Here is a 57671-nt window from a genome sequence, read left to right as displayed (position 1 = left end):
TTCATCACAAAGCAATACAACAGGTATTGAAAGCGCTTTAGTACCTATGGTTGTTGAGCAAACGCCTAAAGGCGAGCGTTCATATGATATATACTCAAGACTTTTAAAAGAGCGTGTAATCTTCCTTTGTGGTCAAGTTGAAGACCATATGGCTAACCTGATCATTGCACAATTATTGTTCTTAGAATCAGAAAGCCCAGATAAAGATATTTTTCTTTACATAAATTCACCAGGTGGCTCGGTAACTGCGGGTATGGCTATTTATGATACAATGAAATTTATCAAACCAAATATTAGTACGGTTTGTATTGGACAAGCAGCGAGCATGGGCGCCTTTTTATTGTCAGGCGGCGAAAAGGGCAAACGTTATTGTTTACCAAATGCGCGTGTAATGATCCATCAACCTTTAGGTGGTTTCCAAGGTCAAGCGTCTGACTTTGAAATTCATGCCAAAGAAATATTATATATAAAAGGTAAACTTAATAAGTTAATGGCTGATCATACTGGCCAAACTTTAGAAAAAGTTTCTCATGATACAGACCGAGATAACTTTTTAAGTGCAGAGGCAGCTGTTGAATATGGTTTAGTTGACTCCATATTAGAACAACGTAACGATAAATAGGATTTCGGTGTATACTTAATTGTATAGATTGAATAATAAATGGATTTATTTGGATTAAACGTTTAGAGGTAGGGCATGACCGATATTAAAAGTGGTAGCGATAATGGCAAGTTACTATACTGCTCATTTTGTGGCAAAAGCCAACATGAAGTACGTAAATTAATTGCTGGCCCTTCAGTATTTGTTTGTGATGAATGTGTTGAACTATGTAACGACATTATTCGCGAAGAAATATCTGAAATTTCGCCAAAAGAAAGTAAAGAAGCACTGCCTTCTCCAATTGAAATACGTGAAAGCTTAGACGAATACGTTATTGGTCAAGACCATGCGAAAAAAGTATTAGCAGTTGCTGTTTATAATCATTATAAGCGCTTAAGAAATGGCGACACTCATAACGGTGTTGAATTAGGTAAAAGTAATATTTTACTTATTGGGCCAACAGGTAGTGGTAAAACACTCTTAGCTCAAACCTTAGCACGCTTGTTAGATGTACCTTTTACAATGGCCGATGCAACCACATTAACTGAAGCAGGTTATGTTGGTGAAGATGTTGAAAACATCATTCAGAAGTTATTACAAAAATGTGATTACGATGTAGAAAAAGCACAACGCGGTATTGTTTACATTGATGAAATTGATAAAATTTCACGTAAGTCAGATAACCCATCTATTACTCGTGATGTATCAGGTGAAGGTGTTCAGCAAGCATTATTAAAGCTTATTGAAGGTACTGTTGCTTCGGTTCCTCCGCAAGGTGGTCGTAAGCATCCGCAACAAGAATTTTTACAAGTAGATACTTCTAAAATATTGTTTATTTGTGGTGGTGCTTTTGCTGGGTTAGATAAAGTTGTTGAGCAACGTAATCAAAAAGGCACTGGTATTGGCTTTGGCGCAGAAGTTCGTGGTAAAGATCAAGAGAAATCATTAACAGATAGCTTGGCTGAAGTAGAACCGCAAGATTTAGTTAAATACGGTTTAATTCCTGAGTTTATTGGGCGGTTACCTGTATTAGCTACTCTACGTGAGTTAGATGAAGACGCACTGATTCAAATTTTACAAGAACCAAAAAATGCATTAACTAAACAGTTCACTGCATTATTTGATATGGAAAAAGTTGAGTTAGAGTTTAGAGAAGATGCGCTGCATGCTATTGCCCGTAAAGCCATGGACCGAAAAACTGGTGCTCGTGGTTTACGTTCAATCGTGGAAGCTGTTTTACTTGATACCATGTACGAACTACCTTCGATGGAAGACGTTAGCAAGATTGTTGTTGATGAAAATACTATTAAAGGTGAAAGTAAACCGATTATTATTTACGATAGTAAACAGAATCAAAATCAAAAAGAAAAAGCTGCTAAGTAACTTGTCTTTTTAAGTAATATTTTAGTATTACGTTAATTAGCCTCAATTTAATAAATAACTCTAAACGTAATAATTTACGTTATAGTTATTTATTGGTTGAGGCTTTTTTGATCTAAAACTTTCAGTAATCTATAAAATTATTTTTATATCTTGTTGAAAGTTAACTGGATAGCCCCATATATATCCTATAGCATTATTTTTATAATAATTTAACCATTTCCAAAAAGAGTAGCCAATGAGTAAAGAATTATCAGGTGTCGTTGAGATCCCCGTTTTAGCCTTAAGAGATGTTGTTGTTTATCCTCAAATGGTTATTCCACTTTTCGTTGGGCGTGAAAAGTCTATACGATGTTTAGACTTAGCTATGGAGCAAGATAAACAGGTATTCCTCGTTGCCCAAAAAGATGCAGCAGTTGATGACCCAAAAGCCGATGATGTATATACAACAGGTACCGTAGCGACAATACTACAAATGTTAAAGTTACCAGACGGTACGGTAAAGGTACTTGTTGAAGGCTCGCAACGTGCGGTAATTAATAAATTCGTTGAGACAGAAGAATACTTTAGCGCTGAAATTGAATATGTAACGCCAAGCTCAGTATTAACCGATGATATTGAAGTATTAATACGTTCAGCTATTTCTCAATTTGAAGGTTATGTAAAGCTTAACAAGAAAATACCACCGGAAGTGCTTACTTCGGTATCCGGTATTGATGACGCTGAACAATTAGCTGACACTATGGCAGCACACATGCCATTAAAATTGGCTGATAAGCAAAAGGTATTAGAAATTATTGATGTGAATGTTCGTTTAGAGCATTTAATGGCATTAATGGAAGGCGAAATAGACTTACTACAAGTTGAAAAGAAAATTCGTACTCGTGTCAAAAAGCAAATGGAAAAAAGCCAACGTGATTATTATTTGAATGAGCAAATGAAAGCCATTCAAAAAGAGCTTAACGAAGGTGAAGAAACCCCAGATGAACTTGAGCTAATGGCTAAGCGTATTGAAGATGCGCAAATGCCTGCTGAAGCTAAGGATAAAACCTTAGCTGAGTTTCAAAAACTTAAAATGATGTCACCGATGTCGGCGGAAGCAACAGTAGTTCGCAGTTATATTGAGTGCATGATTAATGTGCCTTGGAAAAAACGTAGTAAATTGAAGCGCAATTTAGCCTTAGCGCAAGAAGTGCTTGATAAAGATCACTACGGTTTAGACAAAGTTAAAGAACGTATTTTAGAGTACTTGGCCGTGCAACAACGTGTCAGTCAATTAAAAGGACCTATTTTATGTTTAGTAGGGCCTCCTGGTGTCGGTAAAACCTCATTAGGTCAATCAATCGCTAAATCTACTGGTCGAAAATATGTTCGTATGGCTTTAGGCGGTGTGCGAGATGAAGCTGAAATTCGTGGTCATCGACGTACTTATATTGGTTCATTACCAGGCAAATTAATTCAAAAAATATCAAAGGTTGGTGTTAAAAATCCACTATTTTTATTAGATGAAATAGACAAAATGGCGTCTGACATGCGTGGTGATCCAGCTTCTGCATTATTGGAAGTACTTGACCCTGAACAAAATACTAGCTTTAACGATCATTATCTTGAAGTAGATTACGACTTGTCTGATGTTATGTTTGTTGCAACTTCAAACAGTATGGATATTCCAGGCCCATTATTAGACCGTATGGAAGTTATTCGTTTGTCTGGCTATACCGAAGATGAAAAACTTAATATTGCTAAGAGCCATTTACTTGATAAGCAAATAGAGCGTAATGGTTTAAAAGCCAAAGAAATTGAAATTGATGACAGTGCTATTGTAGGCATTATTCGTTATTACACACGTGAAGCAGGTGTGCGTGGCTTAGAGCGTGAAATATCAAAGTTATGTCGTAAAGCTGTTAAGTCTATTTTACTTGATAAAAACATCAAAAAAGTCACCATTAATCAAGCCAACCTAAATGAATTTTTAGGTGTGCAACGTTTCGATTATGGTAAAGCAGATGATGAAAACCGTGTCGGTTTAGTGACAGGTTTAGCTTGGACCCAAGTGGGCGGTGAGTTACTGACGATTGAAACGGCTTCTGTGCCAGGTAAAGGTAAGTTAACTTACACTGGCTCACTTGGTGATGTAATGAAAGAGTCAATTCAAGCGGCTATGACAGTAGTGCGTAGTCGAACTGAGAAGCTGCGTATTAACGATGACTTTTACGAGAAAAGAGATATTCATGTGCATGTGCCTGAAGGGGCAACACCAAAAGATGGTCCTAGTGCGGGTATTGGTATGTGTACTGCGCTGGTTTCAAGTTTAACGGGTAATCCGGTAAAAGCTGATGTTGCAATGACAGGTGAAATCACCTTGCGTGGTGAAGTACTTGCTATTGGTGGATTAAAGGAAAAATTACTAGCAGCTCATCGCGGCGGTATAAAAACAGTGATTATTCCACATGAAAATGAACGTGATTTACAGGACATACCTGAAAATGTTAAAGCTGAATTATCTATTCATCCAGTGAAATGGATAGAAGAAGTGCTAGACCTCGCGCTAGAGCATCCGGTAGAAGAATGGAAAATTGAGAAGTAAGTTGCTCAATCCTTGGCCTTTTTTGTCTCTTTATAGTAAAAAAGGCCAAAAAAACTAAAAAATTTGCAAAAAAATGAAATTATCGCTTTTCAAACGCTGAAACTATGGTAAGTTAACTACGCTTATATCGCTAGACCCCTTACTCACTATGTATATAGATAGAATATAGGTTCTAGAAAGCATAAGATATTTTCTAAACTCAACGCCTCAAGCAATTAAATATACAAATACATTTAATTGCATCAATAAAAAGGATGGCGCTGGATAAAAAACAATTTAAGGGGTATACACTGTGAATAAATCTCAACTAATAGAGAAAATTGCTGCTGGTGCAGACATTTCAAAAGCTGCTGCGGGTCGTGCGTTAGATTCATTTATTGGCGCAGTAACTGATGAATTAAAAGATGGCGAGCAAGTAGCTCTTGTTGGTTTTGGTACTTTCTCAGTACGTGACCGTGCTGCACGAACTGGTCGTAACCCACAAACGGGTGCAACTATTCAAATTGCTGCTGCTAAAATCCCATCGTTCAAAGCGGGTAAAGCATTAAAAGACGCATGTAACTAATAATCAATTTCGATTAAGTTATACCGCGTATTAAAAAAACCACCTTTTAGGTGGTTTTTTACTTTATAGCCTCTATATCCGTTCCCTGAATCATTTGTTTCAAAGACAGCGATTAGATTCCTGAACAGTATGGTAAATATATTGTATTTTGCTCATGTTGTGCTTCAAGCAAGGCTTATCATCTGCTAAAATCGCGAGCAACGTTAATTTAAGATACTTAAACCTAGAATGTTAGGTATAAAAAAAAGAGAAAGAAATGTTAGAAGAAATTCGTGAAAAATCTCAAGGGTTGACCGCCAAAATTATTCTTGGTTTGATTATCCTTACTTTTGCTGTAGCTGGTGTAGGAAGTTATAGTAATTCAGTTGATACTTCAGTTGCTGTTGTTAACGGTGAAGAAATTAGTCAGCAGGCTTTTGATACCGCTTTTCAGTCACAACGTAATCGTATGTCACAACAGTTTGGTGAAATGTTTGATACCTTATCAAACGATGCTAATTATATGGCAAACTTTCGCCAAGGTGTATTAGATAACTTGATTAATGAGAAGTTGATTGATCAAAATAGTAAAGACCTAGCCATTATCGTTTCAGATAATCGTTTAAAAGAAACAATTCGTGAAATGCCTGAATTTCAAGTTAATGGTGTTTTTGATAATGATCGTTACTTAGCTATCATAAATCAATCAGGTTTTTTCCAATCGTCTGATTTTCGTGATTACATTCGTGTAGAAATGACACGTCGTCAGTTAAGTCAAGCGTTGTTATCAAGTGAGTTTAACTTACCTTACCAAGAAAAATTACAGTTAGCTTTACAAAATCAAACACGTGATATTCGATATGCAACGATAGCTGCTGAACAATTTAAAGCAGGTATTGAGTTAACAGATGATGAAGTTAATAATTATTACTTAGCTAACCAATCACGCTTTGAAAACAAAGAACAAGTTAAAGTAGATTTTATTAGCTTAAATGTTGCCGATATTGCCAAAGACATCGTTATTAGCGATGCAGAAATTGCACAATATTATCAAGAAAATTTAGTTAGCTTTACTGAACCAGAGCAACGTCGTATCTCTCATATTCTTATTGAATTTAATGAAGATGATGCTGAGTCTGCTAAAGCGCAAGCACAAGACGTATTAACTCGTCTTGAGCAAGGTGAAGACTTTGCTACCTTAGCTAAAGAGCTATCAAGCGATACTTTCAGTGCTGAAAATGGCGGTGATTTAGAGTGGTTAGAGCCAGGCATCATGGAAGAAAGTTTTGATGATGCCGCATTAGCTTTAGTTAATGTTGGTGATACTAGTGGTTTAGTTGAAACCAGTTTTGGTTATCACGTATTAATGCTTACGGATTATAAAGAAAATGTAGTTAAATCATTAGCTGAAGTAGAAGATGAGTTACGTATCAAGCTAAGTCATGATGAAGCGCAGAACAAATTTTTTGCTTTACAACAAGAAATGGCTCGTTTGAGCTTTGAATTTCCTGATAGCCTAGAAGATGCTGCAGCAGAAGTTAATGTTGCTATACAAACCTCTCCTTGGATATTACGTGGTGGCAATGATGCGCCTTTTGATCAAGATAACGTGATAGAAGCTGCTTTTTCTGATTTGGTTTTACAAGAAAATATGAACTCTGATCTTATTGAAATAAGCGATGATTTAGTCATTGTACTTCGTCTTAATAAGTTTCAAGCTGCGAATGTTAAGCCGTTGTCAGAAGTTGAACCACAAATTAAAGAAATCTTAGTTGAACAAAAAGCTACTGAATTAGCTCAACAAACGGTTGATTTATTATTAGTTGAATTTAAAGCGGGCGCAGAGATTGCAGATCAATTAGCTGAGCTTAATGCTACTTTTGTGATTGAAGAGAACGTGGCGCGTTATAGCCCTGCACTCGACCAAAGTATTAGTCGTGCGGCTTTTGTGTTACCTCATCCAGTTGATGGCGTTATTTCCGCTTCAACTGTTGCATTGAGTAATGGTGATCTTGCCTTGATTGAAGTGACAGGCGTTGGTGTAAGCGAAGGGGCAGCAGCGCCTAATTTAGCACAGCAACAAACGTCTCAATTAGCTCAATCGGCTTATGAAAGTTTTGTTAACTCATTAATCGTTGATGCTAAAATTACTCGCAAAGCAATCGCTGAGCCAGTATCTGCTTATTAAACGATAAGTGCTATTACTATAGCTGGTATTACTTCTTTAGCAGGTTTTCTTTAGCCGGTATAAGTTATCTGCTATTAGTTAGCAGTAAAGTAAAATATAAGCGATAGTAGTTAAAGCTATCGTAGAATATGCATAAAAAGCCAATAAGTATTTATTTACTATTGGCTTTTTTTATAATTAAAATATCTGGTCCTGAAATGATTGACGTGTACAACAGTAGGATAAGCGTATGGGGTTATCTTTTCGCAGGTCTTAGCTGAAAGTTTTGACTCATCATTAACTTTTGAGTGACTTTGTGTTGTGGTTTACGCATCACGTCTATCGTTCTCCCCGACTCGACTACCGCGCCTTGAGATAGCACCATTACGTCATCACTAAAATGCCGAACAATACCTAAATTGTGTGAAATTAAAATGTAAGCCAAGCCCATTTGTTGTTGTAGGTCGAGAAGCAAGTTTATCATTTGCGAACGTAATGATGGATCTAACGCTGCTAAAGCTTCATCTAAGATGATAACTTGCGGTTGTAATATTATTGCTCGGGCTAGAGATATACGTTGTTTCTGGCCTCCTGAGAACATATGAGGGTAAAAGTTCATATGATCGCCAAGCAGGCCAACTTTATGTAATGTTGTTCTGATTAGTTGATAACGCTGTTTTTCGTCTAAATCTGTATTGAGTGTTAATGGCTCATCAAGTAACTCTTGAATGGTCAAACTCGGGTTTAAGGTTGTTCCTGAATCTTGAAAGATCATTCTAATTTGCTGGCATCTTTGCTTAAAACGTTGATTCTCTAAAGGTTGACCATTTAAAGATATAACCCCTGTACTGGGGATTTCAGCACCAACTAATATTTTAGCTAGAGTCGATTTACCTGAACCCGCCTCACCAACAATAGCTAACGTTTTTTTAGATTCTAAGCTAAAGGATATGGGTAATAAAGCATCAAAAGTGCGTTTATGATACCAGTAACCTTTGAGTTTGAACGACTTGGATATATCGCTAACATCTAATAAAACAGTCATCTTAACTCGCTCCATTACCAATTTTGTACTTCACTGATGTTTTTTTCTTTGGTTCTTTAATCAAAGGAAAATGACAACTGACTTTATGGCCGTGAAAATTACTCACCATAGGCACTTCTACACAGGTTTTTTGTGCTCGCGGACACCGTGGTCCTAACCTACAACCAATAGGTAAATGTTGTAAGATAGGAATACTGCCAGGCAATGTCATCAAGCGTGACTTAGTAGGCACTTGTAAATTTGCTTTGGTACTACTTCCTACTAAGGCTTGTGTATAAGGGTGCATTGGTTGATCAAATATTTGATCGGTACTGCCAGCCTCTACAAATTGCCCGCTATACATTACCGTAATATTATGGGTCCACTGGGTCAGATTCTCTAAATCATGACTAATTAATAATATCGACATGTTTTTAAACTGATTTAAATTGGCAAGTAGTCTAAAAATTTGAGCTTGGTTGGTACTTTCCATAGCAGCCGTTGGCTCATCGGCAATTAACAATATTGGCCTCCCAGCAAGGGCGATAGCGATCATTACCCGTTGGCACAGCGCTTCGGTTAATTGATGAGGGTAACTTTTCATACACTGGCTATGCTTTTGAATACCTACTTTGTGGAGTAATTTTATTACCGCTTCTTTACGTTGCTTTTTACGCTGCCAAAAATGACCTGTTAACTGAGTTTTATCAATTGCTTCACTTAATTGCTCGCCCACTAAAGTGGTTGGGTCTAAACAACTCATAGGCTCTTGAAATATCATCGCAATATCACGACAAAGTAATGCTTTTCGCTCTGCAATGCTCAAGCGTAGTAAATCGATACCGCGCCAGTGAAATCTATCAGCATGAACATGCCATTTAGGTTGCAGCACGCCCATTATTGCTTGAGCTAACAGTGACTTGCCTGAGCCTGATTCTCCTACTAAACCCCGTACTTCACCTTCTTTAATCGACAAACTTATTCTGTCTACCGCGAGAACACGGCCTGACGGGGTATCAAGTTCAATAGATAAATTTCTTATATCGAGTAAATTCATGGCGATTACTTACAAACTTTTTTATGAGAAATAACAATAGTTAAGCAATTATATGGACCATTACCACTCACTGTTGAACCTGAGATAATTGCTGCAAGTTTAATGATGAAAATTGAAATCATACTTAATTATCCTTACGCAGTTTAAGCGCATGACGTATACCTTCACCTACTAAGTTAGTGGCAACTACCGCAAACAATATTGCTAAACCTGGCAGGTAAACGGTCCAAGGGGCAATATAAAAACGCTCAAGACCATTGGCTAAAATAGAACCCCATTCAGGTAAGGGAATTTGTGCGCCAAGTCCTAAAAAACCCAAGGTTGCTATGTCTAATATGGCGGCAGATTGAGCCAGTGTTGCTTGACTCATCAAACGCTCAACAATATTAGGGAATACAGAGTAATACAATATACGAAAGTTATTTGCGCCATCTAATCGAGAGGCAAGTACGTAATCTTTTCTAAACTCTTCTTTTACCGCATAGCGAGTTATATGAATAAATTGAGGTATAAATACAATAGCAACCGCCCAAACTGTATTACTAATTCCTGGTCCTAAAATTGCGACTATAATAATGGCCAATAGTAATGACGGAATGGATAACACCACATCAAGACAGTGGTTTAAAAAGCTTGATTTAAAGCCAGTTGTTAACGCCGATATTGAGCCAATAACGACACCAATAACTAACGAAAAAACCACCACAATAAAACTTAAGCCAAAGGTGAGTGAGGTACCGTACATCAAGCGAGATAACATATCTCGGCCAAGATCATCAGTGCCTAATAAATAACTAACATTACCGTCTTCATGCCAAGCCGGCGGCACCAATATCATGTCCAAATTACCGTCTATTGGATTATAAGGAGCAATAATGGGAGCGAATATAGCTAATACAACTAAAAAAATAAAACAGCAAAAACCAACCATGGCAACTGGAGTTTTACGAAATATCCCCCACAACTGCATGAAGGGAGAGGGAAAAACCTCTTCAAGATATACTTTTTCACGAGCCATATTTATTTCCTCGCGCTAACGGATTAAGTCCAGCATAAATAAAATCAATTAAAATATGTATCATAAAGATAAAGCATGAAAGTACCAGCAAACCACTTTGAATAGCGGAGTAGTCTCGCTGATAAATGCTTTCTATTAACCAACGACCTATACCAGGCCAACTAAAAATAACTTCGGTCACCATAGCAATGGTCACTAAGTTAGCAAACTGCAAGCCTACATGACGTATTATTTGAATTAAGGCATTACGTATTGCATGGCGAAAAATTATTTGTCTAAAATTTAAACCCTTTGCTCGAGCAGCACGAATATAACTTGAGGCTAACACGTCAATCATCGATGCTCGTGATAAACGAATAAAAATAGTAGCCGGAGCTACAGCAATCACACAGGCAGGTAATATAATATGAGCACTTGCATCTCTAAATGCTTGCCATTTATAAGGACTGTCACTGAGTAAAATATCAATAAACTGGATACCTGTGACAAAGTCAATTTCAAATAATAAGCTGATTTGACCCGAAGACGGCAGCCAACCTAAACCAATGGAAAAAAAGAGAATAGCCAATAGGCCAAGCCAAAAAACAGGAATAGAATATCCGAGCATTGCGAGTGATAAAATTGCACTATCAGGCACTTTATTATGGTAAATAGCGGCGATAAAGCCTAACGGAATGCCAACAAGCATAGCAATGAGTAAAGCGACTAAACTTAATTCTATCGTTGCTGGCAGTAATTTTAGAATATCATTACTAATAGAGGATTGGTTAACGGCTGATAAACCAAAGTCACCGTTTAAAATGTGTGTTAAGTAAGCACCATATTGAATGACAATATTCTGATCCATTCGATAAGATTTATTTAATTCAGCTAATTCTGTTGCGCTTGCATTAATTTGCCCAGAGTGATTGATTACGGTATCACCAGGAAATAAAAAGCTTAAACTAAACGATAGTAGTGTTAAAGCAAACATCGTAAATATGAATAAACTTAGGCGACGTAAGGTAAAGGTCAGCATGTTAATTTTTTACCTTTTCAGTAATAATTTCATCATCAGTATAATCTTGCGGTAATAACGCCTCAATTTTTTGGGGTATTACTTGATTAATAATACTTTTTGCTGGTTTTTTTGATACTTGAGAAAAATTAATACCACCAAAATACTCAAGTATTTCACCTTCAACATGTATATCTCGTGCTTGAAAACGTTTTGAGTGAGCTATTGGCAGTAACGGAATTTGCTCATTAATGATCGCCATGGCTTTTGAATAATAATTTTTTCTTTCGCTTATGTTGTTTGTTTTTAAAGCTTGTTTTAGGAGTTGATCATATTCTTCATTACACCAAAAAGTATGGTTACTACCTTTATCAGTAGCAGAGCAGCTGAGCATAGGTGTAAAAAAGTTATCGGGATCAGGGTTGTCGGCTGTCCATCCTAATAAAAAGCTTTGATGCTCGCCTTGTGATAAGCGACGTAAAAATGCGGTCCACTCATAACTAATTATATTTACTTTTACGCCAATTTTCTTTAAGTCTGTCTGAATAAGTTTAGCCATAGTAACTGCATTAGGGTTGTATGCTCTTTGCAGTGGCATTGCCCATAAATCCATAGTAAAACCTTGAGGATAACCAGCAACAGTTAATAACTCTTTAGCGCGTTCAGGATCATAAGCTATTTCAGCAATACTACTATCATAAGCCCAAGAGTTTTCAGGAAGTATCGACTTAGCACGTTCTGCTTGATCTCGGTACACTGTTTCAATCAATGCTTGTTTATTAATAGCTAAACTCACAGCTTGGCGAACAAGTTTATTATCAAACGGTTTTCTTTTGGTATTAAAGCCAAAGTAGCCAACATTTAGAGAGGTAATTGATTCTAGTGTTAAATCTTTTCTGTCAGTTATTTTTTTGTGGGCAATAGGGTAGCTGCTCACATCACACTCTTTAGCTAAAAATTTTGTTAGACGGCTTGTTTTACTTGGGGAAATATCATAAACGAGTTGTTCTATCTTTGCTTTTTCTTGCCAGTAATCATCATGACGATAAAAACGAATAAATGAACCAACTCGGTAATCTTTAAGTTTAAAAGGACCTGTACCAATCGGTAATATATCCAAATCATGATTGCTATAATTAGCAGCAAGTTTACTGCCGTATTCTTCGGATAAAATAATTGCATAATCGGTGGCTAAATTAGCCAGAAAAGAGCTGTCACTTTGTTTTAAAATAAAGCGTACCGTAAAGTCATTTATTTTTTCGACCCTTTCAACTAGATCGTCAAATTTAATACTCTCAAAGAAAGGGTATTGCCCGCCAGAAACGTAATGAAAACTGTGTTGCTTATCCAAAATACGATTGAAGCTAAATAAAACATCATCAGCATTAAATAATCTGCTTGGGGTGAAATAGCTTGTTTGATGAAAACTAACATCTTGGCGAAGATAAAAAGTTATTTTTTTACCATCACCAGTTACATGCCACGACTTTGCTAGCGAAGGTGCTAAAGTATTGTTCTTTCCTTTATAAACAATAAGGCTGTTATAAAGTTGTTTAGAAGTGGCGTCAGTAGTTGTACCTGAAATACTCAGTTGAGGGTTAAACGTTTCTGGTGGCCCTTCCGAGCAATAGATAATACTACGCTCATTTAACGTTAACTTATCACCTTCATTACAACCCGTTAAAAGGGAAATAAAAGCAACTAGAGTGAGAGTAGGAAAATAATTAATGTTCATCGTTATTACTGCCATCAAGCAAGTTGTATTTTTTTAAGTAGCCTCTTAGTTGATGATAAGTTAATTCGAGCGCTTCTGCAGTCTTCTTTTGATTAAATTGACAATGAGATAGCGCTGATTGGATTAATTCAATCTCGTAATCTTGTGATAATGATTTTAATGACTGCGGAAATTTCAGGCTAATTACCTTGGAATTAATCGGTAATAAATCTTCTTCTACAGTTTTTGCTGTTGGTGTAGATTTATTAACTAGCTCTGTAGGGCTAGCAACCTGGTGAATAATATCCTTATTAACTGCTAGTGTGTTATTAGTTTTAACCGTTTGCTTAGGTCGAAATGGAGACTCAAAAGGGTCAATAATCAACTCATGCACAGGTAAATGTGGGTTGTTACATCGATATACGCTGCGTTCAACTACATTTTTTAATTCGCGAATATTTCCTGGCCAATGGTATTCCAATAAACTACGTTTAGCTTTTTCGGTGAAGCCACTAAATAATTCAAACTCTAATTCGCGTGCCATGTTAATAGCAAAATGTTCAGCGAGGATTAAAATATCATCTAAACGTTCTCTAAGTGGGGGGAGAGTTATTACATCAAATGCTAAGCGATCTAATAAATCGGCTCTAAATAATCCATTAGCAGCCAATGAAGGTAAGTCTTCATTTGTTGCCGCAACTAAACGTACATCAGTTTGTATTGTTTTTGAGCCGCCAACACGTTCAAACTCTCCGTATTCAACAACACGGAGTAATTTCTCTTGAATTAAGCCTGAAGTATTAGCTATTTCATCTAAAAAAAGCGTACCTTTATCTGCACGTTCAAAGCGACCTTCATGACGTTTACTTGCGCCTGTAAAAGCACCGCTGTCATAACCGAATAATTCTGTTTCAAGTAGGTTTTCATTTAATGCGGCACAATTTAACTTTACATAGTTTTGTTGCCAACGCTTAGATAAATAGTGCAGGCGAGCAGCTACTAACTCTTTACCGGTACCGCGCTCACCAATGATGAGGACAGGTTTACTTAATGTTGCAACTTGGGATATTTGCTCGAGAACTTCTAAAAAGCTATTTGATTGACCAAGCAGGTTATCTTGTTGGTTAAAACGTGACATAGTAAACTCTGAAGTTGGTTTTTTTCACTAACAAATAGTTTATTTCATTACTTGGATGGTTGAAAGGATTATTTAAATAATTAATAAAATCTTTTAAAACAATATCTTGTTGTAATTTTAAAAGTTGGCGCAATATATGAATAAATATAATTAAATATACCGTTAGTAGCAGTTATTTAAGCTGAGTATCAGCATAATTAACATCTACAGCATAACAATTTAGGACATTAACATGAGTATTTTCTCAAGATTCACCGACATAATTAACTCTAATATTAACAATTTATTAGACAAGGCTGAAGATCCCGCCAAAATGGTTCGCTTGATCATTCAAGAAATGGAAGATACTTTAGTTGAAGTGCGGACAAGTTCGGCTAAAACGTTAGCGGAAAAAAAAGATTTATCGCGCCAGGTGACTCGCTTTGAGCAAGATGCAGAACAATGGCAAGCAAAAGCAGAATTAGCGCTATCTAAAGATCGCGAAGATCTAGCGCGCGCAGCTTTAATGGAAAAGAAAAAAAGTAACGAACATGCGCAAAACCTTTTAAATGAATTAAGTATTACCGAAGAGCACTTAAGTAAATTACAAGACGAAATCACTCAGTTGCAAGATAAATTGACCGATGCTAAGGCACGTCAAAAAGCGATGATTATCAGAGAAAATTCTGCCTCTACTCGATTAAAGGTTAAAGAAAATATTCACAGTACACGAGTAAATGACGCTTTAAGTCGGTTTGATCATTACGAACGTAAAATTGATGATATAGAAGCCAAAGTAGAGGCTTATGATTTAGGTAGCAATTTAGGCAGTAAATCATTATCAGATGAAATAGCAGGGCTTGAGTCTGATGCTAAAGTTGATGATGAGTTAGCGCAACTCAAAGCTAAAATGAACAAATAATAACTAACCTATTCATACTCGATACGGATGATGTATATAACGCTAACAAAGGAGAAATATTGTGGAAGAGATAATTATTGCCCCGGTTATTATATTTTTGGTTGTTGTAGCCCCTATATGGTTGGTGCTGCACTACCGTAGTAAAAAGCAAGTAAACCAAGGGTTAAGCCAGGAAGAGTATATTCAATTATCTGAGTTATCAGAAGTTGCAGATTCAATGGCACAAAGAATTAAAACCCTTGAAGCTATTTTAGATGCAGAAACTCCAAGCTGGAGAAGTAAATAATGGGCCGGCAAACAAACCGCAGAAGAGGAGAGCTTTATCGTAATGCTGAGCAAGGAAAAATAGCTGGCGTTTGTGCAGGTATTGCTGATTATTTTGGCTGGGAAACATGGTTAGTACGTATTTTAGTAGTATCAGGGGTACTATTTGGTATGCCGTTTCTTATTTTTGGTTACTTAGCCGCTTGGTTTATTCTCGATAAAGCACCAGAGAAAACAGTAGCAAGTTATCAGCAGTCAGATAATAGCCAAACTACTAGTCAATATGCTAAAACAGATCAACGAGCACAAAATACTGATGATGTAAGTGATGAATCCATTAAAGTTAAAGCTCGCGTTTGGCAAGCGGGCGAGCCGGCTAAACAAGCACTGTATGATATTGGCCGTAAATTTGCTTCACTGGAAGTAAAAGTACAGGCAATGGAGCAATATGTTACGTCAAGTGAGTTTACTGTCGCGAGAGAAATCAATAAGTTGTAAGCTAGGGGAGATGTGTGGCTAAATTAAACGTAGAACATTTTACTTTAAGTCCCACAGTAATTTAGTAAAAGGTATAGCTAAATACCTTGAACTAAAATATAACTAAAGACATATAACCAATACCTTGCACGTAACCTATAGAAGTAAGCTATCGTAATGACAACAGAAAATAAATCTCTTAAAAAACGTGGTTTATCTAAACTAAAAGAAAAAGCGAATGAGTTACTCAATCGTACTATTGACCAACATGTTACTTTAGCGGTTACCGGTTTAAGTCGCAGTGGAAAAACCGCTTTTATCACCTCACTAGTCAACCAATTAATTAATGAAGGTAGTAACACTCAACTTAGTTTTTTTGATCCCGTTCATCAAGGGAATTTTATTGCCGCCAAACGTATTCCGCAAAAACATTTTCATGTCCCTCGTTTTGACTATGACTCAGCAATGTCGGCGTTAACTTCAGAGCCAGCTAGTTGGCCTAAACCTACCCACGGTATTAGTGAGTTACGATTAGCTATTCGCTATCAACCGAAAAAATCGATACTGAAATATGCAACCAGTATGACAACCTTAACTCTTGATATCACAGATTATCCTGGCGAATGGTTGCTTGATTTACCCATGTTAAAGCAAACATACCAAGAATGGTCAGAGCAAACTCATGAGTTAATGTTAAGTGAGCCAAGAGCATCGTTAAGCCACGATTTTTTAACTAAACTTAATGATATTGACCCATTTTCAAAGGCAAGCGAAGAGTTATTAGCTGAATTAGCACAAGAATATACCGCCTTATTACATACTTTTCGCCATGACTTAGGTTTATCAGTTATTCAACCTGGACGATTTATTTTACCTGGAGATTTAGCTGGCGCACCTATATTAGAGTTTTTTCCTTTTCCTGGGGTGGCTGGTTTAGATGGCAATGATTATCAAAATGCTCCTGATGATAGCTTTATCGGTATGTTACGTTCACGTTACCTTGAATACAAAGAGCAAGTAGTACGTAAGTTTTATCGAGATCACTTTCTACGTTTTGACCGACAAATAGTGTTGGCGGACTGCTTGAAACCATTAAACCAAGGTAAAGCAAGTTTTTCTGATTTAGAGTTAGCGATTTCGATGATTTTAGAAAGCTATAACTATGGTAAATCAGGTATATTGTCTCGCTTGTTTTCTCCTAAAATAGACAAATTGCTTTTTGCTGCAAGTAAAGCCGATCATGTAACTCCAGAGCAACATACACCTATGGTAGCTTTATTAAATCAATTAATTCATCAAAATAAACAACAATTAAATTACGATGCGGTAGAGGTAAAAACTTTAGCTATTGCTTCGGTTAAAGCGACAACGTCAGGTATAAGTAAGCATAATGGTAAAGAGGTACCTGTTCTTCAAGGGTTAACGCAAAATTCACCTGAAAATGATCAACAGAATATACCTAAAACAGTAAGCAAAGCCGATGGTCAAACTGATAAATTAGAGCAGGGTGATAAGCAAAACTCGACAAATGTTTTTGGGAGAAAAATAACTGTTTTTCCTGGAGCAGTCCCAAGCCAGCTACCAAGTGATTCATTTTGGCAAAATAACGGCTTTAATTTTATAGAGTTTTTGCCACTTCAAGGGCTTAATAAACACCATGGTTTACCTCATATTAGAATGGACCAAGTGTTACAATTTCTACTCGCAGATAAAATGATATGATTTATGAATGCTAAAATATTGAAACAAGAAAATAACGAGCAACACCTTCAGCAACAACAAGTACTTTTCGATGACGATGTCGTTGTTGATAGTGGCGGAAAAGCGAATACTCACTTTCAAGAGTATAGCGCTGAAGGTGGTTTTTCTGAGCAGTTTACCGCACAAGTTGTTTTTGATAACGATGACTACTCACCTCTCGCTTTTGATGAAAATGGTTTTGATCAAGCAGAGAAAAGAGAAAGAAGTGATGTTCAACTCAATCAGGATATAGCTGGAATAAAAGGAAAAAACAAAGCTTGGTTGTGGCGGATAATTACCTTGCTACTGCTAATCTTAGTTGCTATTGAAACCTATGAATTCTTTGTTGTTGGCTTCGTTGATTCGCCTATTATTACAAGTCTTTACGGTATTGTGCTAGGCTCGTTAGCTATTGTTGCAGGAAATAGTTTGTGGCGAGAATTCGTTGGATTGAAAGCGTTTAAGTCTCGTCAAAAAATGAAAATACAAGCGGCAGAGTTGTTAATAATTACTCAGGAAAATACTACTGCTAAGCAAGCCGAAACCTCTAATAAACGCGCGAAAGCATTTTGCGATAATATCAGCGAAAGCTTACCTTGCGATGTGGTTTTTGATTTAAGGGCCGATAATAGCGGCGAAAAACAACATTGGCACGACATATTAACTAATGAGCATAACTCAGCAGAATTAATGCACTTATATTCACGTGTTGTGTTGAGTAAAGTAGATGAGAAAGCTTTAAATGAAGTGGCAAAATTCTCTACTGAAGCCGTTGTATTAGTTGCACTTAGTCCTATAGCTATAATAGATATGCTTATAATGCTCACCCGTAATCTACGTATGATAAACAAAATTTCAGGACTGTATGGTTTGAAACTGGGTTATTGGAGTCGTATAAAACTAATAAAACAAGTCTTTGTTAATATGGCCTATGCTGGCGCGAGTGAATTAATTGCTGACTACGGTAGTGATATGTTAGGCGCTGAATTATTAGGAAAGTTATCGTCTCGTTTTGCTCAAGGGTTAGGGGCGGGAATGTTAACCGCTAGATTGGGCGCTAAAACTATGGAGTTGTGTCGTCCTATCCCTTTTGAAGAAAAGCCGAGATTGACTCAGGTGCGTAAAAAAATAGCTCAGCAAATTAAATCTCTGATAAATAGTCAAAAAAATTAAATCAACGTTGAAAAACTACTAGGGTGGCATAATGGTCAAAACATCAATCAGTGAAATAAGTTACCTTACTTCGACTCAACTGACTGAAGTGAGTTGTGTCGCCTGTACGATTAATTCAACAAAAATTGCTGCTCAAAAGGCTACTGAATTGCTGTTATTAATACCTAACTGGCAGTTACATAATAGAGATAATATTATGCTTCTTGAACGAGAATATACTTTTAAAAATTATAAGTTAGCATGGGATTTTGCCAATAAAATATCAGTTATGGCTGAAACTGAGGGGCATCACCCCGCTATTTTACTTGAATGGGGCAAAGTAACGGTAACCTGGTGGACGCACACCATTAACGGTTTACATCAAAATGACTTTATTTGTGCAGCAAAAACAGATGCATTATTTTCTAAGTAATGAATACCTTATGGGTATTTATTATTGTGATAATTAGTTTACAATAATCCAGTAATTTAATTGCTGATACACAATTCTTCAATTGTTGAGTCATCGCTTATTAGTTTATATTTGTGAAGACGATACTTAAAACTTTACTACTCAAAGTTATACTACTCAAAGTTATACTACTCAAAGTTATACTACTTAGAGTTTACGTTTAAGGTAACGAGTTAATAGATTAACACCCAATATTCGCTTTGCTAATTTAACTGGGCAGCAATTTAATCGTTAGTATTATTTAAAAAAGGCCCTTTAATGCGTTTGCAAATTACCTGTCATCAGCCAATTGTCGTAGCACAAAATATCCTAGGCCTCTCTTTAGGGCAGCAAATCAACATTACTTTCATCGAGTTTATTCAAGAAGATAAAATTGTTGTTACTGTTATTAGTGGAAAGGACATAGAACAAGCGCATGATGAAGATCATATAATCGCTACGTTAAAGCTGATTGATGATGTTTTAACGATTGAAAAACTGTCTGATTTATCAGATGAAACCAGAACAAGGCATAAAATTCAGCAACAAAATACTACTCCCTTCTCAGCTATTCAAGCTGACTCAAGTGAAATGCGAAAAGTTATTCGTGAAGCTAAGCGTATGTCATCACTTGACGCTTCAATCTTGATTATGGGCGAAACAGGCACAGGCAAAGAACTACTTGCTAGAGCATGTCACGCTGCAAGTGAGCGCTCGGATAATCCTTTTATGACATTGAGTTGTGCTGCATTGCCAGACGATGTAGCTGAATCTGAATTGTTTGGTGTGGGAGAAAAAGATCAAGCGGAGAGTAAACGCGGCATATTCGAATTAGCTGACGGTGGTACCGTTTTTCTCGATGAAATTGGCGAAATGTCAGCGAAGTTACAAAGTAAATTGTTACGAGTGATCCAATACGGTAGTTTTAGACGTGTAGATTCAGAGCAAGAAGTGAACGTTAATGTTCGTATTATTAGCTCAACCAATAAAGATTTAGTAAATTTAGTATCGATAGGGGAGTTTAGAGAAGACCTTTATTATCGATTGAACGTTTTTGGGCTTTCTATTCCTGCCCTTAGAGAGCGACAAGTTGATATTTTACCACTAACAGAATTATTCGTTGCTCAAGCAGCACAAAAAATTGGTCGTAACAACTTTAAAATCAGTGATGAATGTCGAGACTTCATTGAACACTACCCGTGGCCTGGAAATATTCGTCAACTAGAAAATGTAATAACAAGTACGGTTTCCCTACTTGAAGGCAATGTGATTGAGATAATGCATTTACCATTACCTTTATATTCGCGTGAGCATGGTTATTTAGAGCAAGATTTTGAAGGTACATTAGAAACTGCTCTGAAAAACTTCGAAGCCGATATATTACGTAAACTTTATCCCGCTTACCCAAGCAGCAGACAATTAGCGAAAAAATTGGGGTTGAGCCATACTGCGGTAGCAAATAAGCTCCGTGAATATGACATCAGTAAAAGCACAATTAAAAACTAACAAATCGTTATTGCTCTAGTTATTTAAGTATAAATAACACAAAGCTTAGTTAGTGCCACTTGCCCTTAGCAATAAAGGCTATGATTATTAGTAACCTAAGTAAGCTAACTAAGCCAAGTAACCTGAGTTCGAGATAAGCAAAGTGCTACAACAGCCTTTTCTAGCCTTGAAGGACAATAACTAAAACTATTGTCGATACGTGAATAGCAATAGTTGATATTGTTATACTTTACAATTTCATTATCCCGAGATCAGGTTAAGTCATTCATACTATTAATTTTAACGTATTTATATCAGATATTTGCGAGTCAAAAGCATTGCCTTTAATTCTTTTTATTACGCCCTACAAAACTGCAAACTTATTTCAACAAGTCTAAACAGTAAGTCTAATATGTTAGATTATGAATTTACTGAAATATCTACGCAGAATTAGGATAATAATCACACATAAATAAGCATTAAAATACGCATAATTAGCTTTTAAATTTTGTCGAAATAAGCTAGTTTTAAGTAGTAACTAACTTATCAGTAAAAAAATCGAATTGATGGTTGCACTTCAAGTTTAAATACATTGCAATAGTCATTTCACAGTAAGCATTTAATAATTTATTTCGGATATATATGGATAACTCAAAACCGACACCAGAAGTAGAACAAGGCTCAAATGAGAAAAATTCAGGGCCACTGGTTATTTTAATTGTCACTGTTCTTGTAGTCATTGTAGCCATATGGCAGTTTTCAGTAAGCGATATGGATAACGAAGAGCAAACAAATGAAGCTGAGGTAGTCACTCAGGCGCCAGTTATATTGCTTGATGAACCTGATGTTACGGTAGATATGCCTTCAGACGTTGTAATCGACGAGGTTGATATTATTGTTCCAGAGACTGTTACCACTGAGAAAGTTGAAATAATACTACCCAAAATTAATGAAAGTGATCTTTGGGTAAAGGCTAAACTACCCGACTTAACATGGCGCAATGAGTTACTCTCATTAATTGTAACTGAAGATATTATTCGTCGTTTTGTTGTGTTTACGGATAATTTTTCTCAAGGGTTAGTCGCTTACGATCACAGTTTATTTGTTCAACCCAGTGAAAATTTTTCAGTTGATGAAAAATCTAGCAGTGTAGATGGTAAGAATAACGTTTGGCAATGGGATAGTAAAACAAGTAAGCGCTTTGATCTTTATGTCGATCTTCTACGCTCAGTTGACAGCACTACATTAGTAAAAATGTATATGGATGTTAAACCATTAGTTGATGAAGCGTATAAAGAGCTAGGTTATGAAGATGACTTTACTTATACATTACAAGATGCCATAACACGCGTACTTGATATGGAGTTACCACAGTCAGATATGAAAATAACCCGAAGCAGCGTTATGTATAAATACCAAGACCCTCAATTAGAAAGTTTAGCTGATAGCGATAAACTTTTACTACGCATTGGTAAAGAAAACTTATTGATTATTAAATCAGTTTTATTAGAAATTAATGAAAAACTAGCTAAACGCGTGACGAAAACAAATTAGTAGCGGCTAAACTTAATTAATAAGTTCAAAAAATCAACAAGTAAATGTGTTTTGGCAAGTTGTGCTTGCATCTATTGTTGTCATTAGCGATAATTCGCGCGCTTTAAAGATATAAGTACTTTTTTAAAGCCTCTATGGTGACCCTTTCGGTCCCCTCGCAATGATACTCTGTGAACTCGGCCAGGTCCGGAAGGAAGCAACCGCAGCAGACGACTCATGTGCCGAGGTGTGGCTGGTTGGGTCGCCACCCAATTTTTAGTATCTCAATAAGCACTTATTTCTATATTATTTAGCTAGAGCTTACATTGAGTGTCTAGCAAGTTTAGATCACATTTAATTTTTTTGTGATATCTCTTATACAACGCATTCTTATCTATAAAATTACTTACCTATAAAGTCTGATATATAATATTTTAAAATCATACGTCTATGATACCTATTACCAATTCGAGTTGATTATATTTTTCAATCACTGCTTAACGGTTGTTTGAAAATATATGGAAAATAATATGGGTAACAGCATATTGATCGTATAGAAATTGAAGTGCTAATTATCAAAAAGTAATGAATTAATAGCGAGCTGTCGTTATTTTAGCTGTAAATGTGATCTTGAGTCTTTAACTGCAGTAAATAATAAAGGTATACTGCTTAATGTTAATAATAATAATAATAATAATAAATTTAAAATAATATCTAAAGTAAATCACCTGAAGTAAATTGAACATATGACCAACAAGATGTTTTTCCCTAAAACTGACGACGCAGCATTAGAGCTTGCAACCCCGGAGATGTTAGATAATAACGACTCTATTTTTAAGCGCAGTTTATTATTACGTATCATGGCTATTGCTGGATCGCTCACTGCGGTATTTGCATTGTTAAATGTTTTTGGCTTGCATGATATGGGCACGGCCCAGCGAGATTTTAATTTTTTCTTTTCTGTTTCCAACTTTATACTCTTTATCATATTACAAAAAAGAGTGGTTAGTTTTGTAACTGCTTGTAGTCTTTTTTTACCCCTTTGTTATGTTGGCTGTATCGCCGCTATCATTAATGTTCCCGAAGATGCATTTCGAGCTATATGGTTTTTCCTAACTATTTTTTATGCTTATATGCTAAGTGGTGTTTTAGCCGGTTATACTTTAACAATAAGTGCAATTATTGGCTTAGGTATGATTCAAGCTTTTGTTGAGGAAACTTATAGTGAATTAAGCTTTGTCAGTGTAGTTATCGCCCTCATTTTTTTCTCATTAAGTTTATCTGCTTTTGCTAAACAAATGGAAAAGCACAGAAAGCAATTACGTAAACAAAGTAGAGAGTTACATTATTTAGCTAATAAAGACCCTTTAACTGATGTACTGAATTCGAAAAATCATTACATACTTGGTAAGGCGTTGTTAGAAGAAGCTAAAAATAATCAGCAGGAACTATCAATGCTTTGTGTGTACATTGATAATCTAAGTAGTATTTATCAAAAGCATGGCTCGTTAATCGAAGAACCGTTACTGTTACATGTAGAAAAACTAATGAATGCACAATTGTATAACAAAGGGGATATAGCAAAGGTTAGTCAGCAAGAGTTTTGTATTTTATTGCCTGAATATGACATGTTAAGTGCAAAGTCTTTGGCACAAAATATTAGCGACTCTGTGCAGCAACATTTATTTTCAACAGGGAAAACTAAAATACCATTAACTTTAAGTATTGGCATTTCTACTTTATTAGAAAATGATAATGAAATTCGCTCTATTCAAGTAAGAGCTGACAGAGCATTGAATAAAGCTAAAGCGCTTGGTGGTAATAAGGTGTTTTGTTTAACATAATATCTGTTTGATGATGCATCTTTTGAAAGTTAGTAGATGCATCTAATACGGTTAAGTAGAATTATAAGCTAAAGCTATATACTTAACTTGTTTACGTTTACAGCAAGTATTATGATTTATTCAGTTGATTAATATTCATAAACTCTATCGCTTTAGTTATCGCTTTTTTAACTCTGTTTTCCATATCGAAACGCTCGGAAGGGGGGAGATAAAATGCCATATCAACTTCGTGTCGTATGTAACGAGTAGGTAACTGATTTAAAACGACACAGACTAAGTCAGCAATGTAATCTGCATCATATTTCTCGTCAAATTTTGCTTCCTCAAAGTGCTGCATAACTAGTTTTTCATAATAGTTGTGAATGTCATCTGAAATTTTCATAAAGCCTCGTTAAAATAATTATCATCACGGTACACTTATCAAGAGTAACCTGAGTTAGTTAAAAATGCGAATATATAAGGTGATGATTTGTACCAACTCCATTTAATATATGAACATTTATACTGGTTAAAATATCTAACTAGCTCGTTATTTATTTAATAATTATAACAAGTAGTTATAAAAATAAACGGCTTGCATTTGGCCATTTATCTAGGTGCAAGATAAATTATCTACTTAAATAGTACTGGTATTAATTGTCATCTTAGGTTGTTTTTTTCCGCAAGTTCGATATTTCGTTCGATAACCGATATTGCTTTACGGCAACGGCCAAGACGCTGATGTAAAGCGAGCACCTCTTGCGATAACTGTTCGTTATTGCCGGGTTTTGTTCTCATACGTTGCTGTTCACGCTCTGCGACCATATCCATCAATCTTCTTTCAAATTCGTGATGTTCGCTTAATTGTTGATAAAGTTGATGACTTGATAGTAAGACTGATTTTGTCAAATTGTTATATTGATCATTTTGTTTTACTTGTGTTGCTTGATTAGTCTTTTGTCTGACTTTTTTTCTTGCGTCGAAACTTACTTGGGCAGCTTGATGCATAGGTTTGTTAGCTTGGATGGCATTCATTAACCCTGATATTTGTTGTTCAATTTTACCTAAGGACGATTTAGCAAATTCAGTTCTATTAATATTGTCAGCACTGACACTATATAAGCGAGAAAACTCATTTAATTTATTTTTAACTTCTTCAACATAGTGAGATATTTTATCGCTTTGTGTGGTAAATAAGTGCTCAGAAAATAGATTGTTGTTTTCAATCAATCGATGAGATTTTTGTTTGCTATTGTTCAGATCGGTTTCTTTCGCTTGATCAAGTATATGATCAAGCAAGGCTGATAAGCGACCAATAGCTACTTCATGTTGAGGATTGCGCATAGAGGAGCGATAATTCTAGTGATTTTGATAGATAATTATAACGTAATTAGGAGTAAAGAAATATCAGTAGTAAACAAAATTAATACTGCCATACTGATTCAGGTCTGAGTAAATTTTTGTAGAAATAGAGCAATTATATTTTGTTATGCTTTTGTAAGTATTTTAAGGTTGTATTGATTATGCTCTGGGGGGAGTATCTCCGTAATTTTCGTACTGTTATATTATGAGATAGTTAATTAACTAGTTAATTTCGAAGTATTAACGTTAAGGTTTTTTAAATTAAAGTGAGGTAAATACTGTAAGTAATTGCCAAATTAGCTTAAATAAATAATCTGAGTTCGGGATAATGAAGGTGAGTAGGGTAATAATATCAATTACTTAGGGTTTTATCTCTACAATAGTTTTAATTATTCGTAGTACAAGGCAGAAAAGTGAAGCCAATAACTTGTTTTGGGAGCCTTCATAACGAAGTAATATGGGTAATTAAGGTTGTTGTAGCATTTTCTTATCCTGAACTCAGGTTAAATAGCGTGATAATATTTGTAAAAGCCTTTAAGTAAGTATAACGATTGTTGACGGTTTGTGTCTTTCCCGTTTACTATCTTTATAATGAGGGCTTTATGACTCAATAACATACGGAAATATAATTAACTAAACATGGAAATATATTTAACCAGATAAAATATCTTGGCTCTTAAAAACAAACAATTACCCATCACTTTGGTGAACTAGGGAGTATAAATGTATAACAGTAGTAAAGTAGCTAAAGCGATCCGTATCGCTATGTTGTTTGGCGCTAGCGCGGCCTCTGTAATTTCAACCTCATCTTTTGCAGTAGATGAAGGTATAGAAGAAGTAGAAAAAATTCAAGTAACTGGATCGCGTATTACCCGTACAGATCTCGAAGCAGCAAGCCCTATTACTGTTTACTCTTCAGCTGATATTCTCGCTTCAGGTGCCACTTCGTTAGATACTTTTATTAAACAAATTCCAGCAATGAATGGTGCACAGTTAGGTTCTAATGTTAATAATGCTAGTGCTGGTTTAGCAACCGTTTCGCTTCGTGGCTTAGGGGCTGGTCGCACATTAGTACTTATTAATGGTCGTCGCTTTAACTCCGGAGATTTAAACTCAATTCCTACAAGTTTTATTGATCGTATCGAAGTAGTACGAGATGGTGCTTCAACTATTTATGGCTCGGATGCCATTGCCGGCGTTATTAACTTTATTACTAAAAACGATTTTGAAGGCTTAGATATTACCGGTCAGTACGATGTTACTGGAGACGGTGATGGTAATATAAAGAAATTCTCTGTTGTAACAGGTACTTCAAATGCTAAAGGCAATGTGGTGTTTTCAATTGATTACACTGATCGTGAAGCAATAACTCAAGCGGATAGAGATTTCTCAGTATGCCCTTTGTGGGATGATGGCGTGGGCTCAACAACTTATTGTGGGGGGTCAGGTCATTCGGCTTACGGCCTTGTGAATTTACCACTTGGCACACCAATTAATGGTGAAATAGTAGGTGATAAACGACCTGATGATTCTACCGTTGGTTCAAGCTATGTAACGCTAGATGGCAAAGGCGTTTCGTATAATACTGCAGATTATGGTTATAACTATGCCTCAACAAGCTACTTAGTTACACCGGTTAAAATTTTCTCTGTAAATGCAGCGTCTAATTATCAAGTATCTAATTCAATAGCATTATTTGCCGAAGCTGGTTTTTCAAATCGTCAATCAAGTCAACAAATGGCTCCCGCAGCAACTTTTTGGAGTGCACCTGTTCCAGCTGCACACCCTGATAATATTTACGGTGTTGATGTTTCTGTTAACCGCCGTATCACTGAAGGTGGTGGGCGTTCTTTTGAGCAAGACACCAATGATTACCGTGTAGTAACAGGCTTGCAAGGCGAGTTTGACAATGATTGGGGCTGGGATATTTCTTATAATTATTCTCGCTTTATTGATGCACGTATTAACAAAGGTGAGTTAAATCGCCCAAATACGGAAACTTTATTAAGCCCAGAGTTATGTGATGCTGATGAAGAGTGCCCTGGTTTATGGAACCCATTTGCTAAAGATACAATGACGGATGAGCAGAATACATTTGCGACAGTTACCTTTTCACCTGTTCGTAAAGGTACAACAACACAATTTCTAGCCAACTTAACAGGGGATTTTGGTGACATTGAATTACCAGGTGGCGCTATCCTGTGGGCTGCAGGTTATGAACGTCGAACTGAATATTATTTAAACGAACCTGATGGTGCAGAAGCATTAGGCCAAGTATATGGCCAAAGTGGGCAAAGAACGGAAGGCGGATACAGCGTTGATGAAATATATGCTGAGTTTATATTACCGTTATTTTCTGGTTTAGCTTTTGCTGAACGTCTAACTGTTACAGCAGCAGTAAGAGCATCTGATTATAGTAACCAAGAAGATACCACAACAAATACAAAGTTCGGTCTTGAATGGGAACCCGTTGATGGACTATTAGCAAGAGCAACATTCGCAGAAGGCTTAAGAGCACCAAGTGTAACTGAGCTATATGCACCAGAGGAGCAATCGGCAATTGCTTATACCGACCCGTGTTGGGAATATGGTAAAAGCGATAATGAAATACTAAAAGCTAATTGTACCGCTGATGGTCTACCAAGCGATTTTGATTCAGACTCTCAATCGAATGCTATTATTGGTGGTAACTCCGCGCTAACTCCTGAGGAATCAGAAAGTATCACTGTTGGATTAGTTTATTCTGGTATAGAAAACTTTAATATGGCATTCGATTATTTTGATATTAAAATAGAACAGGGTATCGGCACCGCTGGTGTTAATAATGTTGCAAGTCAATGCTATAACAGCGTAGATTTTTCAAATCCGTTATGTGAGTTGTTTAAAGGTACTGATTATGGACCATTAGATACCCCGCCTCATCATACATCACCACGTCGTAATGTACTTGGTGTGCTTTCAGGTATTTTAGTTAGTGATGCGAACTTATCTACTTTTGAAACATCAGGTATTGATTTTGACTTTCTTTATAATATCGACTTTGCTAACGGTAGTTTTACCACTTCATTAAATGGGACTTATGTTATCTCGTATAATTATATGATTACTGAAGGTAGTGAAACTATTGAAGCAGCAGGTATGGTTGCAGCAGATCAGTGGGAAGGTAGTCCAGCTGTTTTTGCTAAATGGAGAACAAATTTAGGTTTTAGTTTTGCCACAGAGAGTTATGCTACTAATGTGACTTTCCGCTATCAATCTAGCGGTGATGACATTAACGCAAACGAAACAACATTAGATTCAGTAGCAGACTCTGTTGTTTATACAGATATTCAAGGTACTTATTATATTAATGATACTTATAATGTATCTGTAGGGGCACGTAACTTGTTTGATGTTAAACCTCCTTATTTATCAAATTATGATGATGCAAATACCATTAATTATTCTTATGATTTAGCAGGACAATATTTGTATGTAAATGCAACGGCAAGATTTTAACTGCTAATTTTAAACATTAATTAATAAACTGCTGTGTTAAACAAAAAGCCTACTTTATAGTAGGTTTTTTTATAGCATAATCGAAAAATAACGTGTCGGTTTATTTAGCAATTAGAGCAAATAAAGTTGACTTAGTACGAAGATGTTAGTAAAACATCACTAGGCAAAATTTTTGTCCCTTAAGTCGTGGGTTTTACTTAATGAAATATTAACTAAGACATTAACCAAAACTTAAGAAATTTCGCTAATTATGAAGATATTTTATATTAATATATTACATTTATTCTCGCTTTAATTATAAATTGGCGAAAATATCGCTAGTAATAGGTTGATAAAAACACAAAAGACAGTCTTTTTAAGTCTCACCTTGACAGCGCAGCCGTCATTTGGGACTATTGATAGGTTGTATTCATAAAAAGTTATATTAAAAAGACAGACTTTTATATTTGAGGTAAGCAACGGATTATCAAAATTTTTTGTAATTCGAGTTATCAAAATTAAAATAGCAATGGTTGGGAACTATGTCCAAAGTAAGTAAGAAAAGCCTCATCGCTACAGCGATGGTTGGCGCACTAGCGCTAGTAGGTAGCAATATAGCTGCTGCTGATGCATTAACAGACCTTCAAAATGCTGAAGCACAAATCTTCAAGCAAGCCGCAAAGTCACAAGCTAAAGTCAATAGCATTTACGAACAAACGCAAGATCTTATTGCGGAATATCGTAATACTGTAGATGAAGGCGAAGTTTTACGCGGTTATAATGACCATGTTCAACGCATGGTGAATGATCAAGTAGCAAACATCGCATCTTTGCAAAAACAAATCGACGGTGTTGATAAAGTTAAGCAAGGTGTTGTACCACTTATGTACGACATGATTGCATCACTCGAAGAGTTCATTAGCTTAGATGTTCCAATGAACCTTGAACGACGTTTAGAGCGTGTTGCAAACCTTCATGCAGTAATGGATGACTCAAATGTTACTACATCTGAGCAATTCCGTTTAGTACTTGAAGCGTATGAAATAGAAGCTGGTTACGGTACTATTTTTGATGCATATCAAGGCGAAATTGATCTTGGTGGTCGTACATTAACTGCTGATTTCGTTCATATGGGGCGTGTTGCTTTTGTTGCTCAATCACTTGATGCTAAGCATTCGTGGTTATGGAACAATGAAACACGTTTATGGGAAGAATTAGGTGATGATTACCTAAAACCTGTTACAGATGCTATTCGTATGGCACGTAAACAACTTCCAATGAACTTAACTAAATTACCAGTATTTGCAGCAGGAGCAAAATAATGAAAAAAGTTATTAATTTTGTATTGCTAGCAGCAACTATGTCAGCTGGTTTTGTAGCATCAACACAAGCGAATCAGTTAGACGATTTATTGAAAAAAGTTAAAGCAGATCGTGTATCAGAAGCTACTATTGATAAAAAACGTGAAGCTGAGTTTTTATCTGCTAAAGCAGATAAAGCCGCTTTATTAGCGAAAGCTAAAAAAGAATTAGCAGACCAAAACGCTCGTAACGATCGTTTAACTAGCGAATACGCAGCTAATGAAATTAAATTAGCACAAAAAGAACTTGAACTAGACAATGCTACCGGTACTTTAGGTGAAATGTTTGGTGTTTCACGTGCAGCAGCAGCTGATGCTTTTGGTCAAATCAGTACCTCAATTGTAAGTGCTGAATTCCCAGGTCGTGGCGAAGCGTTAAACCGCATAGCTAACGCAAAAGAAATCCCAGCTATTTCTGACCTTGAAGAATTATGGTTTGCTTTACAAACTGAAATGACTGAATCTGGTAAAGTTTCAAAGTTCAGTGTTGACGTAACTAACTTAGATGGTACTAAAACTACTGAAACGATTACTCGTATAGGTACATTTAACTTAGTGTCAGAGAACGGTTACTTAACTTACAACGATGAAGTTGGTCAAGTTCAACCGTTACCTAAGCAACCTGCAGGTTTCATTACTGAAACTGCTAGTGACTTCTTCGAAACTACTGGTGGTTACACTGGTGTTTACCTTGACCCTTCACGTGGTGGTATCTTATCTTTAGAAACACGCAAGAAGACTGTTGAAGAATTCTTCCATGAAGGTAAAGAAGTTGGTTATGCAATCACAGTATTATTAGTACTTGGTTTGTTAATCGCTCTTGAACGTTTAATTGTTTTAGGTGGCATGAGCTCTAAAATTAAAGCACAAGAGAAAAACCTTGATAAGCCAAATGAAAACAACCCTCTAGGTCGTTTACTTAAAGTTTTCTATGATAATCAATCAGCCGATGCTGAAACATTAGAATTGAAATTAGATGAAGCTATCCTTCGTGAAACACCTCAAGTTGACCGTGGTGTAGGCTTAATCAAAATGTTTGCTGCTATAGCTCCTCTAATGGGTCTATTAGGTACCGTTATCGGTATGATCATGACTTTCCAAACTATTACATTGTTTGGTACGGGTGACCCGAAAATCATGGCTGGTAACATCTCACTTGCACTTGTAACAACTGCTTTAGGTTTGATTTGTGCGTTACCACTTATCTTAGTTCACTCTATTGTGGCTGGTAAGAGTAAGTCGGTATTACAAAAATTAGATGAGCAAAGCGCTGGTTTAATTGCTGCTATCGCAGAGAAGGGGTCTAAATAATGTTATTCCTGATAGAGCTTTGGGAATCTGTCAGGGGTTTTGTTGCGACAGGTGGTAACGTACTTTACGTTGTTGCCTTCGCACTCTTATTAATGTGGATATTAATGGTAGAACGCTTTTTGTTCTTATCAAAAGTGTACCCAGCTTTGAGAGACGATATCGTTTCTCGTTGGGATGCACGACAAGATACAACATCTTGGTATGCACATAGAATTAGAGAGACTTGGATCTCCGAAGCAGACGAGTTACTTGAAAAGCGCATGATAACCATTAGAACATTAGTGGCAATGTGTCCTCTTATCGGCTTACTGGGAACAGTAACAGGTATGATAGGCGTATTTGAAGTTATGGCTCAACAAGGTACTAGTAATCCGCGTTTAATGGCCGCTGGTATATCGCAAGCAACAATCCCGACTATGGCGGGTATGGTAGCTGCATTATCAGGTGTGTTTTTTAGCACAAGATTAGACGCTAAAGTTAAACTAGCAAAGGCTAAACTGGTTGACAGTTTGCCTCATCACTAGAGAGATATTTTCATGGCACGTAAACGTATTCGTGAATCCGAAGAAGCAGTAATTGATATGACACCGATGCTTGATATCGTATTTATCATGCTGATCTTCTTCATCGTAACCACTTCATTTGTAAAAGAAGCTGGTATTGAAGTAAATAAACCTAAAGCGGCTAACCAATCAACGCAAAAAAATGCCAATATCTTTGTTGCAATTAAAGATAATGGTGAGATTTGGTTAGACAAAGGTCGAGTAGACATTGAGCGTGTTGGTGCAAGGATTGAAAAATTACTTGCCGAACAGCCTACCGATGTTGTAATTATTCAAGCTGACAAAGATGCCAAACATGGTGTCGTTGTAAAAGTAATGGATGCAATTAAAGAGGCTGGTATAGACCGAATTTCTATCGCGGCTGCGAAGGGGTAATATATGGTTCGCTTTTTAGTATCAATACTACTAGGCGTTGTAGTTACCTTCGGCTTATTTGTTTTTATGGCTTTCCTTGTTTCTAGCGGTGATAGAAACAAAGAAGAGCAGCAAGAAAATATTATAGTAGAAGTAAATACTACGCCGCCTAAGTCTGCAACAGAACAGCGTCGACGTGTACCGCCGCCGCCACCGCCGCCGCCAAAAGCGCCGCCAAAGCAGTCTACACCAGAGCCTGAAACCAATAATAATACTAGTGGTTTAAGCTTTAACATGCCAGGTGTGCAAATGGCTGGTGCGTCTACTGGTTTATCTGCTCCTGGAGCTGGTATAGGTAGAGATGGTGATGCAACACCAATTGTACGGATTGAGCCTAAGTATCCTATGGATGCTGCTCGAGATGGTAGAGAGGGGTATGTTGTATTATCTTTCTCTATCAATGAAATTGGTGGTGTTGAAGATGTAGAGGTTATTGAAGCTGAGCCTAAGCGTATTTTTGATAAAGAAGCAAGACGCGCTCTTAGGAAGTGGAAATACAAACCGAAAGTTGAAGAAGGTAAAGCCCTTCGTCAAACAGGCTTAACCGTTCGACTTGACTTCAAAATGGGAGGTTAATAGTTATGTTTAATAAATTAGTATTTAAAAACTTACCGTTTAAAAAATTATCAACTTCTCTTGTTGTTGTTGCTTCGTTACTTGTTGCACAAGCGCCTTTTGCTGATTATGCAAATGCTGCCGAACAAGCTCAGAAAGAGAAACGAAAATCATACCTTCCTAGTCCTAGCACAGGTAAACAAGTTCAAGAAGCTTTTGAACTTTACAGTGCGGACGATATTGATGGTGCTTTAGTCGTATTACTTGATATCGATGCAGATAAAGAATATGACAAAGCTTATGTTTCTCGTTTTATCGCGGTAATGTATGCAACTAAAGGTGATAATGATCAGAAAACGATTAAATACCTAAAAGAAGCAATTGAACCTGATATTCTTAATGAATCAGATCATAGCGAGTCTTTAAAGTTATTGGGTGATATGCAAATGCAAACCAAAGACTATAAAGGAGCGTTAAAAACTTATTACGCGTGGATGGATTTCTCGGGTAAAGAGGATGGTCAAACTTATATCAAAATAGCTAACGCGTATTACTCGCTTGGTGAATTAGATAAAGTTATTGCTCCTGCTGATAAAGCAATTGCAGCCTTTGGTGATAAGCAAAATCAAAACCCTTATATATTGAAAGTACAGTCATATTATGAACGTAAGCAATATAAAGAAACTATTGGGGTTTTAGAGACTGTTATTCAGCTTTTCCCAGAAAGTAAGCAGTGGTGGACTCAACTACCAATGTTCTACTTATTGGTTGAAGACTATAATAAAGCAACTGAAACTCTTGATTTAGCTTACAAGCTTGGTTATTTGGATAAAGAAAGTCAAATAACTACTTTAGCAAGTTTATACTCTCAATCTGATGCTCCTTTTATGGCTGCTAAATTGTTAGAAAAGTATATTGCTTCTGGTTTAGTTAAACGTGATGATAAAAACATTTCATCTTTAGCTAATGCTTGGCACTCTGCGCAAAATATCGATAAAGCAGCGGGTTATTATGGTGAATTAGCCAAAATGACTAATGATCCTGCAACTTATCGTAAGCAAGGCATGTTGTTAAAACAAGATGAGCAATTTACTAAAGCTATTACGGCTTTAAATAAAGCGCTTGAACTTGGTGCTCCTGATGTAGGCCAAATTCAAATGAGTATTGCAGAATCGTACTTTTATCTTGAAGATTATAAGCAAGCTTATGCTGCGATTCAAAAAGCAGTTAAAGACCCTAAAGCACGTAAATATGCGGAAGGTTGGAAACGCTTTATTGTTGATACAGCAAGAAGAAAGAATGTTACTATTTAGTTAACTTTTTAACTAAAGCCTAAAAAACCAGCTTAATAGCTGGTTTTTTTATTATATAAATAAAGTTGATGAAATTTATTTATATAATAAAAGGTCTAAGTTAATAGTTATACCATTTGAAGTAGATTGATTTATTATTTCAATTGGTATAATCGAAGCAGCAACGATTAAAGTCAAAGCGGTTGCGAATTTAATCTAGCAAGTGTAAGTAACCTGAGTTTGAGATAAGACAAATGCTACAACAGCTTAATTATCCGTATTACAACGTTATGAAAGCTCTCAATGACTCGTTATTGGCTTCGCTTCCCCACCTTGTACTACGAATTATTTAAACTATTGTAGAGTAAATATTTTAAGTGATTGATATTATTGTTCTACTCACTTTTATTACCCCTAACTCAGGTTAAGTAAAATTTTATGCAATCTGGTATTACATTATAAATAACAAAATAAACGCCATTACAAATAACAGAAAAGGATAACATAATGAATATAATCAAAAAATCAACAATCACAGCCGTTATGGCGGTATCTTTCTTCACCCTATTGATGAGTGCTACGGTAAATGCTGAATCCAATCCTTTTGAATCTCAACATATATCGACAATAGTAACAGATAATGATGGCACTAAATGTGGTGAGGGAAAGTGTGGAGAAGGTAAAATGACTTCAACCACAGGAAGCGATTCAAAATGTGGTGAAGGTAAATGCGGTGAAGGTAAAATGAAAGCCGCACCAAGCACAAAATGTGGTGAAGGTAAGTGCGGCGAAGGTAAAATGAAAGCTGCATCAAGCACAAAATGTGGCGAGGGTAAATGCGGTGAAAGTAAAAGCAAGTCTAAAAAATGCGGTGAATAGTTGACCTTTCTAAAGGAAATCACCCAGCGGACTTTTGTCCGCTTTTTTTTCAGGACGAAACATATTTAATAATGATTTCAAAAATAAATTAATTATCGATCCTATAAAGCAAGAGTTACGTGATATACAACACGATATGTTATCAAATGGGGAGAATGTGCTGTACGTTAAAAAATTATTTACCTTCTTCAACATTGCGCGGCGTATCTAGCTAGTTAATAAACTTTATAGTATGAACGAAAGTCTTATTATATCTATTTGGCGAGAACGTACACTTCCTCGGCAAGTTAACCTTAGCCTATCATTTTGCCAGAAATAAAAATTTCCTACCTTAAGTGAGTGGCACTACTCCAAGGATGTTAGTTCCTTTTAACCATGCTTACTGAGCACAACAGCACTATAAACTTCTCAGAATTGCTATAAGCTAATGCTCTTAAGGTGTATAATGGCTCCTTATACCTTTGTATTGGATATTTTTGTGAATAATAATGATGTTTTGCGCCGCTTGCGTTATACCTTTAATTTTAATGATAAACAAATGGTTGCTATCTTTGCATCTGCGGGTGAAAACGTCAGCCGGGAGCAAATTAGCCAATGGTTAAAAAAAGATGATGATAGTGATTTTGTTGCATTATTTGATAGCAATTTAGCCGTATTTTTAAATGGATTTATTAATGAAAAACGTGGTAAAAAACCAGGTCCTCAACCAAGTCCTGAAAAGCGTTTATCTAATAATATTATTTTAACTAAGCTTAAAATAGCGCTAAATTTACAGTCTGAACAAATTATTGAATTATTAAAAACGGTTAATTTCAATCTTGGTAAAGCAGAGCTTAGCGCTTTTTCTCGCAAGATTGATCACAAACATTATCGTGAATGTAAAGATCAAGTGTTGCGTAACTTATTACAAGCAATTGATAAAACTTATCATGTAGAAAGAACAAGTAAAATAGTAAAGCCTACTGTAAATACGCAAAAATCACCTTCTAGTTCATCAAAAACTAATAACAACACTAAGCCATACACCAAGAAAAAAATAGATAAACCAACGCCTACATCTCCTTGGGTTGAGGGAGCAAGACCTAATGCTAGCAGCATTTATATAAATCCAAATAAGAAAGATGAACCTAAACGCCAGCGACTTAAGTTAACTAAATAGCTAAAAGCATAAAGGTAACCTTATTATCAAATCGAGCCAAAACTATTGCTCCTATTAGTGTGGGCTGTTTTACCAAATTAAGCCTATATACTGCTACTGAATTAAGGTAGAATTGCGGCAAAATTAGCAGTAGGTAATATAAAATATATGGATATATTAGTAGTAGATGATAAAAAGTCAGTACAAAGCATGCTATCAGAATTGCTTTGCGCTGAAGGGCATAGTGTAGAAACGGCAAATAATGGACTAGATGGCTTAGGGAAAGCACAAAAAGGTAATCATGAACTGTTTGTTATTGACCATTTAATGCCATTAATGAATGGTATTCAGTTAATAAAGAATTTTAAAAAAAATCCTGATCTTGCTGATAAAAAAGTTATTTTTATTACCACCCAAGGAAGTAAGTCTTTAAAAAGCCTTCCCGAATACTCACTTTTTGATAAAGTAATTGAAAAACCTTTTGATAAACAAAAATTTCTTAGTGTGTTATCTGAACTAACAGAAACTGCCTTTGAGTGTGAATCGATACAACTTAATGCATAATATCTATTGAGGCGGCTTTTACCCCTATAAAAGTAACCTCAATTGCTTTATGATTTATACATCTATTTATCACTTTTATAGAAAACTATTAAAGTTTTCTTTTTCCTCTCATGAATCAAATACAACAACAGCAACTAATTGATGCAATACACACCATTCCTGATTACCCTGTTAAAGGTATAATGTTTCGTGATGTCACGAGTCTTTTAGAAAACCCCCAAGCTTTCGCGTTAACCATCGAATTACTCGTTCAAGCCTATAAAGATAAAGGTTTCACTAAAGTGGTTGGAACCGAAGCTCGAGGTTTCTTATTTGGCGCTCCTTTAGCTTTAGCTCTTAATATTGGTTTTATTCCTGTTAGAAAACCAGGAAAACTTCCTAGAGATACCCATTCTCAGGCTTATACTCTTGAATACGGGGAAGATATATTAGAAATACATCAAGATGCTTTAACTGAAAATGATAAAGTTTTAATTATTGATGATTTATTAGCTACCGGCGGTACGATAGAAGCGACAACTAAATTGATCCGACGTTTAGGGGCAGAAGTTAGTGATGCCGGCTTTGTTATTTCCTTACCTGATCTTGGTGGCGAGAAACGTTTAACTGCATTAAATATAACACCTTATTCTTTGATTCAATATCAAGGTGAATAGTTTACTTAAGCATCGAAAAAGAAATTTACTATGAGCTATCAAGTTTTAGCAAGAAAGTGGCGCCCTAAAAATTTTCAACAATTGATGGGGCAAGAGCATGTTGTCAGTGTATTGGTTAATGCTTTGTCGCAAAAACGTTTACATCATGCGTATCTTTTTACAGGTACTCGTGGTGTTGGTAAAACCACTATTGCCCGAATTTTTGCTAAAAGTCTTAACTGTGAAACAGGTATTACTGAAAAACCTTGTGGGGTATGCGCTGCGTGTGTGGATATTGATCAAGGTCGCTTTGTTGACCTATTAGAAATTGATGCGGCATCTAAAACTAAAGTTGATGATACCCGTGAGATCCTTGACAACGTTCAGTATGCACCAAGCAGAGGGCGCTTTAAAGTATATCTAATCGATGAAGTGCACATGTTATCGCGTCATAGTTTTAACGCACTGCTTAAAACGCTGGAAGAGCCTCCTGAGCATGTAAAGTTTATTTTAGCGACTACCGATCCGCAAAAGCTACCAATAACGGTTTTATCCCGTTGCTTGCAGTTTCACTTAAAAGCATTAACGGTAAAGCAAATAGAAGATAAACTGGCAGAAATATTATCGCAAGAAAAAGTAAATCATGAACAGGGCTGCTTAACTTTATTAGCTAAAGCTGCACGCGGCAGTATGCGAGATTCATTAAGTTTAACTGATCAAGCAATTGCTCAAGGCCAAGGTAATATTAGTTTAGCTAATATTCAACAAATGCTTGGCGGCATTGATCAAAACTGGGTTTACCAGCTTGTTATTGCCTTACTAAAACAAGATAGTCAGTCTTTAATGTCGTTATCGCAAGAAATGGCTTCCTATGCACCAAGTTATAACCGTTTATTTGCCGAACTCATTCAGTTATTTCATCAAATAGCTTTAATGCAAATTGTTGAACAGCCTTTTGATTTACCTGACGACTTATTGGTTTTATTAAAGAAATTTAGTCAGGCTATGTCGGCTGAAGATGTACAACTTTACTATCAAATAGCCTTAAATGGTCGAAAAGACTTGCCTTATGCATCAGATGAGCAAGCAGCATTCGATATGACCTTATTACGATTATTTGCCTTTAAACCTATGCAAAAATCACATTTACCCAAAATAAGTGACGTTACACATAGCAAGTTAAATAAAGAAGAGTTTACTGATATTAGTTTTAATAAAGCTACCCCTACTACTTCGGTTAGCAAAGAGCCTTTACAAACTAAGTTAGATGATGATAACAATGACAATACTGTAGAGCAAGCTAACATAACCGAAAACACCGCTATAGTATCGGAAGAAGCTTTGACGCGCGAACAATCGAGAACTGTTGACGCACCTACTGTTGAAGTTATTAACAATGAAGATGTTATAAAAGATAATAGTCATTATGCAGATAATGACTATCCGTATAATGCTTATGAAGAAAGTAGCTATGCCGGAAGTAGCACTGAAGATTCTCGTGATCATAGTGAGTTAACTGCTCAAATGTTTGGCGTTGAACAACAAACGGCGGCACTTATTGATAATGGGAGTGAATTGCCCGAGCACATAGCAAGATCACAATTTTCATCTGTACAAAAAACTCAAACGCATAACAGTAGTGAAAATACAAAACAAGACTCTTATGAGCGTAATAACTCAACTTTAACTTCCTCTGAGCAGGTAAAAACAGACAGTATTGATAGCCCAGTAAGTTCGATTTTAGCAACGCGTAATATGCTGCGCAGTCGCAAGAAAGCAATGGAAAATCAGACAAAAAAGTCTAATGACGCAACTATGCGTCAGCCAAACAGCAAAATTAATAGTAATGTAGCTACACTTGAATCAACAATCGATGCTCATACGGCACCTAATGCACCTGTAATTAATGCACCTGTAGTTATAGTGCCTGAGCCAGAAATACCGTTTCATCAAGACAATATTGATCCAACGATCGTAACTAAAGCCAATCAAGTTGATAAGTGGGCGCATATGATTGATTCAATGCAACTTACTGCGCGTGTTAGACAATTAGCTATTCACGCAACAATCAGTGAAGACTCAACCGACGATAACTTAATCTTACAATTAGATCAGGCAACAAGACATTTAAATACCGAGTTTGCTCAAGAGCAGCTACAAACTTATATTTGTGAATTTTTAGCTCGACAAGTAACTGTTACCCTTAATGTTGTGGAAGAAACGGTAGCTGATCCTTATCAAATTCAAGTTCAGATTAACGATAAACGATTAGAGTACGCTAAAACAGTAATTAAAGAAGATAGCGTGGTGATTGCTTTACAAAATACTTTTCAAGCGACATTAGATGAAGAGAGTATTTCAGCACGATAATTTAAAGTGAATCTAAAGTAGGTGTATTCATAGTCTTTTAGTGTAAAAACTATTGTGTTTTAGGTAAAGTAACCCCATTAATAAATAAACTAGTTAACAGTATAAAATTGGAGAATATAATGATGAAAGGCGGAATGGGCAACTTGATGAAGCAAGCCCAACAAATGCAAGCCAAAATGGCAAAAGCACAAGAAGAATTAGCACAAATGGAAGTTGTTGGTGAAGCTGGTGCCGGTATGGTCAAAGTTACTATGACAGGTAGTCATAGTGTTCGTCGTGTTGAGCTTGATGAAAGCTTAATGGATGATGATAAAGATATGATTGAAGATTTACTTGCCGCAGCGGTAAATGACGCTGTACGTCGCGTTGAAGAACAAAACAAAGATAAAATGGGCGCGCTAACCGGTGGTATGCAATTACCGCCGGGTATGAAAATGCCGTTTTAGGCTTAAAACTCAATAAAATGGCACCTAGTAAGGTGCCATTTTTGTTTTGGCTATTGCGAGTCGATTACAGTATAAGTCATTAGTGCTTCAGTTAGCGTTACTCCAATTCTAATGTTTATTTTAAATATCGATTGGTTAACTCTTTTATATCTTAGGCAATCACTTTAACTAAAATTGTTAATGAATTGTACCTATAGCTAGTTTGCCATCAGTACATTTGTTAATATGTGTAATAATAAGTTAGTACCAATTCTATTAGCTTTATGAAGTTTATGAGTCTATTTTACACAGAGCATAAATTTACATGGAGTGGTGTAACTACTACAGTGTCTTATGCCCACTTGTTATTTTAGTGTACAGAAGCCTATTTATGGATCAAATCAAGGTTAATCTCATTATGCATACTATCAAGTTTTCAGCTCTTACTGCGGCTATTTTATTAAGTTCAGCATCGTTTGCTGCGACTCAACTAGCACCTGACGAATTAGGTTACAGCCAACGTGGCCTTTCTGTACATGGCAACCCAGCTGCTGCTGCGGCCACAGCTAAAATTAACGGCGTTAATACCTCTAAAGGCGGAATGGTATCAATATCTGGCGGTATTGAATATGGTAACTTAGACGATTTATTTGATGTGATTGATAATATTTCCAGAGAGATAGTTGCGCCGATTAACGGTGAAAGTTCGCCGAGCGAAAGCCAGTCAAGTATCGATATTGCAAAAATTATTGATGAAAATCCTGAGGCGGATAGTGCTTTAAAAGCTTTAGTACCGGAGGTGTTGGTAGTCGGTGGTTTATTAGCGGTTATTGCTGAACAAGGCTATGGCACCGCGCATATTGGATTAGACATACCATTTGTTATTAGTGATGACATTTATGGTGGTAGCCTGATGTTTAAAATTCAAACATTAGGTAGTTCGAAAGCGGTAGGTATTACAGAAGGCCTTAATTTTGATGAAGCACAAGCTAAAGCAGCATTAGAGAATATTTTAGCGATAGACCATAACACCCCATCTACTGAATTTGATTTAAGTGCGGGGGTTAAAGTTCAGTATGATCAAAATATTGATGATTTAAGCCTGAGATTAGAAAATGAAAGTTTACTATTAGTGAAAGCCGCTGATATTTTTAAAATGAGTGTAGGCTATAGCCGTAGCGTTTATAGTTCTGATTCTGGTAATCTATTTTTGGGTGTTGAACCTACTTTTTATCGTGTTGGCCTAACGAATATTAATGTTAGTTTAGGTGATTTAACAGACTCTCAAGTTCTGTTTGATAATATCAGAGATACTGACTTTAAATATCAAAATGCATTTGATGCTGATATTGGTCTAATTTGGTCGGCAAATCATTATGAATTAGGGGCGAGTATTAAGAACCTAATAGAAATGGATTTTGATTACCCTAATACAGACTTTAGTCAATTTAGCTCAGAAGAAGTAAAAGATAAATTAATACAAGAAACCACTTATGTTATAGAGCGACAAGGTAAAGTTGAAGGGGCAATATTTACTTTAGATAGACGTTGGAGTTTAAATATGGCTATCGAGTTAAATGCCGTTTCTGATCCTATGCAAAATGAATATCAATGGGCGAGTGTTAATGTTGGTTACGCTTCTGATTCTTGGTGGCTACCAGGTGCTCGATTAGGATATCGCCAAAATTTAGCTGGTACAGAATTAGGTTACTTAAGTGCAGGTATTACTTTTGCGAAATATATAAACCTTGGTGTTTCGAGTACATTAGATACGGTAAATATTGATGGTGTTAACGTTATGCGTGGCTTAACGGCTAATTTAGGTTTACAGTTTGAATATTAAATTCACTTAAATATAAGTGTTATAAAGAATAAAAAATTGCATTAAAAAGCTCAATGAAATATTGAGCTTTTTTGTTTGTAATACATGTACTAGTCAACAACTTAAAGATTAAACTATCTGGTTGATGAATGCTGCAGCACCAAGCAAACCCGGTTGGCTTTCAGTAATAATATACGTTGGTGTTTGCTCATTTAAATGAGTCATACGACCTTTCGCTTCAAATCGCTCTCTAAAGCCACTCTCTTGTACGTACTCAACAAATCTTGGCACTATGCCTCCTGCGATATATACGCCGCCAGTTGAGCCTGTAGTTAAGGCTAAATTACCAGCAAAGCTGCCAAGTACTTTACAAAACTGTGCCAAGGCTTGGTTACATATATCGCAACTATTATTTAAAGCATTTGTACTGATATCTTTAGCGGTTAGCTTAACTGATTGTGGTTCTGAAACTTGCACATTATTAATAATTAATAATGCTTGATATATTTGCTCAATACCATAGCCAGAAAGAAGCTGTTCGTATGAAATACGTTTTTTTATTTTTTTTAACTGTTCGAATATTAGTACATCAAGGTCATCTACAGGGGCAAAATCGATATGACCACCTTCGCCACCTAAACAATGCCATTGGTCATTAATATTTACTAAGTTAGCAACACCTAAACCTGTTCCTGGGCCGCAAACAGCTATAGGGTTATTTTTTATTGATTCACCTTCGCCAATTTTTACTTTTTGATCATCACGTAATGATGGAATTGCCATAGCAATAGCAGTGTAATCATTTATCAAGGTTAAGCTGTTTAAGTTAAGCTCGGCTTTAAGTTGCTTTTGTGAAAACTTCCAAGGCAAGTTAGTCATAGCAATAGCATCGGTATCTACTGGACAAGCAATGGCTAAACATGCATTTATAGATGATGTTAACAATTCTTTTTCAGTTAGATATTGACGAATAACATCACTTAACTGTGGGAATAACTTACATTGATATGTTTGAATACCGCTTAGGTTATTATCTTTATCGGTAATTGCTAAACGGATATTTGTACCACCAATATCTGCAACTAAATTAACTACTTGGCTATGTTGTGAATTAATCATTCTAGGTCTTTTCTCTCATCAAAATATAGGCGTTAAACTATACTAGCACTTTATTAAACAGCACTAATAACAGAATCTCGGGTTATAAGTGTTGGTTCAAAAGAGTGAGTAATATTGATATTCTTTTGTTTATAAGTGTTTTTTAATACTAATTTGGCTGCCATATGGCCCATTAAATTCACCGGGTTATCTATGGTGGTAAGTTTGGGGTAGGTGTGCTGTGAAAAAATGATATTATCAAAACCAATTATTGATAGTTCATCAGGCAACGAAAACCCTTGCTCACGCGCATAAGTTATTGCCCCTGATGCCATTTCATCATTAGCGCAAATTAAGGCAGTAAAGGGTTTATTGCTATTAATAAAATGCTCTAAACCATCGCAACCACCTGTTTCTTTAAAATCACCTTCAAAATAAAGTGTATCACTAAAGGGGATGTTATATTCCGTCAATGCTCTTTTATGACCAGCTAAACGACACTTAGCATCAGATTTGAATTGTGGACCTGCAATATATGCAATAGCCGAGTGGCCTTGCTCTATAATTGACTTAGTGGCTAAATATCCACCTAATTCATTATTTAGGCTGATGCAGTTTTCACTAATTGCTGCAACGTAACGACTCATGAGATAAACAGGGGTATTGCCTTTACATAATTCAATAAGGTATTCATCATTAACAGCTTCAACATGTAAAATAATGGCATCACAGTTTCTACTAATTAGAAATTCAATACCGTCCTTTTCTCTTTCTTCTTCACTATGACCTGTGGTAATGATTACGTGTTTACCTGACAATCTTAATTCAGACTCTATGCCGGCCATCATTTGACCAAAGAAGGGGCCGTGTAATTCAGAAACCAATATACCGACACTATTAGTTCGGTTAGAAGCAAGCGATTGAGCAATAGAGTTAGGGCGATAATCTAATTCAGCCATGGCGTCAGTAACTTTCTGGCGTGTTTTATCGCTAACGCGTGAGTTATTATTGATCACTCGTGAAACCGTTGCTAACGAGACACCAGCAAGTGTTGAAACTTCGTATATTGTCGCCATTTTATTCCTAAGTTACGCAATCTAATTGTTTGTAATTGTTAATACTATAAATATTGACGGCGAATTTTAGCATAGTTGCGTAAGAGTTAACCAGTTTTTAACTCGGTTTGAATATCAACAACTTTTTGCTCTGTTAAGGTGTAATTTCTCATCACCCAAGCTACAGCAATAGAGCCTAATGCTGGGAAAAGGGTGAACGATAAAAGTAAGCCATGTTTAGTCGCTTCGGTTTGTTCTATATCGGCTTGGTAACCGTAAAAAGTTAATAACCAACCAGCGAGTGCTCCGCCAATAGCAACGCCCATTTTGATAAAAAATATGACGCCCGAATAAACTAAGCCAGTTACTCTAATTCCCGTTTTTTTATGTCCATAATCAATAGTATCGGCCATTTTTGCCCAAAGTAATGGTGAAGCCATATCGAGGAAGAACTTCCATGCAATAAAAGCGATAAAGGCAACAACAATCTGATCAGAAGCAATAAAAAAACTTAACAGGCATATAGCCGCAGATATACTTTGTAGCGCAATATAGGCTTTAATTTTACAAACGCGTTTAGCAAGTGGTTGTGCTACAGCGCAACCAAGCATGCTGGCAATAACACCGAGTGTTAAAAATGAAGTAATTAAATCCTCTCGTCCAAGAAAATACTTAACATAATAAACAGCCAGAGTTAGGCGTAATACTTGTCCGGTAAGTAAATAAAATGCAGCGATACACAGGATACGCCATTGATCATTTTTCCAAAGTGACATTAGGTTTACTTTCATCGAAGCATCTTGATCTTCAGGTGGTGCTACGCGCTCTTTGGTTCCTAAGAAACATAATAAAAATAACACAACACCTAAGCTGCTCATTGCTACCATGGTTAATTGATAGCCCTTTGCACTATCTCCTTGCCCAAACCATTCAACCATTGGCATGGTCGCAGCAGCCACAATCACTCCACCTAACATACCAAAAACAAAACGGTAAGATTGTACAGTAACGCGCTCTTTTGCATCAGCGGTTATTACTCCACCTAAGCCACAGTAAGGAATATTAATGGCTGTGTAGGCAATCATTAATAAAGTATAAGTAACAAAAGCATAGATGACTTTATTATCACCTGACAAATCAGGTGTAGTGAAAGCTAATATACTAATTAAGGCAAATGGCAGCGCTAACCAAAGTAGGTAAGGGCGAAATTGCCCCCATTTAGTTCGTGTTTTGTCAGCTAAATTCCCCATAATAGGATCAGTAATCGCATCGATTACACGTACAAATAAAAACATTGTTCCTACTACTGCTGGCGATAAACCAACCACGTCTGTATAAAACAATAACAAAAACATCATCACTGTTTGAAATATAATATTACTGGCGGTATCGCCTAAGCCATAGGCTATTTTTTCTCTTACGCTAATCATGAACTCTCAATTCTCAATATTAAAATTTTTATTAAACCTGATACTTTTTAAATAAATTACTTATTAAATTTATTATTTACTAAAACTACTGATGGCTTAGCATTAAGCCATCAGAGATTTAAGTTATTACAGTACTATATTTTATAGGACTAATTCTGGAGGTTAGGTTGTTGGTGCTATCATTCTACGTTCTATTAATTCATCGCCAATTTGTTGATTATCTTTACTGGTTAATGGGTAAAAAATCATCAGTGCAGCACCTGCAAAAGCAAAAGCTGCAGGTATCCAACTCATTAGTAATTGCATGCCGGGTAGAGAGGCTTCAATGGTAGATTTATCCATACCATCGTAGCCGTAACCAGCGAGTACAACGAGTACTAATGCGCCAGCAAAACCACCGCCTGTTTTTTGTACAAAGGTTCCTGCAGAATAAATTAGCCCTGTTGCACGTCGTCCATTTTTCCATTCAGAATAATCGGCTGAATCACCTAACATAGTAAAGTATAAGGTTGGCATTATGGCAGCAAAAAACTCAGCGCTACCACCAAGCACAAAAATAGCGGTCAGGTTACCTTGCGGTACCCAATAAAAAGCGCCAGTGAGAATGCCACTGATAATAAGAGAAACAATAAATAATTTACGTTTACCAAGTTTTTTTGCTAAATAGCTTGTTGATAGCGCACCTAAAATAGATGCTAGTAATAATACAACAAAGTATTTTCCTGCTAAAACTTCGCTACCTACGTGGTACTTAAAATAGTAAGCGATAGTGCCGTATTTTATGCCATTAAATAGCATGGTTATAAAGCCCATACCAAGTAATATCAACCAAGGCTTGTTGGTTAATAAATCAACCATGTCTCTTTTAGTTCCGCCTAAATCTTCAGGTGTAGTATTAATTAATTTTTTAATAACTAGCCACATTGAGCCCATGACGATAACAAAAAAAGCACCACTATAGATATCGCGGTAATAGAAGAATAATGTCATTGCCAATAACGGTAAGATGATAAAGGGTAGGTTTTTACTTAAATCAATTAACTCAGATTTTAGGTTGGTTGACTCATCAATGGTTGGCGTTACACGCTCTTTAGTGGTGGCAAACGTTGTTACCATTAATACAATTAAAAGAACGGCAAAAAGGTACATGGTATATTGATAACCCATGGCGTCATTACCGTCGCCAAAGTAGGCAACTAAATCAGGTAAAAACCCCATAACGAGCAAGCCACCAGCAAAAGCTCCGGCAAAGCGGAAGCCAGATAAACTAGTACGCTCGGTATCACTTGGTGTCATAACGCCCATTAAAGCAGAATAAGGCACATTATTTACCGTGTAGGCAAGCGTTAAGCCGATGTAAGTTATATAGGCGTAAACAAGTTTTGCGGTATAACTTAAATCAGGTGTGGTAAAACTTAATACCATGAATAAGGCTAAAAATGGAGTTGACCATAATATCCACGGACGAAACTTACCCCAACGAGTATTTGTTCTGTCGGCAATCATGCCCATAATAATGTCAGTTACACCATCAGACAAACGTACCACTAAAAACAGCATAGCGGCGGCGGCGGCAGTTAAGCCAAAGGTGTCAGTATAGAATACGGCTAAGTAAGCTAAAGCACCACGCCAAACTAAATTGGCAGCGGCGTCGCCCATGGCGTAACCTATTTTTTCATGAAAGGGGAGTTTAGTCATCAGATTGCCTTATAGTTATTATTATTTCTGTTCATGCTTGAGAGCATGATTTTTTTGTAATAGCCTTGTTGTTTTAACTTTATTATCTTTGTTTTATAACTTTAGCTTATTGGCTTTAATGTATAGCTTTAATGTATAGCTTTAATATATTGATTTATATGTTTTTGTGATATTTAACTGTACTTAATATCTATGATTTAAAGCTGTACGGAAAGAGGTAACTAACGCTATCTCTTTCATTAAACAGACTTTCTATCTGTTTTTAATTAATTCTTTATACGCTAAACCACTAGCTTTAATGGTTCTCTCTTGCGTAACGTAGTCAACATAAACAATGCCGAAGCGTTTTAAGTAGCCTTCAGCCCATTCAAAGTTATCCATTAAACTCCAAGCAAAGTAACCATCAACATTTACACCTTGCTCAATGGCATTATGTACTGCATTTAAATGATCATGATAATAATCAATTCTGTTTTGATCGTTTACCACGCCATTAACAATGGTGTCTGCCATTGCCGCGCCATTTTCTGTTATATATACCGGCGGAAGTTTGTACTTTTTATTAAGCGATACTAATAACTCGGTAAACGCTTTAGGGTAAATCTCCCAGCCAATATCGGTAAGTGGCTCAGGGGGATCAATTTGGAAAAAATGCTCTTTTACATCAGCACGGTAAATTGCTCGGGTATAAAAGTTAACCCCTAAAAAGTCCAACGGATGGCTAATTATTTCCATATCGCCTGGCTGAATTTCTGGGTGATTCTGCACAGGTAATTGTGACATTATTGCTGGATATTCAGCGTCAAATAATGGCTTAATATACCACTGGTTAAAGTAATCATCAGCAAATGCAGTAGCATTAATATCCGCTTCTGAATTGGACTCAGGGTAGCAAGGGGTAAAGTTAAGAACTATACCATTTAATGAATTAGGACTGTTTTTAGTTAATACTGCCATCGCTAGACCATGTGCTAGTAACAAGTGGTGTGCCGCTTTTTTGCCGAACTCTTTACCAACAATACCTGGCGCATGAACGCCAACCTCATAGCCTAAAAAGGCACTACAAAAGGGTTCATTTAAAGTAGCGTAAGAATAAACACGATTGCCAAAGGCTTTTGAAATTAAATCAGCGTAATCTCTAAATTTATAAGCCGTTTCTCGATTTAACCAACCGCCTTTGTCTTCTAAATGTTGTGGTAAATCCCAATGGTATAGTGTCACGTAGGCTTTAATGTTTTTATCAGCTAACGCATCTAAAATACCTACATAGTAAGCCACACCTTCAGGGTTTAGCTCACCTGATTCAGTTATTACACGTGGCCATGAAATAGATAATCGATAGGCATCAACTTCTAATGAATCAATTAACTCAATATCTTGCTGCCATAAGTTAAAATGATTACAAGCAGTTTCGCCATTTGAACCATCAGCAACCTTATCTGGTGTATCGCAAAATGTATCCCAAATACACGGAAGTCTTGAGTCTTTGCCACCTTCAATTTGAAAAGAAGCGGTTGCTACGCCATAAACAAAATCATTTGAAAGCATTTTGGAGTTCGCGGGTAAAGTAATTTTTGTGTTCATTAACGGTATACCTATTTTAAGCCGATTTAGTTTGGCAATTATCTAAGTGTAATTTTAAGTGCGGCCTTACAAAAATAGTAAAAAGTACTCAGTTGTACTTTACATCCTCAATGTAAGCGCTTACATTTAAGGTTAGTGGTTTATAAGACTTAGGTCAACCACTTTATGATATTTCAAATAAATCAATGTAAGTTACTGAATAAAAACTACTTGGTTTCATTGGAATCTATTCAAACAATAATAAGTTAAGCGATAATTAATCAAACACTTAACAAAATAAATCTTGAAGAGGTAGTTATGTCAATGCATTCAAACTTAGGCGCAGTAAACCCGGTAGGGAGTGCGTCGCAAAACAACAATTATACTTTTGCACTCACATCATTAACCTCACTATTTTTTATGTGGGGGTTTATTACTTGTTTAAATGATATTTTAATTCCGCATTTAAAAGGTATTTTTGATTTATCTTATAGTCAGGCTATGCTGGTACAATTTTGCTTTTTTGGGGCTTACTTTCTTGTTTCATTACCTGCTGGCGTAATTGTTAAAAAATTAGGATACCAAAAAGGCATAGTGCTTGGTTTAGTCATTGCTGCGGTAGGCTGTTTATGTTTTTATCCTGCGGCTTCTATGCATAGTTATCCTGTGTTTTTGATGGCGTTATTTATTCTGGCTAGTGGTATTACTTTATTACAAGTATCTGCTAATCCTTATGTGAGTATGCTAGGTGATGCTAAAACAGCGTCATCTCGATTAACTATGACCCAAGGTTTTAATGCGTTGGGTACAACCGTAGCGCCATTTTTTGGTGCTTTTTTGATTTTAAATCAAGCAGCAGACGCCTTAACACCACATACAACTGCAGAGTCAGTACAAATGCCGTATGTTTTTTTAGCAGCCTTATTGTTAGCGCTTGCGGCAATTTTTGCTTGGTTAAAATTACCTAATTTAGAATCGGTAGGAGAAGTAGAGCAAAAAGATTTACAGGGCGAAGACGGTAGTGCATGGCATTACCGTCACTTAGTGCTTGGCGCTGTTGGCATATTTGTTTATGTAGGAGCTGAAGTTGCCATCGGTAGTTTTTTGGTTAGTTTTTTAGCTGAGCCTAGCATTGCAGGGTTAGAAGAATCAGATGCTGCAAAGTATATTGCTTATTATTGGGGCGGCGCTATGGTAGGCCGATTTATTGGTGCGGCTGTAATGCAAAAAGTAGCAGCTGGAAAAGCTTTGTTTTTCAATGCTAATGCTGCAGTAATTCTCATCATCATTGCTGTTTTGTCATCAGGTACACTTGCGATGGTTTCAATTTTACTTGTTGGCCTATGTAATTCTATTATGTTTCCAACAATTTTTAGTTTAGCTATTCAAGGCTTAGGTAAACACACTAGTCAAGGCTCTGGTATTTTATGCTTAGCTATTGTTGGTGGTGCAATTATTCCGCTTGTTCAAGGTGTTTTAGCCGATAGTATAGGCGTGCAACCCGCATTTTTATTACCAATATTATGTTATTTGTTTATTGCTTATTACGGCGTATCAGGCAGTAAAGTCAAAGCTTTAGTTAGTTAGTTAGAGCTGTAGTTAGGGTTTTAGTTACGTTCCTGCTAAAAATCTAGCACTTAGTGCGCATTTGAAATTAAGTCTACTTATTCAGCTTAGCAACTTACTTATCAGTATTAAAAAATGGTAATACTTATGTTAAAAAGCAACGGGTTAAATATGAAATTATTCATCACAAAACAATTAAAACATAATCACGGTAAATTTAAACCAACACTACTTTGCTTGGTTTTAGCTTCATTACTGATTAGTTGTACCGATAACAAACAGTCTGACTCGGCAGTACTAATCAATTCGAGCGTTAATTCGAGCGATGTTACTCCCCAAACAGAGGATGCATTAACGTCAACCAATATTGATATTTGGCCTGAGCTTAATGCAGATGTTAAAACCGAGACTGTTATTGAAAATAAAATAGCAGCGCTTTTAGCTACCATGACACTGGAACAAAAAGTCGCACAAATGATCCAGCCAGAAATACGTGATATTACGGTTGAAGATATGCGTAAATATGGTTTTGGATCATACTTAAATGGCGGTGGAAGTTTTCCTAATGCTAACAAGCATGCAACGCCAAATGATTGGGTTCAGTTAGCCGAGGACATGTATCAAGCATCAATTGATGACTCGTTAGATGGCAATAGTATTCCCACTATGTGGGGCACAGATGCTGTTCACGGCCATAATAATGTTATTGGCGCAACACTGTTTCCACATAATATTGGCTTAGGTTCTGCCAGTAACCCGGAGTTAATTGAAAAAATTGCCGCGATCACTGCAACTGAGGTAATGGTAACGGGTATCGATTGGGTTTTTGCGCCAACTGTTGCAGTTGTCCGTGATGATCGTTGGGGTAGGGCTTATGAAGGTTACTCAGAAGATCCTGAAATAGTGAGAGAATATTCTGCTGCTATTGTCAAAGGTTTGCAGGGGGCTGCAGATAAAGACTTTCTTGGCGACGAGAGAGTGATAAGCACTGTAAAACACTTTATTGGTGATGGCGGTACTCAAGGAGGTGACGATCAGGGCAATAATACAACATCAGAGCAAGAGTTATTTGATATTCATGCTCAAGGTTATGTTGGTGGATTAACTGCGGGTGCACAGTCGGTTATGGCTTCCTTTAACAGTTGGCATGGCAACAAAATTCATGGCTATAAATATTTATTAACGGATGTTTTAAAAGACAAAATGGGCTTTGATGGTTTTGTGGTAGGTGACTGGAATGGTCACGGACAAATTAAAGGCTGTTCAAATGAAAGTTGTCCGCAAGCAATAAATGCTGGTTTAGATATTTTCATGGTGCCGACAGATGCTTGGAAGCCATTATATGAAAATACGATTGCACAAGTTAAAAGTGGCGAGATTCCATTAGCACGAATTGATGATGCGGTGAGCAGAATCTTACGCGTTAAATTTAGAGCGGGCCTTTTTGAGAAGCCTAGCCCGATAAATAGAACGTTATCTGGTAAAACAAAACTAATTGGTGCTGAAGAGCACAGAGAAGTTGCCAAACAAGCGGTACGAGAGTCGTTGGTATTACTTAAAAATAAAAACAATATTCTCCCTTTATCACCTAAGCAAAATATTCTAGTTGCTGGCGATGGCGCTGATAATATTGGCAAACAATCAGGTGGTTGGAGTATCACTTGGCAGGGCACTAATAACACGAATCAAGACTTTCCAGGGGGAAGCTCTATTTATGCTGGCATCGAACAACAAGTTATCGCTGCGGGTGGCCAGGTAACACTTAATGTTAAAGGTGATTTTAAGAGTAAGCCAGATGTTGCCATCGTCGTTTTTGGTGAAGAACCCTACGCAGAAGGTGTTGGTGATATTGAAAACTTAGAATATCAACAAGGTGTAAAACAAGACTTAGCGTTGTTAAATAAACTTAAAACCCAAGGTATACCTGTTGTTTCATTATTTATCAGCGGCAGACCTATGTGGGTTAATGCTGAGCTGAATGCTTCTGATGCGTTTGTGGCGGTATGGTTACCTGGATCTGAAGGTGATGTTGTTGCCGATGTGTTATTTAAAAATACTAACGATGAAGTTAATTATGATTTTACCGGTAAATTATCATTTTCATGGCCATCAGCAGCAGATCAAACCAATGTAAATCGTTTTGATCAAGACTATCAGCCATTACTGCCTTATGGCTTTGGTTTAGCTTATGGTGATGAAAATATATTAGCAGATGATTTAGTGGTTATTACTGATACGACTAAGACTAATTTACAAGGTATTACTTTGTTTGAAAGTGCTATTAAAGCGCCTTGGAAAGTTGTGATATCAGATGCTAATTCATCAACTCATATGGTAAGTAACGTTGTTGAAAATAACACTGTTTATTTACGTACTATTGATCGAAATGTTCAAGAAGATGCCAGAAGAATTGTTTTTAATGGTAAAGGTTTTGGTGAAGTTAGCTTTAGTAGCGAGCATGCTATTGATTTAACGCCTTATCAAAAATCAGGCTCAGTGCTAGAAGTTGCGGTGCGTTTACCACAAGGTTATACGGTATCAAAGGATAAACCTGTTTATATATCAATGGACTGTGGTGAGCAATGCGAAGGACTAGTAGATATCAGTAAAACTTTATCTTCATTGGAAATGAATCAATGGCAGACTTTAAATATAAACTTACGATGTTTTGAGCAAGCAGGTGCTGATTTAACAGATATTACTAATCCATTTTCTTTAGCGACTAAATCAGTATTCACTATTGATTTTATGGATGTGTTTATCAAAGAAACGAGTGTTAACGCAATTAATTTAGCTTGTGATTAATTAAAAGTAATAATAATGGGCTGATAATAAGTTTATTAGCTCATTTATTGAAATAGCGGTTTAGCTATTAGCCACTCCTTTTAAAATCAAGTTATTATAAATAATCTGAGTTTGGGGTAGCAAAATGCTAAAACAGTTTTAATTATCCGTATTGCTGCGTCATGAAAGCTTCCAATAACCCGTTACTGGCTTCGCTTTCCCTTCTTTTACTACGAATTATTAAAACTATTGTAGAGGAAAAGTTCTAAGTTATTGATATTATTTTTCTACTAACTCTAATTATCTTGAACTCAGGTTAAATAGAATTTTATGGATTAAATTCAATAAAACTTGCAATCGTTAAGCGTCCTGTTTTGGGGTTAGGATCAAAATTATAATCTGATGTGATAAGACCAGAGTGTAAACTAGAGGCTTTATAGATCAGTAATCGATTAAAGACACATTGATATGATGCTATTTTTTCAAATTCAGCAGAGTCGTCACAAATATAGGTATCGGATGCTTGATTTCTATCTTTAAATTGCTCATCGAGATAATCTAAGTAGCCTTGATATCGTGAATCATCCACATAATCATAGCCTAAGGCTTTATGATGGTAAAAACAGGTACCAGTATCTGGCATGTCAGATAAATAATGTAATATGGCTAATTTGTTTTCTCCTAAACCATCAAAGTGTGGAATAGTTTGAAAAAATTCAAGATTTTCCGCTGGTGTTGTAATAATCGAAAAAGTAGCAACAGCGGTTTTTATTTTTTTTAAATCGACCCCAAAGGTTGCCTCAATATCTGCGCCTAAGTTATGTATTAGTGCTTGGATATATGAAATAGGCAAGGGCATACGGATACCAGGATAAAAACTATTTGAAGGGGAGAATTGGTTTTTATTGATAGCGAAATCAATCAATACTTGTGGGTCCGTAAGGTAAGAATCAACTTTTAATAAAGGCTGTTTTTCTACACCAAATGTAATATTGGATATATTGGCGTTCGGGTTCAATAAAAGGAAAGAACGACTCATTTTTTACTCCAATAAAATATTAAATTTCAGGTAATAATTAGTATTAATAAATATTAAAAAGCTAGCTTTACAATAATTTGATTATAAATATTAAAAATATAAAAAACAATGATTTATGTAATGATTGAAAATGTTAATGTGTAGGCCGAATATATTAGTTATGGGTTACTCTGAACCGAATATGTAACGTTAACTAGATAAAAATATAAAACAATAATATTGGTATAATAATTATGAATAAAGCGATTAAACAAGTAATTATAGTGGGTGGAGGCACTGCAGGTTGGTTAACCGCTGGCGTAATTGCCGCAGAGCATAATTTAAAATCTGAATCAGGTTTACAAGTAACCTTAATAGAGTCACCAGAGGTTAATACTGTAGGTGTTGGTGAAGGTACTTGGCCTACTATGCGAGAAACTTTAGATAAAATAGGGATAAATGAAACTGACTTATTTAGGGAGTGTGAGGCTTCGTTTAAACAAGGCTCTAAATTTTCCAAATGGGTTAACGGAGCAGAAGACGATCATTATTGTCACCCGTTTGTATTACCACAAGGTTATGGCAAAACAGATCTTGTTTTTCCTTGGCAGAAACATCGTGCAGATATTTCATTTGCCGATGCAGTTAGCTTTCAAGGGCATGTTTGTGAGCAAGGACGAGCACCTAAACTTATAACAACACCAGAATATGCAGGTATGGCAAATTATGCTTATCACCTTGATGCTGTAAAGCTAGGCATGTTTTTACAAAAACATTGTATTGAAAAATTAGGTGTTAACCATGTTATTGACCATGTAACCGAAATAAATTCAGCTGATAATGGCGACATTTTGTCAATTACAACAAAAATGAATGGTGATATAGCAGGCGATTTATTTATTGACTGCTCAGGTTTATCTTCAATGCTATTAGGCAAGCATTTTAAAGTGCCTTTCATTAGTAAAAAACACATCTTATTTAATGATACGGCTTTGGCTGTGCAAGTACCTTACCTAGATGATAATAGCCCTATTGCTTCACAAACCATATCAACAGCTCAAAGCGCAGGATGGATTTGGGATATAGGGCTACCTTCAAGACGAGGTGTAGGTTATGTTTACTCAAGTGAACACACGAATGAAACAGAAGCAGAAGTTGAATTACGTGCTTATATTGAGTCCTCCATTGGCAAAACAGAAGCTGATAAACTCAGCGTTAGAAAAATTAGTTTTAATCCCGGTCATCGAGAAAAATTTTGGCACAAAAACTGTGTTGCTATAGGTATGGCTTCTGGTTTTTTAGAGCCGCTTGAAGCTTCTGCTTTAGTGTTAGTTGAACTTGCTGCAGCTAAAATAAGTCGTGAAATGCCAACAACACGAGAAACTATGGATATTGTTTCGAAACGTTATAATAAACAATTTCTTTATCGCTGGGAGCGAATAATCGATTTTTTAAAGCTGCATTATGTTTTAACCAAGCGAACCGATTCAGCGTATTGGGTTGATAATTGTGCTCTTGAAACAATACCTGAAAGCTTACAAGAGTTAATGACCTTATGGAAACAGCAACCACCAGGCCCGCAAGACTTTCATCATGTTGAAGAGGTTTTCCCTTCAGCAAGTTGGCAATATATTCTTTATGGTATGGGCTTTGAAACAGCAGAAAACTCACGGTCACGCAAATTTGTAAATGAAAATATGGCGCATAAATTCTTTAGTGAGAATGTTGAATTAACTAAAAAATATTTATCAGTGCTACCTACAAATAGAGAGTTAATTAATAAAATTAAACAGTATGGTATGCAGAAAATTTAGCGTTATTTATAAATAAACGATATCTGCACTGCGGATATCGTTTATATAAACTGAGCATTAAATTAGCTAGTTTCTAGCTAAGCTACGATGAAGAACAATATTGCTCTAAAAAAATTTTATGTGTTGGTAAACTAGCAACGCCTTTCTCAATTGTTTGTCTTATATCACTTAAAAACTTCTCTAGTTCATGAGCTTTCATAATGGCCGCAATTTGATGATATTGTCCAGGATAAACGCCTTGCCCTAACATTACTTGCACCCATGAATCAACTCGAAAGAGTTCCCCATCAGATGTATAAACTCGGCCAGTTTCTCTGAATAAGTCTATTTTTTGTTTAAGTGATTCAGGTATTTCCATGTTTTTACAGTATTGCCAAAATGGTGTGTCAGCCCGATCTGTCGCATGGTAATGTAAAATAATAAAGTCGCGAATATGCTCAAGTTCAACGGTGAGTTGTTGATTGTATTCGTTAACAGCAGAAGAAGTTATACCTTCAAAAGGAAATAACCTTATTAATCGTAAAATACCGGTCATAACCATGTGAATACTGGTTGATTCTAATGGCTCAACGAAGCCACTTGCTAAACCCAAGGCAATACAGTTTTTATTCCAACCTTTTCTACGACGGCCAGTTTTAAATTTAATCACTCGAGGTTGGGTGATCGGCTCACCTTCAATGTTATTAAGTAATAAGCTTTTGGCATCTTCATCAGATATATATTTACTGCAAAAAACTAAGCCATTTCCTACCCTATGTTGTAATGGAATACGCCATTGCCAGCCACTTTTGTGGGCAATTGAACGAGTATAAGGTAAAGGCGCTGATAACGACTTTGTTTGTACTGCTACAGCACTATCAGAAGGTAACCAATGAGACCAATCTTCATAGCCTGTATGTAGCGCTTTTTCGATGAGTAAGCCGATAAAACCAGTGCAATCGATAAATAACTGACCGTCAATAACATTGCCATTAGCAAGTTCAAGCGATTTTATGTCACCTGTGTCACTATCTTTCGCAACATTAACAATTCTACCCTCTAAGCGTTTAACACCATGGGCTTCTGCAAACGATCGTAAAAATTTTGCATAAAGCGTAGCGTCTAAATGATAAGAATAATTTAATCCATCTTTAGTAATTGCAAATTTTTCAGCTTTAGCAGCTTGAATTTCAGGGCAATATTTATCAAAATCAAAATTAATATTATTTTGTTTACCATGTAACCAAAAGTGTTGGAATTCTCCAGCCCAACATTCTTTTCCTACGCGGCCAAAACCATGCATGTATTCATCATCACCATTTTTCCAGTTTTCAAAGTTAATACCTAATTTGAATGTAGCATTGGTAGCTTTCATAAAAGCTTGTTCATTAATACCAAGCAAATTATGAAAAGCCACTAATGGTGGTATTGCTGCTTCACCAACCC

General features: G+C 36.3%; 46 protein-coding genes and 1 other RNA gene (2 of these 47 running past the window's edge). 32 read left to right on the top strand and 15 right to left on the bottom strand.

Annotation, left to right across the window (positions count from 1 at the left end):
* The 5 genes from clpP to CWS31_RS05670 form a co-directional block, all read left to right on the top strand.
* Positions 1-622: the 3' portion of an ATP-dependent Clp endopeptidase proteolytic subunit ClpP gene (gene clpP / locus CWS31_RS05690; protein ID WP_425457513.1), read on the top strand. It extends 26 nt beyond the left edge of the window; 622 of the gene's 648 nt are visible here — the last part of the coding sequence; its start codon lies off the left edge, out of view; its stop codon occupies positions 620-622.
* 75 nt (positions 623-697) lie between these two features.
* Positions 698-1984 carry an ATP-dependent protease ATP-binding subunit ClpX gene (clpX, locus tag CWS31_RS05685; protein WP_101345207.1) on the top strand — a complete coding sequence of 429 codons (1287 nt, stop codon included), beginning with the start codon at positions 698-700 and terminating at the stop codon, positions 1982-1984.
* A 235-nt stretch (positions 1985-2219) separates the two neighbouring features.
* Positions 2220-4568 (top strand): endopeptidase La, encoded by a 2349-nt coding sequence (gene lon, locus CWS31_RS05680; protein ID WP_101345206.1) that lies wholly within the window; start codon positions 2220-2222, stop codon positions 4566-4568.
* A gap of 292 nt (positions 4569-4860) precedes the next feature.
* Positions 4861-5133 carry a nucleoid-associated protein HU-beta gene (gene hupB, locus CWS31_RS05675; protein ID WP_011044534.1) on the top strand — a complete coding sequence of 91 codons (273 nt, stop codon included), beginning with the start codon at positions 4861-4863 and terminating at the stop codon, positions 5131-5133.
* Between the two features lie 256 nt (positions 5134-5389).
* On the top strand, positions 5390-7300 hold the full coding sequence (locus CWS31_RS05670; RefSeq protein ID WP_101345205.1) for a SurA N-terminal domain-containing protein: 1911 nt from the start codon (positions 5390-5392) through the stop codon (positions 7298-7300).
* A 235-nt stretch (positions 7301-7535) separates the two neighbouring features.
* Here CWS31_RS05670 and CWS31_RS05665 read toward each other — a convergent pair whose 3' ends face one another.
* From CWS31_RS05665 to pspF, 6 genes are all read right to left on the bottom strand, one after another.
* Positions 7536-8324 carry a peptide ABC transporter ATP-binding protein gene (locus CWS31_RS05665; protein WP_101345204.1) on the bottom strand — a complete coding sequence of 263 codons (789 nt, stop codon included), beginning with the start codon at positions 8322-8324 and terminating at the stop codon, positions 7536-7538.
* A gap of 1 nt (position 8325) precedes the next feature.
* Positions 8326-9360 carry a peptide ABC transporter ATP-binding protein gene (locus tag CWS31_RS05660; protein WP_101345203.1) on the bottom strand — a complete coding sequence of 345 codons (1035 nt, stop codon included), beginning with the start codon at positions 9358-9360 and terminating at the stop codon, positions 8326-8328.
* Positions 9361-9484: 124 nt separating this feature from the next.
* Positions 9485-10378: an ABC transporter permease subunit gene (locus CWS31_RS05655; RefSeq protein ID WP_101345202.1), complete on the bottom strand. Its 894-nt coding sequence runs from the start codon at positions 10376-10378 to the stop codon at positions 9485-9487.
* Complete coding sequence (locus tag CWS31_RS05650; RefSeq protein ID WP_101345201.1) at positions 10368-11396, bottom strand: ABC transporter permease; 1029 nt, start codon at positions 11394-11396, stop codon at positions 10368-10370. The genes CWS31_RS05655 and CWS31_RS05650 overlap by 11 nt, the downstream gene beginning before the upstream one ends.
* A 1-nt stretch (position 11397) precedes the next feature.
* The gene (locus tag CWS31_RS05645; RefSeq protein ID WP_101345200.1) at positions 11398-13110 is read right to left on the bottom strand and encodes an ABC transporter substrate-binding protein; all 1713 of its coding nucleotides are present in this window, start codon (positions 13108-13110) and stop codon (positions 11398-11400) included.
* The gene (gene pspF, locus CWS31_RS05640) at positions 13100-14227 is read right to left on the bottom strand and encodes a phage shock protein operon transcriptional activator (protein ID WP_101345199.1); all 1128 of its coding nucleotides are present in this window, start codon (positions 14225-14227) and stop codon (positions 13100-13102) included. Before pspF ends, CWS31_RS05645 begins: the two co-directional genes overlap by 11 nt.
* A gap of 232 nt (positions 14228-14459) precedes the next feature.
* On the opposite strand from pspF, the gene pspA reads away from it, so the two are divergent.
* The 10 genes from pspA to CWS31_RS05590 all read left to right on the top strand — a co-directional run bounded on the left by pspA (position 14460) and on the right by CWS31_RS05590 (position 24074).
* Positions 14460-15128: a phage shock protein PspA gene (gene pspA / locus CWS31_RS05635; protein WP_101345198.1), complete on the top strand. Its 669-nt coding sequence runs from the start codon at positions 14460-14462 to the stop codon at positions 15126-15128.
* Between the two features lie 61 nt (positions 15129-15189).
* A complete protein-coding gene (gene pspB, locus CWS31_RS05630) occupies positions 15190-15414 on the top strand; it encodes an envelope stress response membrane protein PspB (RefSeq protein WP_101345197.1) in 225 nt (74 codons plus the stop codon).
* A complete protein-coding gene (pspC, locus tag CWS31_RS05625; RefSeq protein WP_101345196.1) occupies positions 15414-15890 on the top strand; it encodes an envelope stress response membrane protein PspC in 477 nt (158 codons plus the stop codon). The genes pspB and pspC overlap by 1 nt, the downstream gene beginning before the upstream one ends.
* Before the next feature lie 156 nt (positions 15891-16046).
* Complete coding sequence (locus CWS31_RS05620; RefSeq protein WP_101345195.1) at positions 16047-17591, top strand: YcjX family GTP-binding protein; 1545 nt, start codon at positions 16047-16049, stop codon at positions 17589-17591.
* A gap of 3 nt (positions 17592-17594) precedes the next feature.
* Complete coding sequence (locus tag CWS31_RS05615; protein WP_246143387.1) at positions 17595-18782, top strand: YcjF family protein; 1188 nt, start codon at positions 17595-17597, stop codon at positions 18780-18782.
* Between the two features lie 31 nt (positions 18783-18813).
* Positions 18814-19194: a 4a-hydroxytetrahydrobiopterin dehydratase gene (locus tag CWS31_RS05610; protein ID WP_101345194.1), complete on the top strand. Its 381-nt coding sequence runs from the start codon at positions 18814-18816 to the stop codon at positions 19192-19194.
* A 297-nt stretch (positions 19195-19491) separates the two neighbouring features.
* The gene (locus CWS31_RS05605) at positions 19492-20718 is read left to right on the top strand and encodes a sigma 54-interacting transcriptional regulator (protein WP_246143384.1); all 1227 of its coding nucleotides are present in this window, start codon (positions 19492-19494) and stop codon (positions 20716-20718) included.
* 621 nt (positions 20719-21339) lie between these two features.
* A complete protein-coding gene (locus CWS31_RS05600; RefSeq protein WP_101345193.1) occupies positions 21340-22251 on the top strand; it encodes a DUF3014 domain-containing protein in 912 nt (303 codons plus the stop codon).
* A gap of 144 nt (positions 22252-22395) precedes the next feature.
* An RNA gene (gene ffs, locus CWS31_RS05595) (signal recognition particle sRNA small type) lies at positions 22396-22492 on the top strand.
* 484 nt (positions 22493-22976) lie between these two features.
* The gene (locus tag CWS31_RS05590) at positions 22977-24074 is read left to right on the top strand and encodes a GGDEF domain-containing protein (protein ID WP_101345192.1); all 1098 of its coding nucleotides are present in this window, start codon (positions 22977-22979) and stop codon (positions 24072-24074) included.
* A gap of 109 nt (positions 24075-24183) precedes the next feature.
* Here the strand turns inward: CWS31_RS05590 and CWS31_RS05585 are convergent, their stop codons facing one another.
* Positions 24184-24456, bottom strand: a complete 273-nt coding sequence (locus CWS31_RS05585) for a late competence development ComFB family protein (protein WP_101345191.1) — start codon at positions 24454-24456, stop codon at positions 24184-24186.
* 257 nt (positions 24457-24713) lie between these two features.
* Positions 24714-25397, bottom strand: a complete 684-nt coding sequence (gene priC, locus CWS31_RS05580) for a primosomal replication protein PriC (protein WP_101345190.1) — start codon at positions 25395-25397, stop codon at positions 24714-24716.
* Positions 25398-26138: 741 nt separating this feature from the next.
* Between priC and CWS31_RS05575 the strand changes: the two genes are divergently transcribed.
* The 14 genes from CWS31_RS05575 (at position 26139) to traF (ending at position 42241) form a co-directional block, all read left to right on the top strand.
* Positions 26139-28913 carry a TonB-dependent receptor plug domain-containing protein gene (locus CWS31_RS05575; RefSeq protein WP_101345189.1) on the top strand — a complete coding sequence of 925 codons (2775 nt, stop codon included), beginning with the start codon at positions 26139-26141 and terminating at the stop codon, positions 28911-28913.
* A gap of 521 nt (positions 28914-29434) precedes the next feature.
* Positions 29435-30214: a DUF3450 domain-containing protein gene (locus CWS31_RS05570; RefSeq protein ID WP_101345188.1), complete on the top strand. Its 780-nt coding sequence runs from the start codon at positions 29435-29437 to the stop codon at positions 30212-30214.
* Entirely contained in the window at positions 30214-31563 is a 1350-nt protein-coding gene (locus tag CWS31_RS05565) for a MotA/TolQ/ExbB proton channel family protein (protein WP_101345187.1), read from the top strand. Before CWS31_RS05570 ends, CWS31_RS05565 begins: the two co-directional genes overlap by 1 nt.
* A complete protein-coding gene (locus CWS31_RS05560; RefSeq protein WP_101345186.1) occupies positions 31563-32087 on the top strand; it encodes a MotA/TolQ/ExbB proton channel family protein in 525 nt (174 codons plus the stop codon). Before CWS31_RS05565 ends, CWS31_RS05560 begins: the two co-directional genes overlap by 1 nt.
* A 12-nt stretch (positions 32088-32099) precedes the next feature.
* On the top strand, positions 32100-32501 hold the full coding sequence (locus CWS31_RS05555) for an ExbD/TolR family protein (protein WP_101345185.1): 402 nt from the start codon (positions 32100-32102) through the stop codon (positions 32499-32501).
* Positions 32502-32504: 3 nt separating this feature from the next.
* Positions 32505-33116: an energy transducer TonB gene (locus CWS31_RS05550; protein WP_101345184.1), complete on the top strand. Its 612-nt coding sequence runs from the start codon at positions 32505-32507 to the stop codon at positions 33114-33116.
* A gap of 5 nt (positions 33117-33121) precedes the next feature.
* Entirely contained in the window at positions 33122-34408 is a 1287-nt protein-coding gene (locus CWS31_RS05545; protein ID WP_101345183.1) for a tetratricopeptide repeat protein, read from the top strand.
* Between the two features lie 486 nt (positions 34409-34894).
* On the top strand, positions 34895-35266 hold the full coding sequence (locus CWS31_RS05540; protein WP_101345182.1) for an HvfA family oxazolone/thioamide-modified RiPP metallophore: 372 nt from the start codon (positions 34895-34897) through the stop codon (positions 35264-35266).
* A 445-nt stretch (positions 35267-35711) separates the two neighbouring features.
* Positions 35712-36425, top strand: a complete 714-nt coding sequence (locus CWS31_RS05535) for a YehS family protein (RefSeq protein ID WP_246143382.1) — start codon at positions 35712-35714, stop codon at positions 36423-36425.
* A 147-nt stretch (positions 36426-36572) separates the two neighbouring features.
* Positions 36573-36968, top strand: coding sequence for a response regulator (locus CWS31_RS05530; protein WP_101345181.1), 396 nt, complete (start codon positions 36573-36575; stop codon positions 36966-36968).
* Between the two features lie 110 nt (positions 36969-37078).
* Entirely contained in the window at positions 37079-37624 is a 546-nt protein-coding gene (gene apt / locus CWS31_RS05525) for an adenine phosphoribosyltransferase (RefSeq protein ID WP_101345180.1), read from the top strand.
* Positions 37625-37654: 30 nt separating this feature from the next.
* Positions 37655-39973 (top strand): DNA polymerase III subunit gamma/tau, encoded by a 2319-nt coding sequence (dnaX, locus tag CWS31_RS05520; protein WP_101345179.1) that lies wholly within the window; start codon positions 37655-37657, stop codon positions 39971-39973.
* A gap of 116 nt (positions 39974-40089) precedes the next feature.
* Positions 40090-40419, top strand: a complete 330-nt coding sequence (locus CWS31_RS05515) for a YbaB/EbfC family nucleoid-associated protein (protein ID WP_101345277.1) — start codon at positions 40090-40092, stop codon at positions 40417-40419.
* Between the two features lie 397 nt (positions 40420-40816).
* The gene (gene traF / locus CWS31_RS05510; RefSeq protein ID WP_170252769.1) at positions 40817-42241 is read left to right on the top strand and encodes a conjugal transfer protein TraF; all 1425 of its coding nucleotides are present in this window, start codon (positions 40817-40819) and stop codon (positions 42239-42241) included.
* Between the two features lie 108 nt (positions 42242-42349).
* Here traF and CWS31_RS05505 read toward each other — a convergent pair whose 3' ends face one another.
* From CWS31_RS05505 to CWS31_RS05485, 5 genes are all read right to left on the bottom strand, one after another.
* Entirely contained in the window at positions 42350-43339 is a 990-nt protein-coding gene (locus CWS31_RS05505; RefSeq protein ID WP_101345177.1) for a glucokinase, read from the bottom strand.
* A 53-nt stretch (positions 43340-43392) separates the two neighbouring features.
* Positions 43393-44394, bottom strand: coding sequence for a LacI family DNA-binding transcriptional regulator (locus tag CWS31_RS05500; RefSeq protein WP_101345176.1), 1002 nt, complete (start codon positions 44392-44394; stop codon positions 43393-43395).
* An 86-nt stretch (positions 44395-44480) separates the two neighbouring features.
* Positions 44481-45803 (bottom strand): glycoside-pentoside-hexuronide (GPH):cation symporter, encoded by a 1323-nt coding sequence (locus tag CWS31_RS05495; RefSeq protein WP_101345175.1) that lies wholly within the window; start codon positions 45801-45803, stop codon positions 44481-44483.
* A gap of 162 nt (positions 45804-45965) precedes the next feature.
* Positions 45966-47501, bottom strand: coding sequence for an MFS transporter (locus tag CWS31_RS05490; RefSeq protein ID WP_101345174.1), 1536 nt, complete (start codon positions 47499-47501; stop codon positions 45966-45968).
* A gap of 252 nt (positions 47502-47753) precedes the next feature.
* Complete coding sequence (locus CWS31_RS05485) at positions 47754-49085, bottom strand: GH1 family beta-glucosidase (RefSeq protein ID WP_101345173.1); 1332 nt, start codon at positions 49083-49085, stop codon at positions 47754-47756.
* A gap of 297 nt (positions 49086-49382) precedes the next feature.
* Here CWS31_RS05485 and CWS31_RS05480 point away from each other — a divergent pair, with 297 nt between their 5' ends.
* Both CWS31_RS05480 and CWS31_RS05475 read left to right on the top strand, forming a co-directional pair.
* Positions 49383-50651: a sugar MFS transporter gene (locus CWS31_RS05480; RefSeq protein WP_425457510.1), complete on the top strand. Its 1269-nt coding sequence runs from the start codon at positions 49383-49385 to the stop codon at positions 50649-50651.
* Between the two features lie 150 nt (positions 50652-50801).
* A complete protein-coding gene (locus tag CWS31_RS05475; protein ID WP_246143380.1) occupies positions 50802-53435 on the top strand; it encodes a glycoside hydrolase family 3 protein in 2634 nt (877 codons plus the stop codon).
* Between the two features lie 307 nt (positions 53436-53742).
* Here the strand turns inward: CWS31_RS05475 and CWS31_RS05470 are convergent, their stop codons facing one another.
* A complete protein-coding gene (locus tag CWS31_RS05470) occupies positions 53743-54453 on the bottom strand; it encodes a DUF6445 family protein (RefSeq protein WP_101345171.1) in 711 nt (236 codons plus the stop codon).
* Between the two features lie 233 nt (positions 54454-54686).
* Between CWS31_RS05470 and CWS31_RS05465 the strand changes: the two genes are divergently transcribed.
* The gene (locus CWS31_RS05465; RefSeq protein ID WP_101345170.1) at positions 54687-56246 is read left to right on the top strand and encodes a tryptophan halogenase family protein; all 1560 of its coding nucleotides are present in this window, start codon (positions 54687-54689) and stop codon (positions 56244-56246) included.
* Positions 56247-56328: 82 nt separating this feature from the next.
* Here CWS31_RS05465 and CWS31_RS05460 read toward each other — a convergent pair whose 3' ends face one another.
* Positions 56329-57671 carry the 3' portion of a tryptophan halogenase family protein gene (locus CWS31_RS05460; RefSeq protein ID WP_101345169.1) on the bottom strand. The gene runs 151 nt beyond the window's last position, so only the last 1343 of its 1494 coding nucleotides appear in the window; its start codon lies off the right edge, out of view; it ends in the stop codon at positions 56329-56331.

This window comes from Colwellia echini (assembly GCF_002843355.2).
In the GTDB taxonomy this organism is placed as follows: Bacteria; Pseudomonadota; Gammaproteobacteria; order Enterobacterales; family Alteromonadaceae; genus Colwellia; species Colwellia echini.
The sequence above is the reverse complement of the archived record's forward strand: the minus strand, read 5'-3'. Positions and strand labels throughout refer to the sequence as shown.

Bases quoted from the DNA above. Each gene is read 5' to 3' on its own strand.
- CWS31_RS05645 (WP_101345200.1), bottom strand. From the start codon at position 13,110: ATGAACATTAATTATTTTCCTACTCTCACTCTAGTTGCTTTTATTTCC.
- CWS31_RS05570 (WP_101345188.1), top strand. From the start codon at position 29,435: ATGTCCAAAGTAAGTAAGAAAAGCCTCATCGCTACAGCGATGGTTGGC.
- dnaX (WP_101345179.1), top strand. From the start codon at position 37,655: ATGAGCTATCAAGTTTTAGCAAGAAAGTGGCGCCCTAAAAATTTTCAA.
- CWS31_RS05540 (WP_101345182.1), top strand. From the start codon at position 34,895: ATGAATATAATCAAAAAATCAACAATCACAGCCGTTATGGCGGTATCT.
- CWS31_RS05470 (WP_101345171.1), bottom strand. From the start codon at position 54,453: ATGAGTCGTTCTTTCCTTTTATTGAACCCGAACGCCAATATATCCAAT.
- CWS31_RS05475 (WP_246143380.1), top strand. From the start codon at position 50,802: ATGAAATTATTCATCACAAAACAATTAAAACATAATCACGGTAAATTT.
- pspF (WP_101345199.1), bottom strand. From the start codon at position 14,227: ATGTCACGTTTTAACCAACAAGATAACCTGCTTGGTCAATCAAATAGC.
- priC (WP_101345190.1), bottom strand. From the start codon at position 25,397: ATGCGCAATCCTCAACATGAAGTAGCTATTGGTCGCTTATCAGCCTTG.
- CWS31_RS05615 (WP_246143387.1), top strand. From the start codon at position 17,595: ATGAATGCTAAAATATTGAAACAAGAAAATAACGAGCAACACCTTCAG.
- CWS31_RS05560 (WP_101345186.1), top strand. From the start codon at position 31,563: ATGTTATTCCTGATAGAGCTTTGGGAATCTGTCAGGGGTTTTGTTGCG.
- CWS31_RS05485 (WP_101345173.1), bottom strand. From the start codon at position 49,085: ATGAACACAAAAATTACTTTACCCGCGAACTCCAAAATGCTTTCAAAT.
- CWS31_RS05590 (WP_101345192.1), top strand. From the start codon at position 22,977: ATGACCAACAAGATGTTTTTCCCTAAAACTGACGACGCAGCATTAGAG.
- pspC (WP_101345196.1), top strand. From the start codon at position 15,414: ATGGGCCGGCAAACAAACCGCAGAAGAGGAGAGCTTTATCGTAATGCT.
- CWS31_RS05490 (WP_101345174.1), bottom strand. From the start codon at position 47,501: ATGACTAAACTCCCCTTTCATGAAAAAATAGGTTACGCCATGGGCGAC.
- pspA (WP_101345198.1), top strand. From the start codon at position 14,460: ATGAGTATTTTCTCAAGATTCACCGACATAATTAACTCTAATATTAAC.
- CWS31_RS05670 (WP_101345205.1), top strand. From the start codon at position 5,390: ATGTTAGAAGAAATTCGTGAAAAATCTCAAGGGTTGACCGCCAAAATT.
- CWS31_RS05610 (WP_101345194.1), top strand. From the start codon at position 18,814: ATGGTCAAAACATCAATCAGTGAAATAAGTTACCTTACTTCGACTCAA.
- traF (WP_170252769.1), top strand. From the start codon at position 40,817: ATGCATACTATCAAGTTTTCAGCTCTTACTGCGGCTATTTTATTAAGT.
- CWS31_RS05600 (WP_101345193.1), top strand. From the start codon at position 21,340: ATGGATAACTCAAAACCGACACCAGAAGTAGAACAAGGCTCAAATGAG.
- CWS31_RS05585 (WP_101345191.1), bottom strand. From the start codon at position 24,456: ATGAAAATTTCAGATGACATTCACAACTATTATGAAAAACTAGTTATG.
- lon (WP_101345206.1), top strand. From the start codon at position 2,220: ATGAGTAAAGAATTATCAGGTGTCGTTGAGATCCCCGTTTTAGCCTTA.
- CWS31_RS05530 (WP_101345181.1), top strand. From the start codon at position 36,573: ATGGATATATTAGTAGTAGATGATAAAAAGTCAGTACAAAGCATGCTA.
- clpX (WP_101345207.1), top strand. From the start codon at position 698: ATGACCGATATTAAAAGTGGTAGCGATAATGGCAAGTTACTATACTGC.
- CWS31_RS05535 (WP_246143382.1), top strand. From the start codon at position 35,712: ATGGCTCCTTATACCTTTGTATTGGATATTTTTGTGAATAATAATGAT.
- CWS31_RS05500 (WP_101345176.1), bottom strand. From the start codon at position 44,394: ATGGCGACAATATACGAAGTTTCAACACTTGCTGGTGTCTCGTTAGCA.
- CWS31_RS05655 (WP_101345202.1), bottom strand. From the start codon at position 10,378: ATGGCTCGTGAAAAAGTATATCTTGAAGAGGTTTTTCCCTCTCCCTTC.
- CWS31_RS05605 (WP_246143384.1), top strand. From the start codon at position 19,492: ATGCGTTTGCAAATTACCTGTCATCAGCCAATTGTCGTAGCACAAAAT.
- CWS31_RS05660 (WP_101345203.1), bottom strand. From the start codon at position 9,360: ATGAATTTACTCGATATAAGAAATTTATCTATTGAACTTGATACCCCG.
- CWS31_RS05505 (WP_101345177.1), bottom strand. From the start codon at position 43,339: ATGATTAATTCACAACATAGCCAAGTAGTTAATTTAGTTGCAGATATT.
- CWS31_RS05565 (WP_101345187.1), top strand. From the start codon at position 30,214: ATGAAAAAAGTTATTAATTTTGTATTGCTAGCAGCAACTATGTCAGCT.
- CWS31_RS05550 (WP_101345184.1), top strand. From the start codon at position 32,505: ATGGTTCGCTTTTTAGTATCAATACTACTAGGCGTTGTAGTTACCTTC.
- CWS31_RS05555 (WP_101345185.1), top strand. From the start codon at position 32,100: ATGGCACGTAAACGTATTCGTGAATCCGAAGAAGCAGTAATTGATATG.
- CWS31_RS05545 (WP_101345183.1), top strand. From the start codon at position 33,122: ATGTTTAATAAATTAGTATTTAAAAACTTACCGTTTAAAAAATTATCA.
- CWS31_RS05620 (WP_101345195.1), top strand. From the start codon at position 16,047: ATGACAACAGAAAATAAATCTCTTAAAAAACGTGGTTTATCTAAACTA.
- CWS31_RS05665 (WP_101345204.1), bottom strand. From the start codon at position 8,324: ATGACTGTTTTATTAGATGTTAGCGATATATCCAAGTCGTTCAAACTC.
- CWS31_RS05480 (WP_425457510.1), top strand. From the start codon at position 49,383: ATGTCAATGCATTCAAACTTAGGCGCAGTAAACCCGGTAGGGAGTGCG.
- CWS31_RS05495 (WP_101345175.1), bottom strand. From the start codon at position 45,803: ATGATTAGCGTAAGAGAAAAAATAGCCTATGGCTTAGGCGATACCGCC.
- CWS31_RS05465 (WP_101345170.1), top strand. From the start codon at position 54,687: ATGAATAAAGCGATTAAACAAGTAATTATAGTGGGTGGAGGCACTGCA.
- CWS31_RS05575 (WP_101345189.1), top strand. From the start codon at position 26,139: ATGTATAACAGTAGTAAAGTAGCTAAAGCGATCCGTATCGCTATGTTG.
- apt (WP_101345180.1), top strand. From the start codon at position 37,079: ATGAATCAAATACAACAACAGCAACTAATTGATGCAATACACACCATT.
- CWS31_RS05650 (WP_101345201.1), bottom strand. From the start codon at position 11,396: ATGCTGACCTTTACCTTACGTCGCCTAAGTTTATTCATATTTACGATG.